53 protein-coding genes and 1 tRNA gene (2 of these 54 only partly in view) are annotated in these 56092 nt (G+C 71.8%); 21 read left to right on the forward strand and 33 right to left on the reverse strand.

Annotated features, from left to right (window positions below):
* The 4 genes from WFJ01_RS14780 to WFJ01_RS14795 all read right to left on the reverse strand — a co-directional run.
* Positions 1-752: the 5' portion of an HtaA domain-containing protein gene (locus WFJ01_RS14780; protein WP_336629482.1), read on the reverse strand. Its footprint begins 76 nt before the window's first position; the window shows 752 of its 828 coding nt (coding positions 1-752); it begins with the start codon at positions 750-752; its stop codon lies beyond the left edge, outside the window.
* Between the two features lie 95 nt (positions 753-847).
* Positions 848-3289, reverse strand: a complete 2442-nt coding sequence (locus WFJ01_RS14785) for an HtaA domain-containing protein (RefSeq protein WP_336629483.1) — start codon at positions 3287-3289, stop codon at positions 848-850.
* A 218-nt stretch (positions 3290-3507) separates the two neighbouring features.
* A complete protein-coding gene (locus WFJ01_RS14790) occupies positions 3508-4539 on the reverse strand; it encodes a biliverdin-producing heme oxygenase (protein ID WP_336629484.1) in 1032 nt (343 codons plus the stop codon).
* A 75-nt stretch (positions 4540-4614) separates the two neighbouring features.
* Entirely contained in the window at positions 4615-5505 is an 891-nt protein-coding gene (locus tag WFJ01_RS14795; RefSeq protein ID WP_295032847.1) for a LysR family transcriptional regulator ArgP, read from the reverse strand.
* Positions 5506-5575: 70 nt separating this feature from the next.
* On the opposite strand from WFJ01_RS14795, the gene WFJ01_RS14800 reads away from it, so the two are divergent.
* Positions 5576-6238, forward strand: coding sequence for a LysE/ArgO family amino acid transporter (locus WFJ01_RS14800; RefSeq protein WP_295032864.1), 663 nt, complete (start codon positions 5576-5578; stop codon positions 6236-6238).
* 18 nt (positions 6239-6256) lie between these two features.
* Here WFJ01_RS14800 and WFJ01_RS14805 read toward each other — a convergent pair whose 3' ends face one another.
* Positions 6257-6859 carry a MarR family winged helix-turn-helix transcriptional regulator gene (locus tag WFJ01_RS14805; RefSeq protein WP_336629485.1) on the reverse strand — a complete coding sequence of 201 codons (603 nt, stop codon included), beginning with the start codon at positions 6857-6859 and terminating at the stop codon, positions 6257-6259.
* Between the two features lie 72 nt (positions 6860-6931).
* On the opposite strand from WFJ01_RS14805, the gene idi reads away from it, so the two are divergent.
* The 7 genes from idi to WFJ01_RS14840 are packed head-to-tail and all read left to right on the forward strand — an operon-like array spanning position 6932 to position 12550.
* Complete coding sequence (gene idi / locus WFJ01_RS14810; RefSeq protein ID WP_336629486.1) at positions 6932-7486, forward strand: isopentenyl-diphosphate Delta-isomerase; 555 nt, start codon at positions 6932-6934, stop codon at positions 7484-7486.
* Positions 7483-8538, forward strand: coding sequence for a polyprenyl synthetase family protein (locus WFJ01_RS14815; RefSeq protein ID WP_336629487.1), 1056 nt, complete (start codon positions 7483-7485; stop codon positions 8536-8538). The genes idi and WFJ01_RS14815 overlap by 4 nt, the downstream gene beginning before the upstream one ends.
* Positions 8535-9428 (forward strand): phytoene/squalene synthase family protein, encoded by an 894-nt coding sequence (locus WFJ01_RS14820; protein ID WP_295032842.1) that lies wholly within the window; start codon positions 8535-8537, stop codon positions 9426-9428. Before WFJ01_RS14815 ends, WFJ01_RS14820 begins: the two co-directional genes overlap by 4 nt.
* Positions 9425-10975, forward strand: coding sequence for a phytoene desaturase family protein (gene crtI / locus WFJ01_RS14825; RefSeq protein ID WP_336629488.1), 1551 nt, complete (start codon positions 9425-9427; stop codon positions 10973-10975). The genes WFJ01_RS14820 and crtI overlap by 4 nt, the downstream gene beginning before the upstream one ends.
* Positions 10972-11301 carry a lycopene cyclase domain-containing protein gene (locus WFJ01_RS14830; protein WP_292885050.1) on the forward strand — a complete coding sequence of 110 codons (330 nt, stop codon included), beginning with the start codon at positions 10972-10974 and terminating at the stop codon, positions 11299-11301. The genes crtI and WFJ01_RS14830 overlap by 4 nt, the downstream gene beginning before the upstream one ends.
* Positions 11298-11660, forward strand: coding sequence for a lycopene cyclase domain-containing protein (locus tag WFJ01_RS14835; RefSeq protein ID WP_336629489.1), 363 nt, complete (start codon positions 11298-11300; stop codon positions 11658-11660). The genes WFJ01_RS14830 and WFJ01_RS14835 overlap by 4 nt, the downstream gene beginning before the upstream one ends.
* The gene (locus WFJ01_RS14840) at positions 11657-12550 is read left to right on the forward strand and encodes a prenyltransferase (protein WP_251438695.1); all 894 of its coding nucleotides are present in this window, start codon (positions 11657-11659) and stop codon (positions 12548-12550) included. The genes WFJ01_RS14835 and WFJ01_RS14840 overlap by 4 nt, the downstream gene beginning before the upstream one ends.
* 108 nt (positions 12551-12658) lie before the next feature.
* Here WFJ01_RS14840 and rplA read toward each other — a convergent pair whose 3' ends face one another.
* The 5 genes from rplA to WFJ01_RS14865 form a co-directional block, all read right to left on the reverse strand.
* A complete protein-coding gene (gene rplA / locus WFJ01_RS14845) occupies positions 12659-13348 on the reverse strand; it encodes a 50S ribosomal protein L1 (protein WP_045250756.1) in 690 nt (229 codons plus the stop codon).
* Positions 13349-13359: 11 nt separating this feature from the next.
* Positions 13360-13791 carry a 50S ribosomal protein L11 gene (gene rplK, locus WFJ01_RS14850; RefSeq protein ID WP_045250755.1) on the reverse strand — a complete coding sequence of 144 codons (432 nt, stop codon included), beginning with the start codon at positions 13789-13791 and terminating at the stop codon, positions 13360-13362.
* A gap of 287 nt (positions 13792-14078) precedes the next feature.
* Positions 14079-15191, reverse strand: a complete 1113-nt coding sequence (gene nusG / locus WFJ01_RS14855) for a transcription termination/antitermination protein NusG (RefSeq protein WP_251438696.1) — start codon at positions 15189-15191, stop codon at positions 14079-14081.
* A 55-nt stretch (positions 15192-15246) separates the two neighbouring features.
* The gene (gene secE / locus WFJ01_RS14860) at positions 15247-15522 is read right to left on the reverse strand and encodes a preprotein translocase subunit SecE (protein ID WP_045272112.1); all 276 of its coding nucleotides are present in this window, start codon (positions 15520-15522) and stop codon (positions 15247-15249) included.
* Positions 15523-15561: 39 nt separating this feature from the next.
* A tRNA-Trp gene (locus WFJ01_RS14865) sits at positions 15562-15634 on the reverse strand.
* Between the two features lie 223 nt (positions 15635-15857).
* Between WFJ01_RS14865 and WFJ01_RS14870 the strand changes: the two genes are divergently transcribed.
* Positions 15858-17774, forward strand: coding sequence for an HSP90 family protein (locus tag WFJ01_RS14870; RefSeq protein WP_336629490.1), 1917 nt, complete (start codon positions 15858-15860; stop codon positions 17772-17774).
* Positions 17774-20581 (forward strand): hypothetical protein, encoded by a 2808-nt coding sequence (locus tag WFJ01_RS14875; protein ID WP_336629491.1) that lies wholly within the window; start codon positions 17774-17776, stop codon positions 20579-20581. Before WFJ01_RS14870 ends, WFJ01_RS14875 begins: the two co-directional genes overlap by 1 nt.
* 155 nt (positions 20582-20736) lie before the next feature.
* Here WFJ01_RS14875 and WFJ01_RS14880 read toward each other — a convergent pair whose 3' ends face one another.
* The 5 genes from WFJ01_RS14880 to gabT all read right to left on the reverse strand — a co-directional run bounded on the left by WFJ01_RS14880 (position 20737) and on the right by gabT (position 27487).
* A complete protein-coding gene (locus tag WFJ01_RS14880; protein WP_336629492.1) occupies positions 20737-22098 on the reverse strand; it encodes an NAD-dependent succinate-semialdehyde dehydrogenase in 1362 nt (453 codons plus the stop codon).
* A 90-nt stretch (positions 22099-22188) separates the two neighbouring features.
* Positions 22189-23652: an NAD-dependent succinate-semialdehyde dehydrogenase gene (locus WFJ01_RS14885; RefSeq protein WP_251438700.1), complete on the reverse strand. Its 1464-nt coding sequence runs from the start codon at positions 23650-23652 to the stop codon at positions 22189-22191.
* A 56-nt stretch (positions 23653-23708) separates the two neighbouring features.
* The gene (locus WFJ01_RS14890; RefSeq protein WP_292885077.1) at positions 23709-24590 is read right to left on the reverse strand and encodes a universal stress protein; all 882 of its coding nucleotides are present in this window, start codon (positions 24588-24590) and stop codon (positions 23709-23711) included.
* Positions 24590-26005 carry a flavin monoamine oxidase family protein gene (locus WFJ01_RS14895; RefSeq protein WP_336629493.1) on the reverse strand — a complete coding sequence of 472 codons (1416 nt, stop codon included), beginning with the start codon at positions 26003-26005 and terminating at the stop codon, positions 24590-24592. The genes WFJ01_RS14890 and WFJ01_RS14895 overlap by 1 nt, the downstream gene beginning before the upstream one ends.
* Before the next feature lie 120 nt (positions 26006-26125).
* Positions 26126-27487, reverse strand: coding sequence for a 4-aminobutyrate--2-oxoglutarate transaminase (gene gabT / locus WFJ01_RS14900; protein ID WP_336629494.1), 1362 nt, complete (start codon positions 27485-27487; stop codon positions 26126-26128).
* A gap of 112 nt (positions 27488-27599) precedes the next feature.
* On the opposite strand from gabT, the gene WFJ01_RS14905 reads away from it, so the two are divergent.
* Complete coding sequence (locus tag WFJ01_RS14905) at positions 27600-29096, forward strand: helix-turn-helix domain-containing protein (RefSeq protein WP_336629495.1); 1497 nt, start codon at positions 27600-27602, stop codon at positions 29094-29096.
* Positions 29097-29352: 256 nt separating this feature from the next.
* The gene (locus tag WFJ01_RS14910) at positions 29353-30921 is read left to right on the forward strand and encodes a hypothetical protein (protein ID WP_336629496.1); all 1569 of its coding nucleotides are present in this window, start codon (positions 29353-29355) and stop codon (positions 30919-30921) included.
* 49 nt (positions 30922-30970) lie between these two features.
* Here WFJ01_RS14910 and WFJ01_RS14915 read toward each other — a convergent pair whose 3' ends face one another.
* A complete protein-coding gene (locus WFJ01_RS14915) occupies positions 30971-31669 on the reverse strand; it encodes an MBL fold metallo-hydrolase (protein WP_292885092.1) in 699 nt (232 codons plus the stop codon).
* Positions 31670-31764: 95 nt separating this feature from the next.
* Between WFJ01_RS14915 and WFJ01_RS14920 the strand changes: the two genes are divergently transcribed.
* Complete coding sequence (locus WFJ01_RS14920) at positions 31765-32418, forward strand: TetR-like C-terminal domain-containing protein (protein ID WP_251438706.1); 654 nt, start codon at positions 31765-31767, stop codon at positions 32416-32418.
* A 79-nt stretch (positions 32419-32497) separates the two neighbouring features.
* Here WFJ01_RS14920 and WFJ01_RS14925 read toward each other — a convergent pair whose 3' ends face one another.
* Complete coding sequence (locus tag WFJ01_RS14925; protein WP_251438707.1) at positions 32498-33934, reverse strand: helix-turn-helix transcriptional regulator; 1437 nt, start codon at positions 33932-33934, stop codon at positions 32498-32500.
* 179 nt (positions 33935-34113) lie between these two features.
* On the opposite strand from WFJ01_RS14925, the gene aceB reads away from it, so the two are divergent.
* The 4 genes from aceB to WFJ01_RS14945 all read left to right on the forward strand — a co-directional run bounded on the left by aceB (position 34114) and on the right by WFJ01_RS14945 (position 38206).
* The gene (gene aceB / locus WFJ01_RS14930) at positions 34114-35781 is read left to right on the forward strand and encodes a malate synthase A (protein ID WP_251438708.1); all 1668 of its coding nucleotides are present in this window, start codon (positions 34114-34116) and stop codon (positions 35779-35781) included.
* Between the two features lie 150 nt (positions 35782-35931).
* A complete protein-coding gene (rraA, locus tag WFJ01_RS14935; protein WP_292885100.1) occupies positions 35932-36396 on the forward strand; it encodes a ribonuclease E activity regulator RraA in 465 nt (154 codons plus the stop codon).
* Positions 36397-36451: 55 nt separating this feature from the next.
* Entirely contained in the window at positions 36452-36901 is a 450-nt protein-coding gene (locus WFJ01_RS14940; protein WP_336629497.1) for a hypothetical protein, read from the forward strand.
* A 102-nt stretch (positions 36902-37003) separates the two neighbouring features.
* On the forward strand, positions 37004-38206 hold the full coding sequence (locus WFJ01_RS14945) for a pyridoxal phosphate-dependent aminotransferase (protein ID WP_292885106.1): 1203 nt from the start codon (positions 37004-37006) through the stop codon (positions 38204-38206).
* A gap of 132 nt (positions 38207-38338) precedes the next feature.
* Here the strand turns inward: WFJ01_RS14945 and WFJ01_RS14950 are convergent, their stop codons facing one another.
* From WFJ01_RS14950 to WFJ01_RS14970, 5 genes are read right to left on the reverse strand one after another with little or no spacing between them, the layout of a single operon-like run.
* Positions 38339-38737, reverse strand: coding sequence for a VOC family protein (locus WFJ01_RS14950; RefSeq protein ID WP_251438712.1), 399 nt, complete (start codon positions 38735-38737; stop codon positions 38339-38341).
* Between the two features lie 56 nt (positions 38738-38793).
* Positions 38794-39687 (reverse strand): carbohydrate ABC transporter permease, encoded by an 894-nt coding sequence (locus WFJ01_RS14955; RefSeq protein WP_251438713.1) that lies wholly within the window; start codon positions 39685-39687, stop codon positions 38794-38796.
* Positions 39684-40670 carry a carbohydrate ABC transporter permease gene (locus WFJ01_RS14960; protein ID WP_336629498.1) on the reverse strand — a complete coding sequence of 329 codons (987 nt, stop codon included), beginning with the start codon at positions 40668-40670 and terminating at the stop codon, positions 39684-39686. The genes WFJ01_RS14955 and WFJ01_RS14960 overlap by 4 nt, the downstream gene beginning before the upstream one ends.
* 4 nt (positions 40671-40674) lie before the next feature.
* Positions 40675-41991 (reverse strand): ABC transporter substrate-binding protein, encoded by a 1317-nt coding sequence (locus tag WFJ01_RS14965; protein ID WP_336629499.1) that lies wholly within the window; start codon positions 41989-41991, stop codon positions 40675-40677.
* Positions 41992-42037: 46 nt separating this feature from the next.
* Positions 42038-43255 carry an aminotransferase class V-fold PLP-dependent enzyme gene (locus tag WFJ01_RS14970; protein WP_336629500.1) on the reverse strand — a complete coding sequence of 406 codons (1218 nt, stop codon included), beginning with the start codon at positions 43253-43255 and terminating at the stop codon, positions 42038-42040.
* 177 nt (positions 43256-43432) lie between these two features.
* On the opposite strand from WFJ01_RS14970, the gene WFJ01_RS14975 reads away from it, so the two are divergent.
* Positions 43433-44110: a FadR/GntR family transcriptional regulator gene (locus WFJ01_RS14975; RefSeq protein WP_285813934.1), complete on the forward strand. Its 678-nt coding sequence runs from the start codon at positions 43433-43435 to the stop codon at positions 44108-44110.
* A gap of 55 nt (positions 44111-44165) precedes the next feature.
* Here the strand turns inward: WFJ01_RS14975 and WFJ01_RS14980 are convergent, their stop codons facing one another.
* From WFJ01_RS14980 to paaA, 10 genes are all read right to left on the reverse strand, one after another.
* Positions 44166-45302, reverse strand: coding sequence for a UDP-N-acetylmuramate dehydrogenase (locus tag WFJ01_RS14980; RefSeq protein WP_336629501.1), 1137 nt, complete (start codon positions 45300-45302; stop codon positions 44166-44168).
* Position 45303: 1 nt separating this feature from the next.
* Entirely contained in the window at positions 45304-45705 is a 402-nt protein-coding gene (locus tag WFJ01_RS14985; protein WP_336629502.1) for a MaoC/PaaZ C-terminal domain-containing protein, read from the reverse strand.
* The gene (locus tag WFJ01_RS14990; protein WP_251438719.1) at positions 45702-46172 is read right to left on the reverse strand and encodes an FAS1-like dehydratase domain-containing protein; all 471 of its coding nucleotides are present in this window, start codon (positions 46170-46172) and stop codon (positions 45702-45704) included. Before WFJ01_RS14990 ends, WFJ01_RS14985 begins: the two co-directional genes overlap by 4 nt.
* Before the next feature lie 127 nt (positions 46173-46299).
* On the reverse strand, positions 46300-47082 hold the full coding sequence (locus tag WFJ01_RS14995; protein ID WP_251439363.1) for a sulfite exporter TauE/SafE family protein: 783 nt from the start codon (positions 47080-47082) through the stop codon (positions 46300-46302).
* A gap of 327 nt (positions 47083-47409) precedes the next feature.
* Positions 47410-48195: an enoyl-CoA hydratase/isomerase family protein gene (locus tag WFJ01_RS15000; RefSeq protein ID WP_336629503.1), complete on the reverse strand. Its 786-nt coding sequence runs from the start codon at positions 48193-48195 to the stop codon at positions 47410-47412.
* A 29-nt stretch (positions 48196-48224) separates the two neighbouring features.
* Complete coding sequence (paaE, locus tag WFJ01_RS15005) at positions 48225-49466, reverse strand: 1,2-phenylacetyl-CoA epoxidase subunit PaaE (RefSeq protein ID WP_336629504.1); 1242 nt, start codon at positions 49464-49466, stop codon at positions 48225-48227.
* Positions 49466-49978 (reverse strand): 1,2-phenylacetyl-CoA epoxidase subunit PaaD, encoded by a 513-nt coding sequence (gene paaD, locus WFJ01_RS15010; protein ID WP_251438722.1) that lies wholly within the window; start codon positions 49976-49978, stop codon positions 49466-49468. Before paaD ends, paaE begins: the two co-directional genes overlap by 1 nt.
* Positions 49975-50826 carry a 1,2-phenylacetyl-CoA epoxidase subunit PaaC gene (gene paaC, locus WFJ01_RS15015; protein WP_336629505.1) on the reverse strand — a complete coding sequence of 284 codons (852 nt, stop codon included), beginning with the start codon at positions 50824-50826 and terminating at the stop codon, positions 49975-49977. Before paaC ends, paaD begins: the two co-directional genes overlap by 4 nt.
* Entirely contained in the window at positions 50823-51128 is a 306-nt protein-coding gene (gene paaB, locus WFJ01_RS15020) for a 1,2-phenylacetyl-CoA epoxidase subunit PaaB (RefSeq protein WP_251438724.1), read from the reverse strand. The genes paaC and paaB overlap by 4 nt, the downstream gene beginning before the upstream one ends.
* Positions 51125-52114 (reverse strand): 1,2-phenylacetyl-CoA epoxidase subunit PaaA, encoded by a 990-nt coding sequence (gene paaA / locus WFJ01_RS15025; RefSeq protein WP_336629506.1) that lies wholly within the window; start codon positions 52112-52114, stop codon positions 51125-51127. The genes paaB and paaA overlap by 4 nt, the downstream gene beginning before the upstream one ends.
* 131 nt (positions 52115-52245) lie before the next feature.
* Here paaA and paaI point away from each other — a divergent pair, with 131 nt between their 5' ends.
* Genes paaI through WFJ01_RS15040 form a run of 3 tightly spaced genes read left to right on the forward strand, consistent with a single transcriptional unit; the run spans position 52246 to position 55147 of the window.
* Entirely contained in the window at positions 52246-52686 is a 441-nt protein-coding gene (paaI, locus tag WFJ01_RS15030) for a hydroxyphenylacetyl-CoA thioesterase PaaI (protein WP_292885149.1), read from the forward strand.
* A gap of 5 nt (positions 52687-52691) precedes the next feature.
* Positions 52692-53984: a phenylacetate--CoA ligase PaaK gene (paaK, locus tag WFJ01_RS15035; protein WP_442928057.1), complete on the forward strand. Its 1293-nt coding sequence runs from the start codon at positions 52692-52694 to the stop codon at positions 53982-53984.
* Positions 53985-54025: 41 nt separating this feature from the next.
* Entirely contained in the window at positions 54026-55147 is a 1122-nt protein-coding gene (locus tag WFJ01_RS15040) for a S1C family serine protease (protein WP_336629507.1), read from the forward strand.
* A gap of 9 nt (positions 55148-55156) precedes the next feature.
* Here WFJ01_RS15040 and paaZ read toward each other — a convergent pair whose 3' ends face one another.
* A protein-coding gene (gene paaZ / locus WFJ01_RS15045; protein WP_336629508.1) for a phenylacetic acid degradation bifunctional protein PaaZ crosses the window boundary here: on the reverse strand, positions 55157-56092 show its end. The gene runs 1119 nt beyond the window's last position; only the last 936 of its 2055 coding nucleotides appear in the window; its start codon lies beyond the right edge, outside the window — the gene reads right to left on this strand; it ends in the stop codon at positions 55157-55159.

Here is a 56092-nt window from a genome sequence, read left to right on the forward strand (position 1 = left end):
ACGGGCGCCCACGGCAGGGCGCCCGCGTCGGTCGCGGCGACCGGGGACGCGGAGACGGCGGCGGGAGTCGACGACGCCGGAGTCGGGGTCGGCGACGGCGCCGCGCAGTGCAGCCGGACGTCGGCGGTGAGCGGGTCCAGCTGCTCGCCCTCCTGATAGAAGCCGCCGAACGCCGGCGCGCCGGGCGCGGTCAGCGTGACCGGCACGGCGGATCCGGCCAGCGTGCCCGCCGTCGCGTCGAAGGCGAGCGGCGTCGCGAGCCCCCCGATCTCAGCCTGCTTCGTGTCGACGGCGGGCGCGCCCGAGGTGTCGTTGCTGCGCACGTCCATGCGCAGCACGGCCTTGCCGCCCTCTCCGATCTGGAGGGTCGGCGCGGCGATGGTGAGATCGAGGATGCCGCCATGGCCGGTGAAGTGCACGGATCCCGCGAACGAGACGGTCCCCGAGCCGGTCGTCGGATCGATCTGCCCGGTCGCGCCGGTGAACGTGAACACCGGCGTGGCATAGGTGGCGCCGTCGGCGGTGTCCCAGCTGCCGTTCGCGATCGATCCGGAGATGTAGGAGCGGAACGACTCCTTCACGCCCCAGGTCAGGGTGCCGCTCTGCACGGTGCAGGCGGACCCCGTCGTCGCCGTGGCGACGGAGGCGGGGACGGGCGGGATCGAGGCGGCTCCGGCCGCCGGGGCGGCCAGCAGCGCACCGAGCACCAGGCTCGCGGAGGCGGCGACGGCACGGGGACGGGGAAGGGTCATGGGAACTCCTGAGACGACGGCGGACGGCGCGGGGAAGCAGGGGGCACGCGGATGCCCGCCCCGGACGTGCGGGGCGGGCATCCGCGTGCTGTCGGTCAGACCGCGCGGCGGCGGACGGCGACGAGGGCCAGACCAGCGAGGAGCATCATGACGCTCATCGCGATCGGGACCACCGGCGTTTCGGATCCGGTCGTGGCGAGCGAACCGCTCGACGCGTCCGTCGTCTCGTCACAGGCCGTCTGCGCGCCCAGGGAGACCTGGAACGACACCGGATCCAGCACCGTGCCGGCCTGGTAGAAGCCTGCGAACGCCGTCGCCCCCGCGGCGGTGAGGGTCGCGGTCGCACCGCTCACGGAGACCGTGCCCCCGGACGCGTCGACGCTTCCGACGGACAGATCCGCGAAGTGCACGGTGCCGTCGGCGGCGGGCTTGCCCGTGGTGTCGGTCGAGCGGACCTGGGCGTACAGCGCCGCGGATCCCGATCCGTTGAGCACGATCGACGGGTTGCGGAGACTGAAGTCCAGCAGCCCGTTGTGCCCGGTCGCGGTGATCGTGCCCGAGAACGCGATGCGCCCGTGCACGCCGGCCTCCGTGTTCAGCGCGCCGCCCGCGGCGGAGAAGGATCCGCCCGAGAAGCCGCCCTTGGCGATCGGCCCCTGCACATAGGAGCGGAAGCTCTGCTTGAGCCCCCAGTCCAGGCTGCCGCCGTCGACGACCCGGGCGACGCACACCGGCACGCTCGGCGCCACGACGGGCACCTCCGTGACGGGCGGAACCACGACCGGCGGCTTCGGGTCGACGAGCAGCGGGGCGACCGTGAAGGAGCGCGCCACGAGGGGCTGATCGGCGGTCGTGCCGTCGACCACCCGGAAGACCTGCACCTCGTGCGCTCCGGTGGCGAAGTCCGCGGGAACCGTCCAGGTCGTGCGTGCCACGCCGTCCGCGTCCGCGACGGCGGTGCCGGCGTCGACCGGGTCGGAGTGCACGACGAAGCGCACCGTGTCGCCCTTGCTCAGGCCCGTGACCCGGAACCGGGCGGCGCCGCCGACGCGGATCTCGTCGCCGCTGCCCGGGACGATCTCGAGCGCGGGCACGGGGACGGGGCGCTCGCCCTGGAAGTTGACCGGAACGCCGATCTCCTGGGCGGCGTTCTTCTGACCGCCCGCGGCGTAGGTGTAGACGCCGTAGGCGCCGCCCGCGGGAGCCTGGTCGACGGCGCCGACGGTGGTCCGCCAGCTGAAGGAGCCATCGGACGCGAGCTCGATCCACTGCGCGCGCACGGTCTCGCGGTACTGCGCGGGGATCGCGTCGAGCGTCGCCGGGGTGAGCGCCCAGCCCTGGGTGGCCACCTTGCGGGTGGTGGCGGCGGCACCGGCGGAGGGCTTCCACTCCGCCGCGAAGCTGCCGAACACGACGTAGTCGCCCTGGGGCAGCGTCGCCGGGACCGGGATCCCACGACCGCCGACGTTCGCGGCGGGGTCGAAGCCGGTGCCCTTCACGACGAGCTCGTCGCCCGTGTAGACCGGGGTGGATCCGACCGGCGTCACGCCGTCGGCGAGGAACACCTGCACGGCGGGGACGAAGGTGCCGGGCTGCTCGGGCTCGGTCGCGCCCTTCACGGTGACGGTGACCTGGCCGGACGCCGACGCCTGGAAGGCCGCGGAGTCGTCCGGTGCGAAGCTCGCCGTGAGCGCGTGCGCCCCCGCGGCGAGCCCGGTGGCCGTGAAGCTCGCCGACCCCCCGGAGACGGGTGCGGTGCCGAGCACCGAGCCGCCGTCGTGGAACGTCACCGTGCCGGCCGCTGCGGGCGACACCGTCGCGGTCAGCACCACGCCCTGCCCCTGGTCGATCGACGTGGCGGCGGCGGACAGCGTCGTGCTGGTCGGCGCCGCGGGAGCCGTGACGGTCGCGGTCAGGGTGAGCGGGTCCAGCGCCGTGCCCGCGGCGTAGAAGCCGCCGAACGCCTCGGCGCCCGCGGCGGTCAGCGTGACCGGCGCGTTCTGCCACGTGTAGGTCGTGCCGGAGACCGCCGGCGAGCCCAGCGAGACCGTGGCGAACTCGACCGCGGTGCGGGTGAAGACCTGTCCGGGCTCGGTCATGCTCTTGAACTCGCGCCCCGTGACGTCGAGCAGCAGCGTCGCGCCACTCCCGGAGACGACGACCTGCGGATGCGTGAACGTCAGATCGAGCGCGCTCACGCCGTTCATCTCGTGACCGGTGAAGTGCACTCCGTCACCGGCGCCGAACTCCACGGACGCGCCGGAGAGGTCGCCGGATGCGGTGCCGGCGCCGCCGGACCAGTGGAACGCGCCGCTGACCGACCCGAGCGTGGAGACCTGGCCGTGGGCGATCGGGCTCTTCACGTAGCCGACGAACGAGGACTTCACCCCCCAGTCGAGGGTGGCGTCGGAGACGACGCTCTCGGCGGGCGCCGCGTCGGCGGCGGCGGGCGCCAGCAGGGCGCCAGCGGCCAGGACCGCGGTGGTGATGAGGGTGAGCAGGGCTCTCGGCCTGCGCACGGCGGGTTCGGTTCTCACGTCGATGTTCTCCTCACGGGAGGTCGGGACTCGGGTGCAGGGCAGGTCGGAATCGCGCCGATCGGGCCGATGCGCGGACTCCGGCAGCGGGCGTCCCGGGCATCGTGCTCAGCAGATTCTCAACCTTTGCTTAGGTTAGCCTCACCTAATCTATTTGTGCAAACAGCGATGCCCCCGGCCATCGGCCGGGGGCATCCTCTGCGTCGTGCCGGGTCCGCTCAGGCGGCGCGGGCGGCTCCGAGATCCAGGAAGACGTCCGTGTTGAACCGGTAGGCCACCCTCACCTCGGCGAGCATCCTGGCCTGCTCCGCATCGCCGAGCGTCGCGCCGAACGCGTCGAGCACGGCGCGATAGCGCCCCTTGAAGGCCGCGGGATCCCCGAGCTCGGCGAAGTCGTAGAAGGCGACGCCCGCGCCGTCGAAGCCGAACTGCGCCGACGCACGACGCGCGATCACCTGCCCCCCGGAGAGGTCGCCGAGATAGCGGGTGTAGTGGTGGGCGACGATTCCGGCGGTCCACCCCTCCGCGGCCACCTGGCGGATCCGCTCGGCGTAGGCCGCGGTGGCCGGCAGCGCGGCGATCCCGGCGCGCCAGCGCGGACCGCGCAGGTGGGCGAGATCCAGCTCGAGCGCCGCCATCCGCCGCAGCCCCTCCGGGTGCAGCTCCGCGAGAGCGGGGTCGGCGCTCAACATCCCGGCCGCCTCCTCCAGCGCCTCGTACATGAACCAGTGCTGCGCGACGAGATCGGTGTAGTCGGCGAGAGTGCCGCGACCGCGCATGATGTCGGTCATGAACGTGGCGCCCTCGCTGTCGCCGTGATCGGACCAGGTCGCCTCGCGCAGGCGCCGTGCGAAGCCCGGCTCGGCGTCGTCCCCTCCCCCGTGCGGAGCGGCATGCGGCGCGCCGCCCTGGCTTCCGTGGGGGTGCGGGTGGGCCCCGCCGGGGGCCGCATCGTGCTCCTGCCGGGCGGGCACGCCGAGACGTTCGCACGCGGCGCGGTAGAGCATGACGACGGCGCGACGGATCTGCGGTCGATCGGCGATCGGCCCGCCAGCCCAGGGGACGACGAGCTCGTGCACGCCCTGGGGCCCCGACACCGACCACGTCCCGTGGCCGGCCGCGACCCCGGTCATGCGCGCGGCCGTGGCCTCGGGGTGCCCGAACGCCCGCGCGATGAGGAGGTTGTCCTCCGGGTGGTCGTCGTTCATGTGCGCGGTCACGGCGGCGACGACGGCGGGGTCGAAAGTCATGGCGGGCCTCTCGGGTATTAGGTAAGCCTCACCTATCTAAGCACGATGGATCCGCACCTGCCACATCCCGGCCGTTCAGCGCAGCACCCGATCGGCCTCGGCGCGGATCTCCGCCGCGATCGCATCCAGCAGCTCGGAGCGCAGGTTCCACTGCTGCCAGTACAGCGGCGACGCGAGCTCGCCGTCGTCGAGCCGCACCAGGCGCCCGTCGGCGAGTGCCGCCTCGGCGTGCGGCACGGGCAGCAGCGCCCAGCCCAGTCCGAGCTCGACGGCGACCGAGAAGTCCGCCGACGCCGGCACGTGGTGGCGCGGCACGGGCCAGGGATCCACCCCGCGCTCGCGCAGCCAGTCCTGCTGCAGCACGTCGCGGCGATCGAAGTCGACGAAGGGCGCCCGGGCGAGCGCGGCGGCGGTCACCCCGTCGGCGAACCACCGGCGGGCGAACCCCGGCGATGCCGCGGCCACGTAGCGCAGGGCGCCGAGGGCCTCCACCCGGCAGCCGCCGACCGGCTCAGACTCGCTGGTCACCGCGGCCATCACCGCGCCGGACTCGAGCAGCCGGGCCGTGAAGTTCTGGTCGTCGCGATGCAGGTCGAACTCCACGTCATGGCGGGCGGACAGCCGCGCGAGCGGCGCGAGGAACCACGTCGCCATCGAGTCGGCGTTGACGGCGAGGGGGATGCGCACCCTGGCGCCTTCGGCCTCGCCGGCGAGCCCGGATCCCGTGATCGCATCCCGCTCGAGGAGCGCGACCTGGCGTCCGAACCGCGCCACCGCCTCCCCCGCCTCGGTCGCGCGCGCGGGCTTGCTGCGTACGAGCAGGATCCGGCCGAGCTGCTGCTCGAGCGTCTTGACGCGCTGGCTCACGGCGGACGGCGTCACGAGCAGCCTCCGCGCCGCGCCCTCGAAGCTGCCCTCGTCGAGCACGGCGGCCACGGTGCGCGCCGCCTCCGGATCCACCTGCACATCAGAGATCCTAATCTGGCTTAAGGTATGTTCGCTGGTGCTGAAGTTCCGCGGCCCGTATCGTCATTCCGTGCTCACCCTGCTCTCCGGCCTCGGCCTCATGTTCTCGCTCATCGTCGCCGTCGGCGCCCAGAACGTCTACGTGCTGCGCCAGGGACTGCGCCGCGAGCACGTGCTGCCCGTGGTGCTGATCTGCGCGGCCTCGGACGCCGCACTCGTGCTGGCCGGAACCGCGGGGCTCGGCTACCTCGTCAAGACGCTGCCGTGGCTGATCGTCGTGGCCCGGTGGGCGGGCGCGATCTCGCTCATCGTGTACGGGATCCTCGCCGCGCGGCGTGCGTGGGCCTCGGGGGGCGAGGCCCTCGTCGCCGATGGCGCGGAACCCGCGACCGATGCGGCCGGCGGCCGGGGCACGGCGACCCTCACGCGCACCGCACCGCTCGCGCCGGTGATCCTGGCCACGCTGGCCTTCACCTGGCTCAACCCGAACGTCTACCTCGACACGGTCCTGCTCATCGGCGGCATCGCCGCCACGCACGGCGACGGCCGGTGGCTGTTCGCGGCCGGCGCGATCCTCGCCAGCGTCACGTGGTTCTTCGCGCTCGGCTACGGTGCGCGCCACCTCGGACGCTGGCTGCGCACCCCGCGCGCCTGGCGGATCCTGGACACGGGCATCGCGGTGCTGCTCGTGGTGATGGGCGTCGCGCTCGTGCTCCCGGTCTTCTTCGGCTGAGCGGCGCGACTCCCTCGGTCAGCCGTTCTCGGAGCCCGTCCCGCCCAGGGCGTCCGCGCCCCCCTCCCGCCCGATGCCGCCGTCCTCTTCGGTGGTGGCGAGCTCGCGCAGGAACCGCGTGACGATGCCGCGCTCCTCCGAGGACAGCCGGGCGGCGACGTCGAAGCGCCGCGCATGCAGGCGGCCCACGCTCTCGCGCGCCGCGAGGCGCGTCTCGGGCGTGACCGTGAGCACGATCGCACGTCGGTCACCCGGATGGGGCCGGCGCTCCACATGACCTCCGTGCTCGAGGCGATCGAGCATCTTCGTCGTCGCCGCGCTGCTGATGCCGAGGTGGTCGGCGACGGCCCTGGCGGTCACGAGTTCACCCGCGTTCTCCGAAGCGATGAGGAGGCGCAGCGCGCGCATGTCGTTCTCGTTCAGCTTCATGTAGCGCCGTGAGGCCTCGCTCATCCGTGCGGCGGCACGGTGCCAGGCGCGCAGCGCCGACATCAGGTCGACGATCTCGTCGACCTCGCCATCGGAGAGATGGGCGCGGTGCACGAGCTCCCGGCGGGGATCGATGAGTCGCGGATCGACCATGGCGAGGTCGATGCGGCGCTGGGACTCGGGGACTTCCACGGGAGGACTCTATGCCATAGAGTCTATCCCTAACCAGGTTAGTAAATTTCTCGGTTAGCAAAAGGAGCCCCGATGACCCCCGACGTCGAGATGGTCGTACTCCTCAACGCCGAGGGAGCGCAGATCGGCACCGCCCCGAAGAGCACGGTGCACGGCGCCGACACGCGCCTGCACCTCGCGTTCTCCTGCCATGTCTTCGACCCGCGCGGCCGGCTGCTCGTCACCCGCCGTGCGCTCACGAAGGCCGCCTGGCCGGGCGTCTGGACGAACTCGTTCTGCGGCCACCCCGCTCCCGGCGAGGGGCTGGTGGCGGCGGTGCGCCGCCGGGCCGAGCATGAGCTCGGGATCACCCTCGACTCCGTCGAGCCGGTGCTGCCGTTCTTCCGCTACCGCGCCACCGACGCCACAGGCATCGTGGAGAACGAGATCTGCCCGGTGTACCTGGCGGTCACCTCGGACACCCCGCGCCCTCACCCGGACGAGGTCGTCGAGCACCGCTGGGTGGATCCGGACGATCTCGCCGAGTCGGTGCGCCGCACCCCCTGGGCGTTCAGCCCCTGGCTCGTGCTCCAGGCGCAGCTGCTGCCCTTCCTGGGCGGGCGCGGGCTCGAGGAGCTCGCCTCATGACGGGCAGAGCCGTCGCGGAGGACCTGCTTGCGGAGGTCGAGACCGTGATCGACCGGGTCTTCCAGGACGCGGGAGGACGGCTCGGCGACCTCGCCGGCTTCGACGCGGTCTGGGAGGAGGCCCGCCAGGGCGCGGCGGGCGGCAAGCTCCTGCGCCCCCGCCTCCTGCTCGCGGCGCAGGGAGCGTATGCCGGCGAGCCCGCGGAGAGCGCCGTCCACGCCGCCGCCGCGCTCGAGCTGCTCCATCTCGCCTTCCTCCTCCACGACGACGTGATCGACCGCGACGTCCTGCGGCGGGGCGAGCCCAACCTGATCGCCCGCCGGAGGGACGCCGCGCAGGCCGCGGGTGCCGACGAGGCCGGCGCGCTCCGCTACGGCGACAGCTGCGCGATCCTCGCGGGCGACCTCCTCCTCTCCGCCGCGCATCGCCTCATCGCCGAGCTCGACGCCCCCACCGCGCATCGCAGGGCGCTCCTCGCCGTCCTGGGCGACGCGATCGAGGCCGCGGCCGTCGGCGAGCACGCCGACGTCGTCCTCGGACTCCGCGGCGACGCCGACGAGGAGGCGGTCCTGCGCACCATGGAGCACAAGACCGCCCGCTACTCGTTCAGCGCCCCGCTCCGGATGGGCGCCCTGCTCGGCGGGGCGGACCCCGCCGCGATCGACACGCTGGGCTTCATCGGGACGACGATCGGCATCGCCTTCCAGGCGAGGGACGACGTGCTCGGCGTCTTCGGTGATCCTGAGCGCACCGGCAAGTCCGTGCTCTCCGACCTCCGCGAGGGCAAGGTCACGCTGCTCGTCGCGCACTCCCGCAGCCATGCGTCCTGGCGGGAGGCGTCCGCGCTGTTCGGCGATCCCGGCCTCGACGAGCGCGGCGCCGCCGTGCTCCGGACCGCGATCGTGGAGTCGGGCGGCCTGGCCCGCACCGAGGCCGCGATCTCCGGTCTGGTCGCCGAGGCACGTGCCGCCCTCCTGTTCTCCGCACTGCCCGCCCCGCTGATCGCCGAGCTCGAGAGCGTCATCGCCCGCGCGACGGAGCGCACCCGATGACGGCCGTCGCGGGTCTCGCCCTCTACGATCGCGCCGCGGCCCGCGGATCCGCCCAGGTCCTGGACAGCTACTCGACCTCGTTCCGTCTCGCGAGCCGGCTCTGCTCGCGCGCCGTGCGCACCGACCTCGCCGCGATCTACGCCCTCGTCCGCGTGGCCGACGAGATCGTCGACGGGTGCGCGACGGACGCCGGGCTGTCCTCGCCGGAGTGCCGGGAGGTGCTCGACGGCCTCGAGCGCGAGGTGGAGGCCGCGCTCCGCTCGGGGTACAGCGCCAATCTCGTCGTGCACGCGTTCGTCACGACCGCGCGGGCGACGGGGATCGGCGACGACCTCACCCGCCCGTTCTTCGCATCGATGCGCCGCGATCTCAGCCCGCTCGTCTTCACCGAGGAGCGCGAGCTCGACGAGTACGTGCACGGCTCGGCCGAGGTCGTCGGGCTCATGTGCCTCGCCTCCTTCCGGCGCGGGCTCGCTCCGGATCCGGTGCGGAACGCCCGCTGGGATCGCGGCGCGATCGCGCTGGGCTCGGCGTTCCAGCGGGTGAACTTCCTCCGCGACCTCGGCGAGGACGCCGACGGGCTCGGCCGCCGCTACCTGCCCGGGGTCGATCCGCACTCGTTCACCGATGCCCAGCGCGATCGGATCCTGGACGGGATCGATGCGGAGCTCGCGATCGCAGGCGCCGTGATCGGCGAGCTGCCGTCATCCTCGCGCCGCGCGGTCGCCGCCGCGCACCTGCTCTACTCCGAGCTGTCCGCGCGTCTACGGCGCACCCCGGCCCGCGTGCTCGTCGAACGGCGAGTACGCGTTCCGGCGGCGCGCAAGGCCGCGTTGCTCGCGCGCGCCGCGCTGGTCGGCAGCGGCACGGCACGGCGGAGCGACCGGTGAGCCGGGTCGCCGTGCTCGGCGGCGGCATCTCGGGGCTCGCCTCGGCGGCCCTGCTCGCCGCCGACGGGCACGAGGTCACCCTCTTCGAGCAGGCCGCACAGCTCGGCGGGCGCGCCGGCAGCTGGGAGCGCGACGGCTTCCGCTTCGACACCGGGCCGTCCTGGTACCTCATGCCGGAGGTCTTCGAGCACTGCTTCCGGCTGCTCGGCACGACCGCCGCGGCGGAGCTCGACCTCGTCCGCCTGGATCCCGCCTACCGCCTCTTCGCCGACGGGGCGGCCCCGCTGGACGTGCACTCGGACCGCGAGCGCTCGCTCGCGCTGTTCGAGTCCGTCGAGCCCGGGGCCGGCGCGGCCCTCGCGCGCCACCTCGACTCGGCCGCCCGCACGGCGCGGATCGCGAACGACCGCTTCCTCTACACCGACTTCTCGCATCCGAAGGCGTTCCTGCCCGGCGGCGAGCTCCGCGAGCTGCCCCGTCTCGCGACGCTGCTCGGCACCTCGCTGCGGAGCATGGTCGAGGCGTCGTTCTCGGACCGCCGGCTGCGGCAGATCCTGCAGTACCCCGCCGTCTTCCTCGGCGGCTCGCCCGACATCGCGCCCGCGCTGTTCCATCTGATGAGCTCCTTCGACCTCGCCGAGGGCGTGCTCTACCCGCGCGGCGGGTTCACCACCGTGATCGAGGCGTTCGCCCGCCTCGCCCGGGAGGCGGGGGCGCGTCTGCACACGGGTGCACGGGTGCACCGGATCCTCGTCGACGGCGGCGCGGTCCGCGGAGTCGTCGTCGCCCGCGAGGGGCTCGTGCGCGAGGAGAGGTTCGACCGCGTCGTGAGCACGGTCGACATGCACCACAGCGACACCGCCCTCCTGCCGGGTGCGGCGCGCGAGCGCTCGCCCCGGCACTGGCGGCGCGCCAACCCCGGCACGGGCGCCGTGCTCGCGATGCTCGGCGTCCGGGGCCGGCTCCCCGGGCTCGTCCATCACAACCTCGTCTTCACGGAGGACTGGGATGCGAACTTCGACGCGATCTTCGGCGATGCGCTCCGGGTGCCGGATCCCGCGTCCTTCTATGCCTGCGCCCCCAGTCGGACCGATGATTCCGTCGCGCCGGAGGGTCACGAGAACCTGTTCCTGCTCGTCCCCGTGCCGGCCGACCCCGCGATCGGCTCCGGGGGCGTCGACGGCGACGGCGCGTCCGCGGTCGAGCGCGTCGCCGACCGCGCGATCGCCGCGCTCGCGGCGCACGCGGGCGCCCCCGACCTCGCCGAGCGGATCGTCGTGCGGCGCACCGTCGGGCCCGCGGACTTCGCCCGCGACCTGCACTCCTGGCGCGGCTCGGCGCTGGGCCCGGCGCACACCCTGCGGCAGAGCGCGTTCCTGCGCGGCCGCACCCGCTCCCGGACCACGCGCGGGCTCTTCTACGCCGGGGCGACGACGCTTCCCGGGATCGGCCTTCCGATGTGCCTGATCAGCGCCGAGCTCGTGCTCAAGGCGTTCCGCGGCGATCGCACGACCGGCCCGCTGCCCGTGCCGGAGGGCGTGCGATGACCCTCCTGTACCTCGGCCTGCTGCTCGTCTCGATCCTCTGCGTGGGGCTCGTGGACGCGCGCTGGCGGTTGTTCCTCTGGGCGGCGCCGCGTCGTGCGTGGACCGTGCTCCTGACGGGGACGGCGTTCCTGCTGCTCTGGGACGTCGTGGGAATCGCGACCGGGATCTTCTCGCGGGAGGGCAATCCGATCTCGACGGGGATCCTGCTCGCCCCGCACCTGCCGATCGAGGAGCCCGTGTTCCTCCTCTTCCTCGTGCAGCTGACGATGGTGGTCTACGCGGGCTCGCGGCGGATCCTGGAGAGCCGCAGGGAGCGTCGCGCATGAAGGCCGCCTACCTGATCGTCGACGCGGTCTTCCTGGTGCCCTGCGTGCTCGTGCAGGCGCTCGCCTGGCGACGCAGGCCGCCCGGGCACGGTCCGGCCCTCCTCGCCACGATCGTCCTGCTCGTCGCGCTCACGGTCGTCTTCGACTCCCTGATGATCGCGGCGGGCCTGTTCACCTATGACCCGGAGCAGATCAGCGGGATCCGGATCGGGCTCGCCCCGATCGAGGACCTCGCCTATCCGCTCGCGGCCGCACTGCTCGGCACGGCGCTGTGGAGTCTCGGCCGCCGGGCGCCGCGGCCGGCTCCGGATGCCCTGCACGGCGACGGGACGGGATCCTCCGAGGAGGCACGCCGATGAGCTCCGCCGTCGCCCCCTCCCTGACCCGCGACCTGCTGCTGACCTCGCGCCCGCTGAGCTGGATCAACACCGCCTTCGGCTTCGCCGCCGCGTACCTGCTCACCACTGGACGCGTCGACGCGGCGTTCGTGATCGGGACGCTGTTCTTCCTCGTGCCGTACAACCTCACGATGTACGGCATCAACGACGTCTTCGACTACGCCTCCGACCTCGCGAACCCGCGCAAGGGCGGCGCCGAGGGGGCGGTGCTCTCCCCCGCCCGCCATCGTGCGGTGCTGGCCTGGTCCGTGCTGCTGCCGGTGCCGTTCGTCGCCGCGCTCGTCGTGCAGGGGAACCCGCTGTCCTGGATCGTGCTCGCGATCAGCCTGTTCGCAGTGGTCGCCTACTCCGCACCGGGGCTGCGGTTCAAGGAGATCCCGTTCCTCGACTCCGTCACCTCGAGCGTGCACTTCGTCTCGCCGGCGGTCTACGGGCTCGTCCTCGCCGGTGCGGAGCCGAGCCTCCCGCTCACGATGCTGCTGCTCGCGTTCTTCGCCTGGGGCGTCGCGAGCCATGCGTTCGGCGCGGTGCAGGACGTCGTGCCGGATCGGGAGGCGGGGATCTCCTCGATCGCCACGGTGCTGGGCGCGCGGCGCACCGTGCGCTTCGCCCTGTCGATGTGGACCCTCGCGGGTGCGCTCATGCTCTTCACGGTCTGGCCGGGTCCGCTGGGCGCGCTGCTCGCACTGCCCTATCTCGGTGCGGTGTGGCCGTTCCGCTCGGTCTCGGATGCGGAGTCGGGAACGACGAACCGCGGCTGGCGCCGCTTCCTCCTGCTGAACTACCTCTGCGGCTTCCTCGCGACGATGCTGCTGATCTGGTGGGCGTTCCTCGGCGGCACGGCGTTCTGACCGGCCGGGACCGCTGCCGCGCGGCGAGCGCGCACGACGAAGGCCCGCCCCGGCGAACCGGTGCGGGCCTTCGCGAGTGAGCGCCAGGCGATGCCTGGGCGTTCAGGCTCAGATGGCGTTGACGTCCAGCGGGATGCCGGGGCCGAACGTGGTCGACACGGCGCCCTTCTGGATGTAGCGGCCCTTCGAGCTGGACGGCTTGAGGCGGACGATCTCCTCGAGCGCGGCCTTCATGTTCTCGTCGAGCTGCTCGGCCGAGAACGACGCCTTGCCGACGACGAAGTGCACGTTGGCGTGCTTGTCGACGCGGAACTCGATCTTGCCGCCCTTGATCTCCTCGACGGCCTTGGCCGCGTTCGGGGTCACAGTGCCGGTCTTCGGGTTCGGCATCAGGCCACGCGGACCCAGCACCTTGCCGAGACGGCCGACCTGGCCCATGAGCTCGGGGGTGGAGACGGCCGCGTCGAACGCGGTCCAGCCGCCGGCGACCTTCTCGATGAGCTCGGCGCCGCCGACCTCGTCCGCACCCGCGGCGATCGCGGCCTCAGCGGCCGGACCCGTCGCGAACACGATGACGCGGGCGGTCTTGCCGGTGCCGTGCGGGAGGATGACGGTGCCGCGCACCATCTGGTCCGCCTTGCGCGGGTCGACGGAGAGCTTCAGCGCGACCTCGACGGTCGAGTCGAACTTCGCGGAGCCGGTCTCCTTCGCCAGGGCGACGGCCTCGGCGGGGGTGTAGAAGCGGTCTGCCTCGATCTTCGCGGCAGCAGCGTTGTAAGCCTTGGACTTGGTAGCCATTGTTATCTCCCTCAGCCCTCGACCGTGATGCCCATGGAACGGGCGGTTCCGGCGATGATCTTGGACGCGGCGTCGATGTCGTTCGCGTTCAGGTCGGCCTGCTTCTGCTCGGCGATCTGACGGACCTGCTCGGCGGTGATCTTCGCGACCTTGACGGTGTGCGGAGTGGCGGAGCCCTTCTGCACGCCCGCAGCCTTCTTGATCAGCTCGGCGGCCGGCGGGGTCTTCAGGATGAACGTGAAGCTGCGGTCCTCGTAGACGGTGATCTCCACGGGGATGACGTTGCCGCGCTGCGACTCGGTCGCGGCGTTGTACGCCTTGCAGAACTCCATGATGTTGACGCCATGCTGACCGAGCGCGGGGCCGATCGGCGGCGCCGGGTTGGCAGCGCCGGCGTTGATCTGGAGCTTGATCAGGCCGGTCACCTTCTTCTTCGGTGCCATAGTGATTCCTTTCTCGAGCAGACGCCCTGAGGCGTCCCTCTCCCGCGGATCCGGCATCTCCGGAACGCGGTGCTGTCCGCGCGCACGACGAAGCGGCGCACAAACCATAGAAGTCTACCCGATCCCGGGCGCGTCCGCGCACGGCGGTCTCCGGGCCGCCCGCACCCGCCGCTCACCGCCAGGATCCCGCGACGGATGCAGGATCCCGCGACGGATCCGACCCGCGAACGCGAGAACGGCCGTCCCTCGAGAGGGACGGCCGTTCTGCGAGCGCTTCCGGGGAAGCGTCAGATCATCTTGGTGACCTGGTCGAACGACAGCTCGACCGGGGTCTCGCGCTCGAACAGCGAGACGAGCACGGTGAGCTTGCCGCTCTCCGGCTTGATCTCGGAGATCGAGCCGGGAAGACCCGCGAACGAGCCCTCCTTGATCGTGATGGTCTCGCCGATCTCGAAGTCGACCTCGGCGGTGAGCGGACGCGCCACGGCGGTGCCACCCTTGGCCGCGACGGCCTTGGCGGTCGGGACGTCCTTGACCTCGACGAGGGACTTCAGCATGTTGAACGCCTCTTCGAAGCGCAGCGGGGTCGGGTTGTGGGCGTTGCCCACGAAGCCGGTGACGCCGGGCGTGTGCCGCACGACGGACCAGGTGTCCTCGTTCAGCTCCATGCGCACGAGCACGTAGCCGGGGATCCGGACGCGCGTGACCATCTTGCGCTGACCGTTCTTGATCTCGACGACGTCCTCCATCGGGACCTCGATCTGGTAGATGTCGTCCTCGACCTCGAGCGTCGACTTGCGCTGCTCGATGTTGGCCTTCACCTTGCGCTCGAAGCCGGCGTAGGAGTGGATGACGTACCACTTGCCGGGGAGCATCCGCAGGTCCATGCGGAAGGACTCGTACGGGTCCTCGTCGGCGTCGACCGGGGCGCTCGCGGCGTCGGCCGGGTCGAGCTCGGACTCCACCGCGTCCACGACGCCGGCGGCCGCATCGATCTCCGCGACCTCCTCGGGGTCGAGGACGGGGGCGTCCTCCTCGCCGTTCACGTCGGGGCCGTCGTAGGGCGTGACCTCGTCGGCAGCGGCGGCCTCGCGGTCGGCGGCCTCCTCGGCCACGGAGTCGTTGAGGACCGACGCGGCGGCCTCGGACTCGGCCGCCTGGTCCAGGTTGAGAGCGTCGTTCACGATCGCGTCTGCCTCCGGGTCTTCTTCGAATTCGATGTCTTCGTCGTCCGCGTCCGCGTCGTCGTCGCCCTCGATGTGCAGGGCGACCCGCTCGGCGGCCTCGACGGCGCGCTCCTCGGAGGCGAGGACATCGCCCTCCTGAGCCTCGTCGTCTTCGCTGGACTGCTCAGCGGCGGTCGCCCAATCGACGTCGTCGCCAGAGTATCGTTCGGACACTTGCTCTTCTCTCCTTCAGGTTCGGCCCGGGGTCAGACGCCGCCGGGCCGCGGGATCACGCGGTTTTCCCGGGAACCCCGAAGACTTGCGTCGTCAGCCACGAGAAGGCCATGTCGAGGCCGTACACCAGCGCCATCATCACGATGACGAAGCCCAGGACGACCAGGGTGTACTTGACGAGCTCCTTGCGCGTGGGGGTGACCACCTTGCGGAGCTCCGCGATCACCTGACGGAAGAACAGCGCGATGCGACCGAAGAAGCCGAGCTTCTTGTCGCGGCCCGCGCCGCCGTTCGCCGTGGGAACCACAGCGCCCGATGCGTCCTGAACCATCCTCGAGTACCTTTCGTGTGCCGGCTGCGCGCCGACGCGCAGGGCGGACAGGAATCGAACCTGCAACCTGCGGTTTTGGAGACCGCTGCTCTGCCAATTGAGCTACCGCCCTAGAGATCCGGAGATCTCTGTCCGCATCCCCTCCGCGCTCCGGGAGACCCGGGGCACGGCGAAAGAATGCAGACAACAACTGCTCGTCCAGTGTACGGCATCCGCACGGACGGACCGAACCGGGCGTGTCCCGCGCGCAGCCCGGGCGTGGCGGACGGGCCCGGCGCCGCGGTTGTTAGGCTCGGAACGCGGGTGCAGGCCCGAGGCGGAGACGAGGGGGGCCGATGGGGACGGATGACGGCGCGCACGAGGAGGCGCAGCAGTTCCAGGTGGATCTGCGCGGAGTCGTCGATCTGCTCAGCCGGCACATCTATTCGAGCCCGCGCGTGTACCTGCGCGAGCTGCTGCAGAACGCACGCGACGCGATCACCGCGCGGCACGAGGTCGACGGCCGCGGAGGCACGATCCGGATCACGCCGCTCGCCGCCACGCCCCCGTCGACGGGATCGGGGACCGCGGAGGAGTTCGTGCTCGTCGACGACGGGGTCGGACTCACCGCCGCCGAGGTCGCCGAGCTGCTCGCCACCGTCGGCCGCAGCTCCAAGCGCGACATCTTCGATCTCCCCCGCAGCGACTACCTCGGTCAGTTCGGCATCGGGCTGCTCAGCTGCTTCATGGTCGCCGACACGATCCGGATCCGCTCCCGCAGCGCCCGCGGCGGCGCGCCGGTCGAGTGGATCGGGTCCGCGGACGGGACCTTCCGGGTGCGGGAGCTGGACGAGGAGCTGCCGATCGGCACCAGCGTGCATCTCGTCCCGCGGTTCGACTCCGCCGACCTGCTCCGCGCCCCCGCCGTCCGCGAGCTCGCCGAGACCTTCGCGGAGTTCCTCCCCGTCTCCGTGCTGCTGCAGACGGGCGGGGGCACGACGCCCCTCACGCACGCCGCCCCGTTCCTCGAGCCGGCGCAGGATCCTGTCGCCGTCGTGCAGTACGGCCGCGAGCTGCTCGGCGCGACCCCGCTGGACGTGATCGAGCTGACCGACGCCGCCACGGGCACCCGCGGCGTCGCCTACGTCCTGCCCTACGCTCCCCCGCCCGGCGCGCGGCAGGCGACGCGCATGTACCTGGGCCGGATGCTCCTGTCCGAGCGGGCCGACGACGTGCTGCCCGACTGGGCCTTCTTCGTCCGCGCCGTCGTCGACTCGACGGGGCTGAACCCCACGGCCAGTCGCGAGTCGCTGGTCGACGACGAGGCGCTCGCGCGCGTCCGGGACGAGCTGGGCGCCGCGATCCGGCGCTGGGTGCTCGAGCTCGGCCTGCGCGAGCCGCACCGGCTCGCGCAGTTCGTGGCGGTGCACGAGGTGGGGCTGAAGTCCCTCATCCGCCACGACGACGAGCTCGCCCGGTTCATCACGCGCTGGCTCACCGTCGAGACCACGCACGGCACCATGACGGTGGGCGACCTCGTCGAGCGCTTCGACAGGATCCGCTACGCCGAGAGCGTGGACGAGTTCCGCCAGGTGGCCGGCATCAGCCGCCCGGAGCAGGTGCTCGTGAACGGCGGGTACCTCTACGACGCCGATCTGATCCGGCGCCTGCCCGAGCTGCACCCGGCCGTCTCGGTCGAGCGGGTCGACGTGGTGGGCGAGCTGGACCGGCTGGATCCCCCGCCGCTCGACGACCGCGCCGAGGCCGTGGCGCTGGAGGACCGTGCCTCGGCCGTGCTCGCCGAGGTGGGCTGCCAGGTCGTGGTGCGGATGATCGATCAGCCCGAGCTGCCGTCGCTGTACGTCGCCGACCCGGCCGTGCTGCGACGGCTGGACCGCACGCGCACCAAGGGCATCACGGGCGCCCTGTGGGGCGGCGTGCTGGATCGGATCGATGATGCGGTCTCGCCCGGGGACGGGCCCGCGGCCGCCGCCCGGCTGTGCCTGAACGGCGCGAACCGCGTGGTGCGCGCGCTGCGCGACGTCGGCGACGACGCGGTGTTCGCGCGCACCGTGCAGCTGCTCTACATCCAGGCGCTGCTCGCCGGGCACCGCCCGCTGGGCGACGCCGACCGTGCGCTGATGACCGGCGCCCTCGCCGATCTCGTCGCCCTGTCGGCCGGCGTCGTCCCGGTCGCACCCGCACCGCTCCCCGTCGCCCTCACCGACGACGATTCCCCCGCTCCCGACGCTCTCGACCCCGAGGATGGATGATGGCAGGCCAGAAGAAGCAGCTGAAGCGACTGTTCGAGGAGATCGACCGCACGCCGTGGGGTCCGCACGAGCAGGCGCTGGTCGCGGAGGCCGTCGGCATCGCCCAGGAGCTCGGCGACGAGGAGCTCGAGTACCAGGCCCGCATGCGCCAGACGGCGTCGGCGAACATGGGCGGACTCACCGACCTCATGCTCAGCTCGTTCGCCTGGTGCCTCGCCCGCCACGACGCCGACCCCGCCCGGTTCCCCGCCGACATCGACAACGGCGCCGCCGACCTGATGTGGCAGTTCAAGTGGATGGCGTCGTCGCTGCGCGGCTCGCCCGCGTTCGCGCCGGAGCAGATCGCCGCGGTGCTCGAGGACATGGAGGCCCACTACGCCGCCGCCGGTCTCGGTCCCAGCGGCGTGCTCATGGCCCGCTTCGAGGACGCGCACGCGGCCGGACGCCTGGAGGAGGCGGAGCGGCTCCGGGTGCAGCTGGAGACCACTCCGCGCGACTCGCACAGCCACTGCGACGCCTGCGGCCGGAGCCAGGTCGCCGGCTTCCTGGCCGACACCGACCGCGACGAGGAGGCGATCCGTCTCGTCGAGGAGATGGTGGAGGGCGGCTTCTCCTGCGGCGAGGAGCCCGAGCACGCGCTCTCGCTGGCGCTGCTGCCCTACCTGCGCCTGGGACGCGGGGACGAGGCGAAGGCCGCCCATCTGCGCAGCTACCGTCTCGCCAAGGACAATCCCGACCTGCTCGGGGCGGTCGCGAACAGCATCCGCTTCTGCGCGCTGACGGGCAACGAGGCGCGCGCTCTCGCCCTCGTCGAGCGTCACCTGCCGTGGCTCGCCCACGACGCCCTCAACTCCCAGGGGCACTTCGGCATGCTCATCGCGGTCGCCACCACGCTCGATGCCGTGGTCGACGCCGGACACGGATCCACCCCGGTGCGCGGCGCGGACGCGACCGAGCTCGCGCCGTTCTTCGGCGCCCGCGAGACGGCCTGGACGGCCGCGGAGCTGGCCCCGGTCGCCTGGGTCGCCGCCGAGCGCCTGGGCGCGCGATTCGACGAGCGCGACGGCACCGACAACCACGCCCGGCGCCTGCAGACCGCGAAGCGCCGCGCCGCCGAGCGCTACGACGTGCCCATCCGCAGCGACGTGTTCACCGCGCCGGCTCCCGACGCGACACCCCTCGACGTGGACGGCTGGTACCGTCGCGCGCTCGACGTCTCCGGCTACGGCGCGGCCGCCGAGATGCTGGACACCCTGCCGCACGTGATCGACGCCGTGGATCCGCAGCGCCGGGCGGTGCTGACGGGCCAGCGCCTCGCGGCCCTGGTCAACCTGGAGCGCCTCGACGAGGCCGCGGCGCTGCTGCCGGATCGGATCCGCTCGCTGCGGGCCGCCGGCCGAGACGCCCAGGCCGATCTCGAGGAGCGGTTCGGGCTGGCACTGTTCGGCACGGCGACCCCCGAGGACACGGCGGCGCTCGCGGCCCTCCTGACGGCGTCGGCCGGGCCCGCGGACGCCCTGCCGGCCGAGACCCGCGGCGACATCGCGCTCACGATCGCCTTCGGTCTCGTGGACGACGACCCCGGCGCCGCCCTCGCACTCGCCGAGCAGGCCGGTGCGCTCTTCGTCGAGGCTCAGGACGCCCGGATGGGCTACGGCGCGGACTTCGCCGCGATCATGGCGCTGCTGCGCGGAGACCGTGCCGAGGAGGGGCACGCCCGGATCGAGCGGCTGCTCGCCGACTCGGACGCGCCGCGCGGCGTGCGGGCGCGCGCCCTCGAACTGCGCGCGCGGATCCGCGGCGGACGGGGCGACTTCGCCGAGGGCGCCGCCGACGCCGATGAGACGAGCCGGATCCTCGCCGAGCTGGGCGGTCGCGGCTCGCTCGCCGGAGCGCAGATGCTCGCGGGCGCCCTCTGGGAGGACGCCGATGAGCCCGAGCAGGCCCTCGCCCGGTATCGGGTCGGGGCGCGGATGCTCGAGCAGACCGGCGGGGACGTCGCCGGGGCGAAGTACCGCGTCGCCCGCGCGATGCTGAACACCGGCGCCGCGGACGAGGCGGCGGAGCTGTTCGGCGAGGTGCTGCAGCTCGAGGAGCGCGCCGACGTCCCCGCGGGCAGCCGCGCGATGACCGCCCTCATGCTCGCCCGGGCGTTCCGCGCCGCCGACGAGGCCGGCCAGGCCTACGGCGTGTTCGGCTACGCGGCAGAGCTGTTCGGCGAAGCGGAGAACCCGGCCGATCAGGCCCTGGCCCTGATGAGCCGGGCGCAGATCCTCGCCCAGTACGAGGAGCCGGAGCAGGCGGTGTCGACCCTCGAGGAGGCCGCGCAGATCGTCCGCACCGCGGAGGATGCGCCCGCTGCCCTGGTGGAGGTGCTGCACAACCTCGGTCAGTCCTATGGCGCGCAGCGCGACCCCCGGGCGTTCGCGCTCTTCGACGAGGTCGAGGCGATCGCCCGGGCCAACGACGCCGACTGGGTGGTGGCCGACGTCACCGACTCGCGGGCCCGGGCGCTGCTGGCCGCCGAGCGCCTGGACGAGGGCGTCGCCGCCGCCCTGACCGCCTCGGACGCGTTCGCCGCGATCGGGGACGCGCAGTCCGCCGGGGGCTCCGCGCTGCTCGCGGCGCGCGCCCTGCACGGCGGCGGGCGCCCCGCCGACGCGGTCGCGGCGTACCGCGCGGTGCTCGACCAGGCGGAGGGCATCCCGCCGCTGCGCCAGATCGCCGCGCTCGAGCTCGGCGACGTGCTGCAGGGGCTCGGACGCGACGCCGACGCCGCCGAGGTGCGCCGCCTCGCCGAGGACTGAGGTACCGCCTCGGGAACCCCTTCGCTCCCGTCCGCGCATCGCGCGGTTCCGGATCCGGCCCGGCGGGGACAGGACGAAGGGCGGGCGTCGCAGGGTGTGCGACGCCCGCCCTCGAATCCCGCTGAGTGCGGCGGGAAGGGATCCCGTGGCCGAGATCAGGCCACGCGGATGAGCTTCTTGTTCACGAACTCGTCCGCGGCGAGCAGACCGAGCTCGCGCGACGTGCCGCTGCGCTTGACGCCGCCGAAGGGCAGTTCGGGGCTGTCGGCGAGGACGACGTTGACGTAGACCATTCCGGCCTCGATGCCGTTCGCCACCCGCGCCGCCTGGGCGTCGTCGGTCGTGAACACGTAGGAGCCGAGACCGAACGAGGTGTCGTTCGCGAGCGCGACAGCCGCGTCCTCGTCCGCGACGCGGTAGACGACCGCGGCGGGGCCGAACAGCTCCTGGCGGTACACGTCCATCTCGGGCGTGACGTCGGCGAGCAGCGTCGGCGTGTAGAACGCGCCGTCGCGGGTGCCGCCGGTGAGCAGGGTCGCGCCCTGCGCCACCGCGGTGTCCACCTGGTTCTGCAGGTTGACCGCGGCCGCCTCGGAGACGAGCGGGCCCAGCACGGTGTCCTCCTGCGTCGGGTCGCCGGGCGTCACGGCGGACAGCGCGGCGACGGCCTTCTCCACGAACGCGTCGTAGAGGCCGTCGACGACGATGAAACGCTTGGCGCCGTTGCAGGCCTGGCCGTTGTTGTCCAGACGCGCGTCGACGGCGGCCTGCACGGTCGCGTCCAGATCGTCCGTGGAGAGCAGGATGAACGGGTCCGAGCCGCCGAGCTCGAGCGCGACCTTCTTCAGGTTGCGACCGGCGTTCTCCGCCACGGCCGCACCGGCGCGCTCGGATCCGGTCACGGACACGCCCTGCACGCGCGGGTCGGCGACGATGGTGGCCGCCTGCTCGATCGACGCGTACACGTTGACGTAGCCGCCGTCGGGGAGCCTGGCCTCCTCGTAGATCTTCTCGAGCAGGGCCGACGACTCCGGGCACTGCTCGGAGTGCTTCAGCACGATCGTGTTGCCGACCGCGAGGTTCGGACCCGCGAACCGCGCGACCTGATAGGCCGGGAAGTTCCACGGCATGATGCCGAAGAGCACACCCAGCGGGGCCTTGCGGATCACCGCGGTGCCGTCGCCCAGGATGTCCAGGGGCTGGTCGGCGTTGATCTTCTCGGCGTTGTCCGCGTAGAACTCGATGATGTCGGCGGCGAAGTCCACCTCGCCGACGGCCGCGGCGAGGGGCTTTCCCATCTCGCGCGTGATGATCGCGGCGAGCTCGTCGCGGTGGGCGCGGTGGCCCTCGGCGATGCGGCGGATCACGGCCGCCCGATCGGCGACGGACGTGCGCCCCCAGACCGCTGCGGCGGCGTGCGCGCGGGCGACCGCGTCCTCGATCTGCGCATCGGTGAAGGTGTCGTAGGTGGCGACGGTCTCGCCCGTTGCCGGGTTGACGACGGCGTAATCGGTCATGTCGATCCTTTCGGTGTCACATCATTGTGGGAGTTCTCGGCGGGCTCGGGATCGAGGGATCCCCGAACCCGAGCCCGCCGCGGGAGTCGTTCAGTCGACCGGGATCAGCGTGTACTTGGTCGACAGGTACTCGTGGATGCCCTCGAAGCCGCCCTCGCGGCCGACGCCGGACTGCTTGACGCCGCCGAAGGGGGCCGCCGCGTTGGAGACCACGCCCACGTTCAGACCCATCATGCCCGTCTCGAGCGCGTCGATCATCCGGTGTCCGCGCGCGAGGTCCTGCGTGAACACGTAGGAGACCAGGCCGTACTCGGTGTCGTTCGCGAGGCGCACTGCCTCCGCCTCGTCCGAGAACGTGGCGATCGCGAGAACCGGGCCGAAGATCTCCTCGCGGAGGATCTCGCTGCCGGCCTGCACGTTCGCGAGCACGGTCGGCTCGTAGAAGGATCCGACGCCGTCGAGCGCCTTGCCGCCGGAGAGCAGCGTCGCGCCGCGCTCCACGGCGTCGCCGACGAGCTCGGCGGCCTTGGCGACCGCGTCGTCGTCGATGAGCGGTCCGATGGTCACGCCCTCCTCGGTGCCGCGGCCGATCTTCATCGCGTTCACGCGCTCGGTGATGCGGCGAGCGAACTCGTCTGCCACGTCCCGGTGCACGATGAAGCGGTTGGCGGCGGTGCAGGCCTGGCCGATGTTGCGGAACTTCGCGGCGAGCGCACCCTCGACGGCCTTGTCCAGATCCGCGTCCTCGAAGACGACGAACGGGGCGTTGCCGCCGAGCTCCATCGACACGCGCAGCACGCCCTCCGCCGCCTGGGCGATGAGCTTGCGGCCGACCTCGGTGGACCCGGTGAAGGACAGCTTGCGCAGCCGCGGGTCGGCGATGATCGGGGCCGACAGCGCGGACGAGCGCGACGTCTGCACGACGTTCACGACGCCGGCGGGCAGACCCGCTTCCTCGAGCAGCTTCACGAAGTACATCGTGGTGAGCGGGGTCAGTGCCGGGGGCTTGATGACCACGGTGCAGCCGGCGGCGAGCGCGGGCGCGATCTTGCGGGTCGCCATCGCGAACGGGAAGTTCCACGGCGTGACGAAGAACGACGGGCCCACGGGGCGCTGCGACACGACCATGCGGCCGGTGCCCTCGGGGTTCAGGCCGTAGCGGCCGGAGATGCGCACGGCCTCCTCGCTGAACCAGCGCAGGAACTCGCCGCCGTAGCCGACCTCACCGCGGGCCTCGGCCAGCGGCTTGCCCATCTCCACGGTCATGAGCAGCGCCAGGTCCTCCTTGTGCGCCTGCACCAGGTCGAACGCGCGGCGGAGGATGTCGCTGCGGGTGCGCGGCGGCGTGGCCGCCCATGCGTCCTGCGCGGCGACCGCCGCGTCGAGCGCCTTCATGCCGTCGGCGGGCGAGGCGTCGGCGATCGTGCGCACCACGTCGTTCGTGGCGGGGTCGCGCACGTCGAAGGTCTTGTCGCCCTCTGCGGCGATCCACTCACCGGCGATGTAGAGCCCCGTGGGGACGCTCTCCAGCAGGGTCTTCTCCAGATCGGTCATGCGATCCTCCTTGTCAGATGCTTCGATTCTCATGCAATCGGGTGGTGCGGATCCGATCAGGATCCAGAGTCTGCGCTGTCGTCCAGGCGTGTGCGCGGAACGACGATCATCGGCACCGGGATGACGTCGAGCATCTTGGCCGCGGTCGATCCGAGGAACAGCCGCCGCGGCTGCGCGAGCCGGCTGGATCCGACGAGGATCAGCTCCCCGGGCAGCCATTCCAGCCGCGCGACGGCCTCCTCCACGGTGTCGCCCGGCGCCCGCTCGAGTTCGGCGCGGACACCGGCCGGCAGCTCCATCTCGGCCCGGGCGAGCACGTCCTCTCCGTGGGCGCCGCTCACCAGCCGGATGGCCTGCGGGTCGAACCCGCGGGGCACGTCGAAGGCGACGAGCGAGACCAGCCGCAGGGTCGCCCCGGTCGCGGCGGACAGTCCCACGGCCGCCTCCAGCAGCGCGTCGGCGCCGGGGCGGTTGCCGATCGCCGCCGTGATCCGCGGGATCGGCGCCTGCACGTCGGCGCTGTGCGCGAAGCCCGCCGGAGCGAGCGCCACCGGGATGGGCGAGGAGTGCAGCAGCGCCTGCGCGACGCTGCCCATCCGGTGCAGCCCGATCGTGGCGCCGTTGGCGGCGCCCACGACGATGAGCGCCGCGTCGAGCTGCTCGCCGGCGAGCACGAGCCCCTCCGCGAAGGAGTCGTTCTCGCGGGCGTGCGCGGTGTGCGCGACGTCGGCCGGGATCATCGCGGCCGCGGCGTCGAGCCACTGCTTCGCCTGTCCGTGGATGGGGCTCTCATGATCCGGCGCGGTGTCGCCGCCGCCGGGCACGACGATGAGCACATGCAGGTGCCGCCGCGTGGCGCGGGCGAGACGCACGCCCAGCGCCAGCGCGTCGGCACCGGTCTCCGTCGCCGTGTAGCCGACGACGATGGAGGTGGTCATCAGCCCTCAGCCGCTCCGACGGAGGCGACCTCGGCCGCGCGGGCGTCGGCGCCGTCCTCGCCGCGGTCCGCCTCGAGGATCTGCGCCGCCGCGAGGCGGCCCATGCGGATCGCGCCGTCGACGTGCTGGTAGCCGGCGCCGGCCATGTCGGAGCAGGCGAAGTGGATCGGGCCGACCGCGGAGCGGAGGTCCTTCCCGTAGCGGTGCAGGCCGCCCATGTCGAAGCTCGCCGCGTACGCGCCGCGGGTCCACTCCTCGGTGCCCCAGTCGCTCTCGTAGTAGACGACGGGGTTCTTCGCCTCGGGACCGTAGTAGTGCGAGAGCGACTCCAGGATCCGCTCCTTGCGCTCCTCGGCGGAGAGCTCGAAGAGGTCGTCGGCGTTCTGGTCGCTGACGAAGCCCACCAGGGTGCCGCGCTCGTCGCCGTGGTTGGTGTTGTCGTACGCCTCGTGCGAGAGCTCGTAGGGGCTGAACGCGGTGCCGGACAGGCCCTGCTCGCGCCAGAACGGACGGTCGTAGACGGCGTGCACCTTGATGACGAAGCCCATCGAGAGGTGCTGGTGCATCTGGTGCTGACGGCGCGGCAGCGGCGGCACGAACGAGATCCGGTCGTACAGCACGGGGGCGAGCGCGAGGACCGCGTGACGGGCGCGGACGGTGAGCGAGTCGGTCGTCGCCGTGACGCCGCTCTCGTCCCACTCCAGCGAGCGCACGGGCTGGTTGAGGAGCACGTCGTCGCCGAGACGCTCGGCGAGCAGCAGCGGAACCTGCTGCAGGCCGCCGATCACGCGCTTGTCGAGGATGAAGTCCGCGTCGACGAGGTGCGAGTACGACCCGGCGGACGCCGCCATGAGCAGCGACTGCAGCAGCGAGAACGCGTGCGTCGGCTTGGTGAGCATCGCGGATCCGGTCGCGAACGCGAGGTTGCGCACGGCCTCGTCGTCATCGGTCTGCTGGCGCAGCCACGCGTCCCAGGTGACGGAGTCCCACTCGGCCGCCTTCGGGTGCGCGTACGGGCGGTCCGGGTCGATCTCGGCCACCATGGCGTCGAGGCGCTCGGTGATCTCGGCGATGACCGCCTCGGTCTCGGTGGAGACCGGGAACATCTCGCCGGTGAAGCGGTGCAGCGTGCCGTCGGGGCCGACGTAGACGCTGTCGCCCTCGCGGTAGCGGCTGAACGTCTCCAGTCCCAGCTCGTCGATCGTCTCGATCAGCGCATCCTGGTCGGGAGAGACCCACTGGCCGCCGATCTCGAGCATGGCACCGTCGATGACGTCGGTCCAGAGCCGGCCGCCGACCCGGTCGCGGGCCTCCAGCACCACGACCGACAGACCCGCCTTGCGCAGTTCGTTCGCGGCGGTAGTGCCTGCGGCGCCCGCTCCCACGATGAGCACGTCACGGGTGATATCGGCCAATTTCGACTCCTTCATCGGTCTGCACCGGTCGGTGCGCTGTGCAGGTCTCCCTGCGGTTCTTCATGGAAAAGTTGCCGGGCGCGATCCAGCATCCCCCGATCCCGATCGCGCCCGGACGTCTCAGTGGGCAGCGAGGGCCTCGGCGATGATGTCCAGACCCTCGTTGAGGAGGGCGTCGCCGATCGTCAGCGGCGGGAGGAAGCGGATCACGTTGCCGAACGTGCCGCAGGTGAGGACGATGACGCCCTGCGCGATCGCGGCCTTGGCGACCGCGCCGGTGAGGGCCGCGTCCGGGGCGCCCGTGGCCGGGTCGACGAACTCGGCGGCGATCATCGCACCGTGTCCGCGGATGTCGCCCACGCGCGGGTCGGCGGCCTGGAGGGCGCCGAGGCGGTTCTTGAGCAGTGCGCCGATCTCGGTGGCGCGCTCGAGCAGGCCCTCGGTCTCGTAGGCGTCGATCGCGGCGAGCGCGGCGGCGCAGGCCACCGGGTTGCCGCCGTACGTGCCGCCGAGGCCGCCGGAGTGCGAGGCGTCCATGATCTCGGCGCGGCCGGTCACCGCGGCCAGCGGCATGCCGCCGGCGATGCCCTTGGCGGTGGTGATCAGGTCGGGCTCGATGCCGAAGATCTCGCTCGCGAACATCGACCCGGTGCGGCCGAAGCCGGTCTGCACCTCGTCGGCGATGAAGACGACGCCGTTCGCGCGGCACCACTCCAGGATCGCGGGCAGGTAGCCGTCGGCGGGGACGATGAAGCCGCCCTCGCCCTGGATCGGCTCGATGATGACGGCGGCCAGGTTGTCGGCGCCGATCTGCTTCTCGAGCTGGAGGATCGTGCGGGCCGCCGCCTCGTTGCCGGACAGGCCGTCGCGGAACGGGTACGACGCCTGTGCGCGGTACACCTCGGGGGCGAACGGGCCGAAGCCGCTCTTGTAGGGCATGGCCTTGGCGGTGAGCGCCATGGTCAGGTTGGTGCGGCCGTGGTAGCCGTGGTCGAAGGCGACGACGGCCTGACGGCCGGTGTGCTTGCGGGCGATCTTGATCGCGTTCTCGACGGCCTCGGCGCCCGAGTTGAACAGCGCGGTCTTCTTCGCGAAGGAGCCGGGGGTGAGCCGGTTGAGGGCCTCGGCGACCTCGATGTAGGACTCGTACGGCGAGACCATGAAGCAGGTGTGCGTGAACTGGGCGGCCTGGGCCGCGATGGCGGCGGCGACCTTCGGGTGCGCGCTGCCGACCGTGGTCACGGCGATGCCGGAGCCGAGGTCGATGAGGGAGTTGCCGTCGGCGTCGACGACCACGCCGCCGCCCGCGGCGACCGCGGCGACCGGCACGGTGTGCCCGACGCCGGCCGGAACGGCCGATGCCTTGCGGGCGAGGATCTCTGCCGACCGGGGGCCGGGGAGCTCGGTGACGAGGCGGCGCTCCTGCGGAAGGGAGGGACCGCCGAGGGGAAGCGTTTCTGCCGATGCGTCGATGGTGCTCATGGCCTCGAGACTACGGAGGTCGCCGCCGCAGAGCATTCGCCGAAGCGTACAATCTGGGTGACGATTTCGCCGGAACGGCCACACCGGTATCGGCGCGGAAGGAGCGCACACGATGGAGCAGCAGCCGACCCTGCGCACCCTGCTCGGAAGGCGCGACCTGCACCTGCGCCTGGTCGGCGACGAGGCGGCGCTGCCGCCCGGATCCCTCGATCGGCCGCTGCGCTGGGTGCACAACTCCGACCTCACCGATCCCACGCCGTTCCTCGCCGAGGACATCGCCCTGCTGACGACCGGCACGCAGTTCGGCGACGACGACGAGGCGGGCGTGGGCGCGTACGTGCACCGCCTGGTGGATCGCGGCGTGGTGGCGCTCGGATTCGGCACCGAGGTGCACCGCAGCGGGATCCCGGCCGGCCTCGCCGCCGCCTGCGCCGCGTGGGGCCTGCCGCTGCTCGAGGTTCCCTACGGCACCCCGTTCATCGCCGTCGCGCGCGCCCATGCCGAGGCGATCGCGGCGCAGGCCTACGCACGACGCACCTGGGCGCTGGAGACGCAGCGAGCGCTGTCGGTCGCCGCCCTCCGCCCGCACGGGCTGGAGTCGACGCTCACCGAGCTCTCCCGCCGGCTCGGATGCTGGGTCGGCATGTACGACGCCGCCGGGCAGCTCGTGCACGAGCATCCCGCCGACGGATCCTCCCCCGCGCTCGACGAGGCCGCAGCCGATCTGCTGGTCCGCGGGGGATCCGCGAACCGCGTCGTCCAGGCCGGCGAGGCCGCCCACACGCTGCTGACGGTGGGACGGGCCGGGCACCTGCGCGGGGTCGTCGCGATCGCGAGCGGCACCCTGGATCCCGAGACCCGCGGAGTCGTGACCTCCGTCATCGCGATGGCCGGGCTCTCACTCGAGCAGAGCCAGCAGCTCGAGCGCAGCCGGCGTCGGCTGCACCGGCAGCTGCTCGCCTCTCTGCTCGCCGACGACCCCACCCTCGCGCGCCGGGTCCTGGGCGCGCTCCCGCCCGCCCCCATCGTGGTGGCCGTCGCCGCCGGACAGCGCCAGAGCGCGGTCGTGGAATGGTGGGACCGCCAGCCCGCCGACGCCCCCGCGGCGTTCCTCGCCGAGTCCGAGGAGGGGCTGGTGATGTGCCTCGCGGTCGGCGACGCCGGGCTGCTGGACGAGGTCGCGGCACGCACCGGCGTGCGCATCGGCGCCTCGGCCCCGGAGGAGTACACCGGCTTCTCCCGAGCGCACGCCCAGGCGCTCACGGCCCTGCGGCGCTCGGGCGACGCCGGCGTCGCCCGCTACGCGGACACCGCGGAGACCAGCGTGCTGGCGGCGTTCGCCACCGACGAGGCGCGGCTCATCGCGGAGTCGCTGCTGGCGCCGCTGCGGCAGCACGACACCCAGGAGGGGGCCGAGCTCGAGCGGTCGCTGCGGGTGTGGCTGGAGCACGACACCCGCCTGGAGCCCGCCGCCGCCGCGCTCGGCGTGCATCGGCACACGCTGCGCACCCGGATCGGCCAGGCCGCGATGATCCTCGACGCCGACCTCACGTCGTTCCCCGCACGGGCCGAGCTCTGGGCGGCCCTGCGCACCGCGGGCGACCAGTGACGCAGGTGGTGCGCTCGCCCCGCTGAGGCGGGGCGTTCGCGGGGCGCGCGCCGCGGGATCCTGGTCCTCGAAGCCGGGCGGATACGGTACGGTGAGGTTCGTCTGCGCCTTGTGGGAAGGCGCAGTGCCGTCTGGGGACGGCTGGGACGTTCTGGGGAGAACCGCCATTTCTGCTGCAATCGAAAACTCTGGGGACCACGCCGCGAACGACTCCGTCGTCCGTCGACGTACGACAGGCGTCTCGCGCCGGACGCTGATGAAGGGCGCCGCCTGGTCGGTGCCCGTGCTGGCGATCGCCGTGGCCGCGCCGGCGATGGCGATCTCGCCACGGGACATCGGTCTCGTCGGCATCGGATCCTTCGCCGTGCAGCGCTGCGGGCAGATCACCGGTCTGTCCTTCTGCGCGAAGAACGGCGGCGCCGCCGCCCCTGCAGGGTGGACGGTCCAGGTGACGCTGCCGGCGGGCCTGCAGTTCGCGAGCGGGAACCCCACGACGCAGAACCTGACCACGACGGCCGGCGGGTGTGTCTCCGTCCCGACCATCAGGGTGACGGGCGCGGCGGGCAGCTACTCGATCACCGGGACCATCACGGCTCCGGTCTCGGGTCCGGCCGGCGTCGCCCAGATCACCGGCACCGTCTCCGTCGCGCCCGGCAACGTCAAGGAGTTCCGCACGAAGTACACGTGGGGCGATCAGGCCTCCGCGGTCACCTACGTGCGCGACACCGCCCTGTCCGCGAGCGAGGGCGGCATCGCGGGCAACAATGCGGGGAACAGCTTCGGCGCGGTCGTGGCCGCGGACGGGACCGTGCGGTACTGGACCGGCAACACCAGCTGGACGGGCGGCACGGTCAGCCCGTCGACGCTGCCGACGGTCGCCGGCGCCACCCAGGTGAGCACGTTCCGCGCCAACGGCTCGGCGTTCGGCGGCGCCGCGGCCAGCGCCTCGGCGGTCTGGCAGTGGTGGGACACCGGATCCGGCCCCACCGTGCTCGCCGTGACCGGCCCCACCGGCACCGTGCTCGATGTGCAGTCCTTCGCCGGACGCAGCTATGTGCTGACGACGAACGGCGTGTGGACCTGGACGACGGCGACCGGCGGCAGCGGCGGCAGCGGCGGCAGCGGCAGCATCGCCGCCACGGCGCTGTCCCTGCCCGCCGGCACTGCGGCGGGCAGCAGGATCATCCAGATGTCGGCGTTCTACGACATGGGCAACAACGACACGGGAGCCGCCGTCATCATCGGCGCCTCGGGCAGCGCGACGAGCGGTCAGCTGGCCCTGTCGACGGGCGGCGGGAACTTCTCGAACGTCACCGGCACCGGATCCGCGGACATCCGCACGGTCTCGGCCGGGAGCGCGGGCCTCGCCGCGATCGGGACCAACGGCACGCTCTACACCTACGCGAACTACGCCCACGCGGGCATCCCCACGGGGTGGACGCAGCGCGACACCGGAGTGTCCAGCGCCTCGGTCTGGGGCTTCGGAGGCTACTTCGGCGGTCAGTACGTGAAGAACGGCGCGGTCGTGCAGATGTTCGGCGTGAGCGGCGGCTACACCACCAAGGTCCCCACCGGCATGACCGGCAAGACCATCACCAAGACCTTCTCGTCGGACGGCACCTACCTGGCGCTCGCCTCGGACGGTACGGTCTACTACTGGTACGGCAACAACGACAACTTCAGCGGTAGCGGCGCTCCCGCAGCCGCCGTGCTCCCCGGCGTCACGAACGTCGTGGATCTCAACGTGTGGGGCTACCACTACAACAGCGGCGTGAACAACTACTTCGGCGGCGGGTTCGTCATCCAGGGGTCCGGCTGCCCGTGATCTGAGGCCGCGGCGGGATTCGCCGGCGAGGTGGCGCCCACGCGGGTCGTCACCTCGCCAGCGCCGCCAGCATCTCCGCAGCCGTGCCCGAGAAGATCGGGCCGTGCCCGACGACGATCGACCGTTCGGGCAGAGCGCGCAGACGCTCCAGGCTGACCGGGGTCTGCGCCGGGTCGTCGCTGAACGGACCGACCTGCACGTCCGAGGAGCCGTTGAGCACGTGCCTCGTCGTGATCGCATCGCCCACGAAGATCGCGTCCACCGCGGGCACGCGGATCGCGACGGATCCGGCCGAGTGCCCCGGCAGGGCGATGATCTCCGGGGATCCGGGCAGGTCCAGCACCTCCCCGTCCTGCACGGTGCGCACCGCGCCGAGGTGCTTCGGCCGCAGGCCGCCGCGGCGCAGCGCGGCGGCGAGGAACTGCACGGTCGGGCCCAGGCGCATCTTCCCGCCCGAGGCCGACGGCGTCTTCTCCCCCTGGGCCCGCCCCGCATCGGCCTCGTGCACGAAGGTCGGCACTCCGTGCTCGGTGCGCAGCCATTCCGCGACGCCGATGTGGTCGCTGTCGCCGTGGGTCAGCACGACGCCGCGGATGTCGGAGACGCTGCGCCCCGCGGCCGCGAGCGCCTGCTGCAGGATCCGGCGATCGCCCGGGAGCCCCGCGTCGATGAGCGTGACGCCCTCGTCGGTGACGACGGCGTGCATGGCGACGATGTCGTCGCCGATCCGGAGGAGTTCTGCATTCATGATGGCTACGTTATATAGCTATCATGGCTACTGTCAATAGCCTTATGATGAAGGTCATCCGCACCGAGCCGAAGCGCACCGCAGAGGAGGAACCGATGCCGGCACCCCAGCGCGTCACCCGCGCCGCCCTCACCGCCGCCGCCCGCACGATCGCCGAGCGCGACGGGATCGACGCCGTCACGATCAGCGCCGTGGCCGCGGCCGTCGGCGTGCGCGCGCCCAGCCTGTACAAGCATGTGACGCACCGACACGACCTGCTCCGGCTCATCGCCGACGACGCGGCCCGCGAGCTCGGCGACGACATCGCCGCCCTCGCCGGATCCGCCGCAGACCCCGCCACGGCCCTCACCGCGATCGGCCACGCGTTCCGGGCCTTCAGCGCGCGCTCCCCCCGTGCCGCATCCCTGCTGTTCTCCGGGGCGGCGCTCAGCGCGGAGCCGGCGTCCGAGTCGATGAGCGCGCTGACCGCGACGCTCCTCGACGCCGTGCGCGCCTCGACTCCGGGCGATCCGCTCCCCGCCGCACGGACCCTGACCGCCTGGGCGCACGGCTTCTGCACCATGGAGCAGGCCGGGGCCTTCCGTCTCGGCGGCGACGTGGACGAGGCGTTCGAGTTCGGCCTCGCGACCCTCGTGGCGGCGCTGACGGACCTCCGCGCCGCGCCGGAGACGCCGCGTCGGGAGACCGTGCACGATTCAGGCCGTCTTCAGGCCGAGGCCGCAGGCCGGCGCGGAAACACGCGGCTCTGATCCGCGCCCAAGACCATCCAGCCTGAATTACGCACACGGCGTCGAGCGGAACCGACCGACGAAGCCCCGCCGGGGCCGCTCAGGCGGGCGCGTGCGCCTCGAGGAACTCGTACACATCGGTCGTGTCGACGCCGGGGAACGCCCCGGTCGGCAGGGTGGCCAGCAGCGTCCGCGGGGTGCGCACGTTCGGCCAGGACTGCTCGCGCCACCGCGCCTCGAGGTCGGCGGGAGCCCGCCGGCAGCACACCTCGACGGAGTGCTTCGAGACACCGCGGTTGGGCGTGTCCCGCCCGATGAACCACTTCGTGTCGTCGAAGCGCACGCCGACGCTCACCGAGTGCAGGCCCTCGCTCGACGGCTCCACGCGCGCCGTGCACCAGTACGTGCCGTTGCCGGTGTCGGTGTACTGGTAGTACGGGTTGAAGCGGTCCTCCTCCTCGAACACGACCCGGCTCGTCCACTTGCGGCAGCACATCTGCCCCTCGATGGATCCGAGCCGATCGGTCGGGAAGTTCACGTCGTCGTTCTCGTACGCCTTCGTGATCGTGCCGGACTCGTGCACCTTGAGGAAGTGCACGGGGATGTCGAGGTGCCGGGTGGCGAGGTTCGTGAACCGGTGCGCCGCGGTCTCGTACGACACGGAATAGGCGTCGCGGAGGTCCTCGATGGAGATCGCCCGGCGCTCCTTCGCATCCTTCAGCACCGGGACCAGGTGCTCCTCGGGCATGAGCAGGGCGCCGGTGAGGTAGTTGGTCTCCACCCGCTGACGCAGGAACTCGGCATAGCTGCGGGGCTCGGAATGGCCGAGGATCCGGCTCGACAGCGCCTGCAGCACCGCCGTGCGCGCATCGCCCTTGCCCGGGACGCGACTGGACAGGTACAGCCGCCCGTGAGCGAGGTCGGCCACGCTGCGGGTCGACTGCGGCAGGTCGGGCGCATAGTGCAGGGTGAACCCGAGGTGTGCGGCGATGTCGCTCGCGGTGCGCTGGGTGAGCGGGCCGCCGGGGTGCCGCACCGCGGCGAGGATCTCGGCCGCCTTCCGCTCCAGGTCGGCGAAGTGGTTGTCCTGGCTGCGCATGAGGTGGCGCAGCTCGAGGTTGGCCCGGCGCGCCTCCTCCGGGGTCGCGGCACGCTCGTCGCGCAGCCGCTCGATCTCCCCGTGCAGCGCGAGCAGCGCCTTGAGCGCCTCGTCGGGAACGGTCTTGGCGATCCGGAACGGGGCGATCCCGAGCGCCTGGAAGGTCTGCCCCTTCATCGCGCGCTCGACGGCGACCTCCATGCCGCTGCGCTCGTCGAGCGGCCCTTCGGCGAGGATCTGGTCGATCGTCGTGTCCAGCGCCCGCGCGATCGCCTGCAACTGGGTGAGCTTGGGCTCGCGCTTGCCGGTCTCGATCATGGAGACCTGGCTCGGCGCCCGGTCGATGGCCGTCGCGAGCTGCTCCAGGGTGAGGCCCGCGGCCGTGCGGAACTGCCGGATGCGGCGTCCGATCGTGAGGGCGTCGACCTCTTCACTCATGCGGGGCTCCTCGGGGTCTCGTTCCGGGTCGTCAGGGCCCGATTCTGTCACGAAAGCAGAATTCTCGACAAACTTCTCCCCGATTTCGGTCATTGCCGTTCCGGATCTTCACGCAGAGTGGTCACAAGCCACCCCGGCACCGATGCCGGACCGGATCCCACTCACGGAGGAGACAGATCATGACCATTCCCGCTGCGTCACCGACCGCCCCGATCCGGACCATCGGCACCGTCGTCGCGAACGCCGAGGGCCCCTCGATCCGCATCACCGGGCCGCTGCACGAGCGCTTCGGCGAGATCCTCACCCCCGCCGCACTCGCCTTCGTCACCGAGCTGCACCACCGCTTCGGCGGCCGCAGGCACGACCGCCTCGCCGACCGCATGCGTCGCCGCTTCGAGATCGGCAACGGCCACGACCCGCGCTTCCGCGACGACACCCGGCACATCCGCGAGGACGCCGACTGGCGCGTGGCGGGCGCGGGCCCCGGGCTCGAGGACCGCCGCGTCGAGATCACCGGCCCGACCGACCCCAAGATGACGATCAACGCGCTGAACTCGGGCGCGAAGGTGTGGCTGGCCGACCAGGAGGACGCGACGAGCCCCACCTGGCGCAACGTGATCGGCGGGCAGCTGTCGCTGCGCGACGCGATCCGCGGACGCCTGACGTACACGAACGAGGACGGCAGGGAGTACCGCGTCACCGCCGAGCAGACGCCGACCATCGTGATGCGCCCGCGCGGCTGGCACCTCGTGGAGAAGCACCTGGAGTTCACCGACCGGACCGGCCGCCGGATGGACGCCTCGGGCTCCCTGGTCGACTTCGGCCTCTACTTCTTCCACAACGCCCAGACGCTCATCGACGCCGGCCGCGGACCGTACTTCTACCTCGCCAAGATCGAGTCGAGCGAGGAGGCGAAGCTCTGGAACGACGTCTTCACCTTCAGCGAGGACTACTTCGGGATCCCCCGCGGCACGATCCGCGCGACGGTGCTCATCGAGACCCTCCCCGCGGCGTTCGAGATGGAGGAGATCCTGTTCGAGCTGCGCGAGCACTGCGCGGGCCTGAACGCCGGCCGCTGGGACTACATCTTCTCGATCATCAAGAACTACCGCGGCCGCGGCGCCCGTTTCGTGCTGCCCGACCGCAGCGAGGTCACGATGACCGTCCCGTTCATGCGGGCGTACACCGAGCTGCTCGTGAAGACCTGCCACAAGCGCGGCGCCTTCGCGATCGGCGGCATGAGCGCCTTCATCCCGAACCGGCGCGACCCCGAGGTGACCGCCCGGGCCGTCGAGAAGGTCGCCGCCGACAAGAAGCGCGAGGCCGGCGACGGCTTCGACGGGACCTGGGTCGCCCACCCGGACCTGATCCCCACGGCGCAGGCCGAGTTCGACGCCGTGCTGGGAGAGCGCCCCAACCAGCTGGACCGGCAGCGCGACGACGTGCAGGTGCGCGCCGAGGACCTGCTCGACGTGCACATCGGCCGCCCGATCACCGCCGACGGCGTGCGCGACAACGTCTCCGTGGCGATCCGGTACCTCGAGGCGTGGCTGCGCGGCATCGGAGCGGTGGCGATCGACAACCTCATGGAGGACGCCGCGACGGCCGAGATCAGCCGTTCGCAGGTGTGGCAGTGGATCCACCAGGGGCAGACGACCCAGGAGGGCACCCTCATCACGGCGGAGTACGTCGAGGGTCTGATCTCGGCGCTGCTGGACGAGACCCCGCGCGCGGAGGGCGACCGCTTCGACGACGCGGCTGACGTCTTCCGCGAGGTGGCGCTGCGTCCGGAGTTCCCCGCGTTCCTCACCCTCGGCGCCTACGCCAAGCACCTCGTGGAGGACTGACCCGGCATCCGCCGGTCCCCCTGTGCCGAGCTCCGTCGATTCCGCGCCCGCGGCGTTCCCACCGGTTACGCACGGCATGATCGACGGAGTTCGGCACATCCACGAGCGCAAGAGCACCGGCAGGTGCGAGAGCAGAGGCAGGAAGAACAGATGACCTCCACCGCAGACCTCTACGACGAGCAGGGCGACGCCCTGCAGTCCCTCGCCCTGCAGCTGCGCGACTTCGGCGGCCGCATCGCGTTCGAGGGCCCCCTCCGCACCGTGCGCTGCTTCCAGGACAACCAGCTCGTGAAGGAGCTGCTGGGCACCGACGGCGACGGCGCGGTGCTCGTGATCGACGGATCCGGCTCGCTCGGCACCGCGCTCATGGGCGACATGATCGCGGAGAGCGCCGTCGCGCACGGCTGGGCCGGCGTCCTCATCCACGGCGCGATCCGCGACAGCGCCGCGATCGGCCGCCTCCCCCTGGGAGTGAAGGCCCTCGGCACCAACCCGCGCAAGAGCGCGAAGACCGGATCCGGCGAGGTCGACGTCGTGCTGCGCTTCGGCGACGTCGAGTTCCGTCCCGGCGCCCGGCTGTACGCCGACGAGGACGGCGTGCTCGTCGAGCGCTGAGCCGTCGCGTCGCCGATCCGGGTCCGCCCGCCGCCGACGCGCCTACGCTGGAGGCATGAGCGCCCCCTCCGCACGGCAGGTCCTCTTCGAGGGCGTCGCCGACGAGTTCCTGCACGACTACCCGCGGGGCGCGCGTCTCGTCGCGGTCGCGAGTCCCGACGCGGAGCGCTCCGCGGCGGCCGCCGAGAGCCTCCGCGACGCGCTCACCGCCCGAGGCGTCGACGCCCGCATCACCGAGCAGGACGGCCGCGGCGAGGACGCACTGCGTGCCGACGTCGTGGCACCCTTCCGCTCCTCGGGCGCCGACGCCGTGCAGATCGTGTCCGGCACCCCGGGGCTGCTCGCCGAGCGCACCCGGGGTCTCTGGCACTTCTCGGTCTGGCTGATCGACGGCGATGAGGTGCCGCACACCGCGGCCACGGCTCTCGTCGACGTGACGGATCCGGATGTCCCCGTCCGGCGACTGGCGGACTACTGCGCGGTTCCGCCGTCGTTCCTGACCTGACAGCGGCGACCCCCCGCCATCGTTCGCCATGGCGGACAAATCGGCCCCGTTCTTGTACGTCACGGCCATTTCCCGCCGGAGGCCCCCGAGTACGCTGGGAGCGTGACCGAACGCGCGCCTCTCTCCCGCAAACTCTCCGCCATCGCCGAGTCCGCCACGCTGAAGGTGGACGCCAAAGCCAAGGCCCTCAAGGCCGAGGGCAAGCCCGTCGTCTCGTACGCCGCGGGCGAGCCCGACTTCGCCACGCCGCAGTTCATCGTCGACGCGGCCGCCGAAGCCCTGGCGAACCCGGCCAACTACCGCTACACCCCCGCTGCCGGCCTGCCCGAGCTGCGCGAGGCGATCGCCGCGAAGACGCTGCGCGACTCCGGCCTCGAGGTCTCGCCCTCGCAGGTGATCGTCACCAACGGCGGCAAGCAGTCCGTCTACCAGGCGTTCCAGGCCGTGGTGAACCCGGGCGACGAGGTGCTCCTGCCCGCGCCGTACTGGACCACCTACCCCGAGGCGATCCGCCTCGCGGACGGCGTCCCCGTCGAGGTCTTCGCCGGTGCCGACCAGGACTACAAGGTCACCGTCGACCAGCTCGAGGCCGCGCGCACCGACCGCACGACGGTACTCGTGTTCGTCTCGCCGTCGAACCCGACCGGATCCGTGTACTCCCCCGAGGAGACCGCGGCGATCGCGGCCTGGGCGCTCGAGCACGGGATCTGGATCATCTCGGACGAGATCTACCAGAACCTCACCTACGAGGGCGTGAAGGCGACCTCCGTCGTCGAGGCCGTGCCCGAGGTCGCCGGTCAGACCATCCTGGTCAACGGCGTCGCCAAGACCTACGCGATGACCGGCTGGCGCGTGGGCTGGATGGTGGGCCCGGCCGACGCGATCAAGATCGCCGGCAACCTGCAGTCGCACCTCACGAGCAACGTGAACAACGTCGCGCAGCGCGCCGCGATCGCCGCACTGAACGGCCCGCAGACCGAGGCCGAGCAGATGCGCGAGGCGTTCGACCGCCGCCGCCGCCTGATCGTGTCCGAGCTGTCGAAGATCGACGGCCTCGTGGTGCCGAACCCGACCGGGGCGTTCTACGTCTACCCCGACGTGCAGGGCCTGCTCGGCCGCACCTGGGGCGGGGTGACCCCGACGACCTCCCTCGAGCTCGCCGACCTCATCCTCGACCAGGCCGAGGTCGCGGTGGTCCCGGGCGAGGCGTTCGGCCCGTCCGGTTACATCCGGATGTCCTACGCGCTGGGCGACGACCAGCTGCTCGAGGGCGTGCAGCGCCTGCAGCGCCTGTTCGCCTCCTAACGCCCGCGCTCAAACGTCGACGCCCCCTCGGGCTGTCCGCGCCCCTCCTGAGATCCGCAACTCAGAGGGGGCCTCGGCAGCGGGAGGGGGCGTCGACGTATCCGGCCGGCACCCGACGCGCGCGGGCCGCGGTCAGTCCTCGTAGCCGACGAGCCAGCGCACGCCGAAGCGGTCCACCAGGGTGCCGTCGTGGGCGCCCCACGGACGCTCCTGCAGCGGGTCGATCACCCGGCCGCCGTCTCCCAGCTGCGCGAACCAGTGCGTGAGGGTGGCCGCGTCGGCCGTGCCGAGCAGGGAGAAGTACATCCCGTTCATGTGCACGGCGTCCTCGTCCGGCGCGGCGTCCGCCGCGGCGAGCTCGACCGGGCCGCCGAGGAGCATGCCGTGCGCGATCGCATCGCCCGGGCCGTCGGCGCGCCCGAACTCGGCGTAGGTGTGCAGCACCGCCTCGCCGCCGAAGATCGTCTGATAGAACGGCAGCGCATCGGCGGCGGTGCCGGGGAAGAGCAGGTAGGGAACGAGTCCGGTCATGTGCGCGATCCTACGCGGGCCGGATCCCCGCCACGAGCGAGGATCCGGCCGCGCCGCTACTCCTTCACGGAGCCGGCGGTCAGGCCCGCGACGATCCAGCGGCTCGCGACGGCGAAGAGCACCATCGTCGGCAGGATCGTGAGCACGGCCGCCGCGGACATGGATCCCCAGTCCACGTTGAACGTCGAGATGAAGCTGTTCAGCGCGGCGGGCACCGTGCGGTTCTCCTCCGACTGCATGAGCACGACGGAGAGGAACAGCTCGTTCCAGCAGTTCACGAAGTTGAAGATGAACGCGGCGATGATGCCGGGCGTCATCACGGGAACGAGGATCCGGAACAGCGCGCCCAGCCGCGAGCAGCCGTCGATCATGGCCGACTCCTCGAGCGCATCGGGCACGTTCTCGAAGAAGCCGCGCAGCATGACCGTGGAGAACGGGATGCAGACGGCGACGTAGACGAGGATCAGGCCGAACTTGCTGTCCACCAGTCCCAGGTCCGTCATCATCGTGTACAGCGGGCCGAGGGCGATGAATGCCGGGATCATCTGCGTGAGCAGGAACACGATGAGCACCGTGCCCTTGCCGCGGAACTCGAAGCGCGCGATCACGTAGGAGCTGAGCAGGGCGATGAGGGTGGAGGTCGCCCCCGCGACGAGCGAGACCAGCGCGGAGTTGCCCAGGAAGACGCCGAAGTTCGCGTCCGAGAACAGCTTCGCGTAGTTCTGCACGGAGGGCTGCGACGGCCAGTACTCGATCGGGAACTTGTTCACGGTCTGCGGAGACTTGAACGACGTGAGGACGATCCAGTACAGCGGGAACAGCGTGATCAGCAGCCAGAGCCCCAGGCCCACGGCCTTGGCGACTCCGCCCGCGGTGATCCGCCGGCGGGACGCGCGCGCGGGACGCGAGACCCCCGTGCCCGGCGCGGTGATGGTCATCGTGACGCTCATCGGGTGACCTTCCGCATCGCGAACAGGTAGAAGCCGCAGAACACGAACAGCAGCGCCATGACGATCAGCCCGATCGCGCTCGCCGTGCCGTAGTTGCCCTGCTGGGTGAAGGTGATCATCCAGGTGGTGATGATGTGCGTGCGCCCGGCGGGCCCGCCGCCGGTCATCGCCCAGATGATGTCGGGGAAGTTGAAGATCCAGATCACACGCAGCAGCACGGTGAGCAGCAGCGTCGTGGAGATGTACGGGATGACGATCGAGAACAGCTGACGCGCCTTCCCGGCGCCGTCGAGGCTCGCGGCCTCCAGCACCTCGTCCGGCACCGACTGGAGGGCCGCGAGGATCATGATCGCGAAGAACGTCACGCCGTACCAGACGTTCGCGATGATCACTGCGATCATCGCGAGGCGCGGGTCGGCCAGCCACGGAAGCGGTGCGTGGATCAGCCCCGCCTTCATGAGCAGGTCGTTGACGACGCCGAACTCCGCGTTGAACATCCAGCGGAACAGCATGCCGATGAGGAATCCGGAGACGGCCCAGGGGAAGAACACGAGCGCCTGGTAGACGCCGCGGAAGCGGAACCGCTGCCGCAGTGCCAGCGCGATGAGGAATCCGATCACGAACTGCGGGACGAGGGATCCGACGACCCACAGCACGGTGTTGCCCGCGACGGTCGGGAAGACCGGGTCGGCGAGGACCTTCGCGAAGTTGTCGAAGCCGACGAACGGCGTCGAGGTGAGGTCCCACAGGTTGTAGTCGAGGAACGCCATCCGGGCGCCCTGCAGCATGGGCAGGTAGGTGAACCAGCACACGAACACGATCGCGGGAGCCAGGAAGGCGAGGATCGTGAGGGCGTGCCGGGAGCGGAACGCGGGGCGGCGCGCGCCTGCGGCGCCCCGCGGCGCGGGTCCGGCGCCCGGCCGCGACCGGGTGGCCCGGCCGGCGGAGCCCGCCGGACCACCCGCAGCAGAGGTCGAGGTCACGACATCAGCCCTTCTTGTACTTCGCGGTCCAGTACTCGTCCCACGAGGCGAGCAGCTGCTTGGTGCTCATGTTCCCGAGCAGCACGCTCTGCACGTCCTGATCGGCCTTCTGGCTCCACTCGCTCCACCAGGCCACGCCGCGGGGCTGGTGCACCGTGACGTAGGTGTCGGGATCCTTCGTCATCGTGACGTAGGAGGCCCAGGGGCCCGTCGCGAAGAACGGATCCTTCGTGGCCGAGGTGACGATGGGAACCAGGCTGTTCTTCTGCGCGAACGTCGTGGCGGGCTTCTCCGAGGAGAGGAACTCGATGAGCTTCACGGCCGCCGCCTTGTTCTTGCTGCCCTGGGCGATGCCCCAGCCCGCGGTCGCGAAGGGCTGCGCCGCCTTGCCGCTCGGGCCGACGAGCAGCGGCGCGGTGGACCACTGGTCCTTGCCGAGGTTCGACGCCGACACGGTCGCGATCACCTCGGGGTCCTGCAGCAGGAACCCGGTCGTGCCGTTCGTGAATCCGGCGACCATCTCCGGGTATCCCCAGGACACGGCGGACGGCGGGGACGCCTTCTTGAACAGATCGAAGTAGGTGTCCACGGCCTTCTGCGCATCGGGCGAGGAGAAGACGGTCTTCCCGTTCTTGAGGAGGAAGGCGTTGGTCGGGTCGAGATCGTCGATCGTGTACGAGTTGATCGCGGCGACCACGTTCGAGTTGGCGTTCTTGCCGCCGCGGAACGCGTAGCCGTACACGTTGTTCCCCGGATCCTGGATCTTCGAGGCCTGCTCGAGCAGGTCGTCCCAGGAGTGCGGGGGCGTGTCGAAGCCGGCCTGGGAGACGAGGTCGGTGCGGTAGAACAGCGACAGCCCGTAGAACCCGTACGGCACGAACCAGGTCTTGCCGTCGGTCTTCGCGGCGTTGCGCGCGTTGTCGGTGAGTGCCGACCACCCGTCCCAGTTCTTCAGGTCGCCGGTCATGTCGTACAGCCACTTGTTGTTGGCGAACGGGCCGACGGTCAGATCGCGGACCTCGAGCACGTCGATGCCCTTGCCGGACTGCAGCATCTGCTGGATCGTCGTGTCGGCCTGCTCCGTCGGCGGGGAGACGAGCTTGACCGTGATGTCCGGGTTCTCCTTCTGGAAGTCGTCGAGGAGGCTGCGGATCAGCTTGGTGCGGTCGGGGTTGGTCAGGCTCTCCACCATCTGCAGGGTGACCTTGCCGTCGGCCGATCCGCCGCCGGAGGCGGATCCTGCGCCGGAGCAGGCCGTGAGCGAGAGCAGGGCCGCGATGCCCAGCCCCGCGATCGCGGTCAGTCGGGTGTGCTTCACCATTGAGGCGTCCTTTCGTTCGTGTGGGTGTTGCAGGTCCCCGGTCGGGTCACGACCGGGCGAGGGCGAGGATCCGCGGGACGCAGCGCTCGACGAACGCCTCGAAGTCGGATGCCTCGGTGTACAGGTGCACGGAGAGGCGGAAGTAGCCGATGCCGGCGAAGCTCGTGAACGCCGTCTCCACGCCGACCTCGTCGAACAGGCGCAGGCGCAGGTCGTCGGCCTCTTCGCGCGTGCGGCCGATCCCGTGCGGCAGGCGGAGCAGCCGCAGGGACGGCGCCGGCATCGGCAGCGCGACCCGCACCGCGTCGTCGACGCCGTGCTGGAGCGACTCGGCGATGATCCGCTCGCCCTCGTCGGCGAGCTCGGTCATCGCCTCGCGCGCGCGCTGCCAGCCGAACTCGCGCTCGACGAAGTCGATCGCGGCGGGCGTGGCGAGGTAGGCCGTCGCGTCGATCGTGCCCTGCGTGTCGAAGCGGGAGGGATACGGGTCGGTCGCCGCCCACGAGTCGATGAGGGGCCACAGCTCGTCACGGTCCGCCGCCTGCGTGACGAGCACCGCGGATCCGCGCGGCGCGCACGGCCACTTGTGCAGGTTGCCGAACCACCAGTCGCCGCCTCCGGCGACGGCCGCGTCCGCGATCAGGCCCGGCGCGTGCGCGCCGTCCACGAGCACGCGCGCTCCGCGCTCGTGCGCGAGCGCCGTGATCTCCGCCGTGGGCAGGCCGCGCCCGGTCGGCGAGGTGATCTGGTCGACGACGATGAGCCGGGTCCGGGGCCCCATCTCCTCGGCGAACCGCGCGAGCACGGTCTCGGCGTCGTCCAGGAGGCCGATCCCGACCGTGCGCACCCGGGCGCCGAACCGTCGCGCGAGCCGCGCGGCTCCCATCGTCACGGCGCCGTAGCCGTGGTCGGTCACGAGGATCTCATCGCCCTGCTCCAGGCGAAGCGCGTTGAACACGACGGTCGCCGCGCCCGACGCATTGGGAACGAAGACGAGATCGTCCGGATCCGCGCCGACGAAGGGGGCGGTGGCCTGCCGGGCGGCGGCGACCTTCTCCCCGAGCCGGGGGAACCAGCCGACCGGGTTGAGATCGGCCTCGTGGCGCCAGGCGTCCTGCTGGGCGACGACCTCGGTCGGCACCGCGCCGAACGATCCGTGGTTGAGGTGCACGACCCGGGGGTCGAGCGGCCATGCGTCGCGGGCGCGGTCGTAGGAGGCGAGGCGCACAGGGGCGATGCGGGAGTCCGTACGGAGGTCGGGCATGCGGGTCTCATCCTTGAGGGGCGAAGAAAGCTGCGGGGTCAACTTGTCGCACAACTTTTGCACATACTCGCGAGAATCTTCAAATCTCGGCCGAAAATCCCCTATGTCGTTAGACAACTATCCTTGATTCTGAGGTTGGCCCACACTCAAGAGAGAAGCCGCACACCGAGGAGGACCATGAGCGCACTCGAGACCGCCCTGCACGGACTGCGGGCGCTCGTCGCCGACGGGAGCCTGCGCCCCGGCGACAAGCTGCCCAGCGAGGGCGAGCTCTGCGAGCAGCTCGGCGTGTCCCGCGGATCGGTGAGGGAGGCGATCCGGATGCTCGCGGCCCTCGGCGTGCTCGAGACCCGGCACGGGTCCGGCAGCTACGTCACCGCGCTGCGTCCCGCCGACCTCATCCAGGTGCTCTCGCTCACGGTGGACGTGCTCCCGCTCGACGCGATCCTCGAACTCGTCGAGATCCGCCGCCCGCTGGAGGCCCATGCCGCCGCCGCCGCGGCCGCGCGCGCCGACGCCGCGGCGCTCGCGGAGCTCGAGGCGCTGGTCGAGCGGATCGCCGCCTGCACGGAGCACGAAGAGGAGTCCCGGCTGGATCACGAGTTCCATCTGGGGATCGCGGCCGTCGCCGGCAACGAGGCGCTCACGAGCCTGCTGGGAGCGCTCCGCTCCCGCACCCGGCAGTATCGGATCCTCGATCCCGACGACGCCGTGCAGCTGAAGGTGCTCTCGGATGCGGGTCACCGCGCCATCGTGCGCGGCCTCATCGCCCGCGATCCCGCGGAGGCCTCCGCGGCGGCCGCCGCGCATGTCGCCCAGACCGAGTACTGGCTCCGCAAGCAGATGGCGGAGTAGCGGCTGCCCGGAGCCGATGCGGCGGCGGAGCGCCGCCGCGACGGGCCGCAGCCCGCTACAGCTCGACGTCGACGAGCACGGGCTCCGGCTGCAGCACCAGCCCGAACTCGGCGTGCACCCTGCTCTGGATGAACCGCGCGAGCTCGGCGATCTCCCCCGCCGTCGCCCCGCCGCGGTTCGTGAGCGCGAGGGCGTGCTTGGTGGAGACGCCGGCGCGCGACCGGGGCAGCCGGAAGCCCTTTCCGATGCCGGCGTGCTCGATGAGCCAGGCGGCGCTCACCTTCACGTCGCTCGGGGGCGCCTCGGGCTTCGGCGCGAGACCGTAGTAGGAGTCCAGCGGGATCACGGTGACGGTGTCGAGGTCGGGCGCCACGGGCCAGCGCGGGCACTCGGGCGGCAGCGTGCGCGCCACCGCCTCGGGGACGATCGCGTTCTGGAAGAAGGATCCGGCCCCGTGCGTATCCGGATCCGCCGGATCGAAGAGCATGCCCTTCGCGGCACGCGTGGCGAGGATCCGCTCACGCAACCAGGTCAGCGGCACCGGCTCGTCGCCGGTGAGCTGGAGGGCGCGACGCAGCTGCTCGCCGCGCACGACCCGCCCCGCATCGCCCGTCACGGCGAGATCGAGCGTGACCGACAGGATCACCGCGCGGCGCTCGGCGACGGAGCCGTAGTGGTGCTTGAGCACGGAGGTGCGGAAGCCGAGGCCGAGATCCGCGGCCGGGGTCGTGACGACCTCGCCCGTGTGCTCGTCGATGAGCTCGACCTCGACGAGGGTCTCCTGGATCTCCTGCCCGTACGCGCCCACGTTCTGCACGGGTGCGGCGCCGACCGTGCCAGGGATGCCCGACATCGCCTCGATCCCGGCGTAGCCGCGATCGACCGCGTAGGCGACCAGGGCGTCCCAGTCGTGGCCGGCCTGCGCGCGCAGCCGGATCCGGCCGGGGTGCGGCGAGGGCAGCTCCTCGATGCCGCCGGTGCGGATCCGGATCACGGTGCCGTCGAAGGCGGTGTCGCCCGCGAGGAGGTTGGATCCCCCGCCGAGCACGAACCATTCGTCAGCGGAGGCCCACACGTCGCGGAGGGACGCGACCAGCTCGTCCGTCGTGCTCGCGTCGATCATGCGGGCCGGCGCCGCGCCGGTCTGCAGCGTGGTGAGCTCGGCGAGGCGGATCGGTGCGATCTCCGCCATGTCAGAGGGAGTCCGCCGCGACGCGCAGCTGCGACTTGACGAGCACGGTGGTGTCGGCGTGCTTGACCACGAGGTCGATCCGCACCGCGGTCTCGTCGACGGCGCCGACCTTGGCCGTGATCGCGACGTCGGCGCCGGCCTGCGGGTCGACCACGACCGGGCGGGCGAAGCGCACGCCGTAGTCGAGCACGCGGGCGGTGCCGGGGAGCGCGGCGATCGCGACGGAGGACGCGATGCCCATCGTGAGCATGCCGTGCGCGAGCACGCCGGGCAGGCCCACCTCGGCGGCGACGTCGTCGCGGTAGTGGATCGGGTTGAAGTCGCCGGATGCTCCGGCGTAGCGGACGAGCGACTCGCGCGTGAGGTGCACGGTGCGCTCGGCGATGACGTCTCCGACGTTCACGCGGCGGCCTCCTCGGTCTCGGCCGGCGCGTCGCTGACGAGCAGCACCGACGTGGCGGTGACGACGTGCGCGCCCGCGGCGTCGCGGATCTCGGCGTCGCTCGTGATCATGGCGGCGGGGCCCATCGCACGGATCGCGGTGACCGTCAGCTGCGCGGTGAGCTCGTCGCCGGCGACGATCGGGCGGGTGTAGGTGAAGCGCTGCTCCGCGTGGATCGTGCGCGACAGCACGATCCCAGAGTCCTCCAGGCCGAGCAGCTGCTGCAGCGTGAGGTCCTGGATGACCATCGCGAACGTGGGCGGCGCCACGACGTCGGCGAAGCCGAGCGCCTGGGCCGCGGCCACGTCGGTGTGCTGGGGAGCATCGGCGAACACGGCGCGGGCGAACTCGCGCACCTTCTCGCGGCCGACCAGATACGCGGGCGTCGGCGGGAACACACGTCCGACCAGTTCAGGATTCACGGGCACCCCCCGATCCTACCGACCCGCCCGGAGCGCGGTCCTCCTGGTTCCCGTCGCAGAAGTTGTCGTTCCGAGGTCCTCCGAGCGACACCTTTTGCGACGGGAACGAGCAGTCGCCGCCCGGAACGCGGCGTCAGGCGGTGCGCGGCCTGCGGCCGCGGATTGCCTTGAGCGCCATCTGCACGGCGATGAAGGTCAGGTACGCGGCGAACAGGATGTTGCCGACGAGCGGATCCACGATCGTGGCGAGCCACGCTCCGAGCGCCGTGGTGGTGCACGCGGAGAGCCCCACGAATGCGGCTGCCGTCAGGTCGACGTTGCGGTGCCGGAGGTTCCCGATCGTGCCGGAGATCGCGGTCGGGATCATCATGAGCAGCGACGTCCCCTTGGCGACCAGATCGCTCGTGCCGAAGGCGAGCATGAGCACCGGCACGACCACGATCCCGCCGCCCACGCCGATGAGCCCGGCCAGGATCCCGGTGCCGAGTCCGACGACCAGCAGCAGCGCCGCGGTCAGCCAGGTCACCTCGAACACCGCGTCCCTCGAGGGGATGACGACGAACAGCATCACGATCACGATCGCGAGGAAGCCGACGAAGCACCAGCGCAGGGCCGTCTGCGAGATCCGGGTCAGCAGCCGGGTGCCGATCTGCGCGCCGACCACGGATCCGATCGCGAGCAGGAGAGCCGGGATCCACGCGACCGCGTCGTGCACGGCGTAGGAGATCACCCCGACGGCCGCGGTGGGCACGATCGCCGCGAGCGAGGTGCCGGCACTGAGACGCTGGTCGAAACCGAGCAGGAGCACGAGGAGCGGCACGATCACCGTGCCTCCGCCGACGCCGAAGAGGCCGGAGAGGAGGCCCGCGGCGAGGCCGATCCCGATGAACGCCGCGATGGCCCGCGGTCCCCGCATGCGCTCGACGGTGCCGTCGCCCACGTCCACTCCCGTCCGCCCGCGCGTCCCACGCAGAGCACGGATCAGCCTACTCACCCGCCGCTCCCCGAGAGCGGCGCGCACTGGGATCCCCCATCGTGCAGAGCCACAGGACCCCTGCTGCCCCCGCCTCGGATTGCGGCCTCCGACCCCCGGACGCGACGATGTGCAGGCCGGCGCTCCGAGCAGGCGCCGTCACGATCAGCACAGGGTGCGACGATCCGCCCACGGATCCACGTCAACACGTGTGCTGATCGTGACAAGGTGTGCTGATCGTCGCGGGGTGCGGGGCCCGGGCGTCGCGCGTCAGCGACCCTGGAACCGCGGCGGGCGCTTCTCCTGGAACGCCGCGAACCCCTCGCGGTAGTCGTCGGTGTCGCAGAGCGCCGCCTGGGCGGCGTTCTCCTGCGCCATCGACTCCCACAGCCCCAGGCGCTGGTCGCGCAGGGCCGCGACGAGCCGCTTGCTGGCGACGAACGCCGCGGTGGCCCCCTCGGCGGCGCGTGCGGCCGCGGCGAGCGTCGTCTCGAGCAGTTCCTCGCCTGGGAGCGCCTGCGAGAACAGTCCCGCGGCGACGGCCTCGGATCCGCTCATCAGGCGCCCTGTGTAGATGAGGTCGAGCGTGCGGTGCGCCCCGAGGCGCTCCACGAACAGGGCGTGGCCGCCGGAGTCGAGGGTGGCGCCGAGGGCCGCGAACGGGGATCCGACCTTCGCGCTGTCGGCGACATAGACGACGTCCGTCGCGATGAGCAGCCCCAGCCCCACCCCGAGGCAGGCCCCCTGCGCCGCGGCGAACGTCGGGGCGGGGAACGCCGCCATGCGCTGCAGCACCGGGGTGACCAGCCCGTCGAGATACCCCATCACGTCGTCGTCGCGCGGATCCACACCGGAGATGTCGCGCCCCGCGCAGAACGCCCGCCCCTCGCCGCTCAGCACGAGGGCGCGCACCCCGGCGCGCTCCGCCTCGGCGTACGCGTCGCCGAGGTCGCGCACCGCCTGCTCGTCGAGCGCGTTGAGCTTGGCGGGGTTGTTGAGCACGATGTGCGCGACGGCGGCGCCGCCGGACGTCGTGTCGATGTCGAGGTCGATCACAGGCTGCTCCGTTCGTTCGGCGGTGCGGGTCAGACGTCGTAGTCGACGACGACGCGCTCCGACGTGGGATGGGACTGGCAGGTGAGCACATACCCGCGGTCGAGCTCCTCCTGCTCGAGCGCGTAGTTCTCCGTCATCGTCACGGATCCGTCGACGAGGCGCGCACGACAGGTGCCGCACACGCCGCCGGCGCAGGCGAACGGCACATCCGGCCGCACCCGCAGGGCCGCGTTCAGGATCGACTCGTTCGCCGAGATCGGGGTCTCCACCGAGCCGGACTGGCCGTCCAGCGTGAACTCGATCGTGCGCACCGGCTCGTCCTCGCGCACCTCGACCGGACATCCCGCCTCCGGCCGCTCCTGCCCCGGCTCCCCGGTGGTGAACAGTTCGTAGCGCACATGCCCGGACTCGACGCCGATGTCGGCGAGGGTGTCGCGGCACAGCTGCACGAGGTCGAACGGCCCGCACAGGAACCATTCGTCCACGGTGGCCGGCAGGACCAGGGCGTCGAGGATGCCGCGCAGGCGCCCCTCGTCGATCCGCCCCGACAGCAGCGGCGCGGACCGCTGCTCGCGGGTGAGCACGTGGTGCACGGCGAAACGCGTGGGATAGCGGTCCTTGAGATCGGCCAGGTCGTCAAGGAACATCACGTCCGTGGCCCGGCGGTTCGTGTAGACCAGGGTGAACCGGCTGCTCTCCGAGCGCGACAGCACGGTCGCGGCGAGCGCCATCAGCGGCGTGATGCCCGACCCCGCGGCGATGCCCGCCACATGCGCCTCGTCGAGCGCGGCGAGCGCGGAGGTGAACGTGCCCTGGGGGCTCATCACGTCGAGGCGGTCCCCCGCGTGCAGTCCGCTCTGCGCCCAGGTCGAGAAGCGCCCGCCCTGATCGCGCTTGATCGCCACGCTGACGGTGGCCCCGGAGGGCCCCGATGCGGCTCCCGAGGAGCGCCGGGGCGGACGGCACAGCGAGTACGACCGCCGCACCTCGTGACCGTCGAGCTCGGTGCGCAGCGCCACGTGCTGCCCGGCGAGGTAGTCGAACTCCCCGGCGAGGTCGTCGGGCACCGCGAAGGTGACCTCGATCGCATCGGCCGTGAGCGGACGCACGTCCTGCACGGTGAGCGTGTGGAAGCGCGCGCGCCGGCGCGACGTCGCGGAGCCTTCCGAGGATCCTCCCACGACGCTGTTCAGCAGTGCGCCGGCGATCCGCTCCGCCTCCGAGCCCGTCGCGGGGGCGTCGGTGCGGGCGGCGAGGTGCCAGAGCGTCATCAGATCACCTTGAAGTGGTCGAAGGGCTCGAGGCAGGCGCGGCACTCGTAGAGCGCCTTGCACGACGTGGAGCCGAAACGGGAGAGTTCGCGGGTGTCGAGCGACCCGCAGCGCGGGCACCGCACGCCGAGCGCGATGCGCACCGGCCCCTGCGCCCGCCCGAGGGCGGCGTGCCCCGTCGGCGGGGCGATGCCGTACTCGGTGAGCTTGCGCTTGCCCTCGTCGCTCATCCAGTCCGTGGTCCAGGCGGGGGCGAGCACGAGGCGCACCTCGACGCTGCCGAAGCCGGCGCGGGTGAGCGCGAGCTCGACGTCGTCGCGGATCGTGTCCATCGCGGGGCAGCCGCTGTACGTCGGGGTGATGTCGACCCGGACGCGGTCGCCCGAGACGGCGACGTCGCGCAGCACCCCGAGGTCCTCGATGGTCAGCACCGGAACCTCCGGATCCTTCACCGCCGCGGCGACGGCCCAGGCGCGCTCCCTGATCCCGCCCTCCGGCACGGGCCCGGTCACCAGGTCGCTCCCGGGTGCCGGCGGGCGAGCACCTGCATCTCGGACAGCAGGTGCCCGAGCGGGGTCGCGTGGGATCCGTGCCGTCCGCCGCCGGACGACGTGCTCGTCGCGCGCCGCAGCGCGCGCAGCTCCTCGTCCAGGTCGGCCTCGGCGAAGACCGCGTCGATCACGGTGTCGAAGCCGGCGCGCAGCGATGACGGGCGCACGGCCGCGTCGCCGAGGCGGCCGATGAGCGCGTCGTCCCGGAACAGCTCGGCGGCGTACGGCCACACGTCGCCGAACGCGCGGATGATGCGCCGGCGCGACTCCTCGGTGCCTCCGGCGAGGCGCAGGGTCCACTGCACGGCGTGGTCGCGGTGGTAGTCGACCTCCTTGACGGCCTTCTCGGCGATCGCGGCGAAGGTCGTATCCGTGCTCGACCGCAGGGCGGAGTAGAGCTCGAGCATGTAGGTGCTCACGAGCAGCTGGCGTGCGATGGTCTGCGCGAAGTCGCCGTTGGGCTGCTCCACGAGCCAGCAGCTGCGGAACCCGGCTTCGTCACGGAAGTAGGCGAGGTCGTCCTCGCTGCGTCCGTCCCAGGATCCGGCGTAGCGGAGGAAGGAACGGGCGTGCCCGAGCAGGTCGAGCGCGATGTTGCCCAGGGCCACGTCCTCCTCGAGCTCGGGGGCGTAGGTGATCCACGCGCCGAGCTGCTGGGACAGGATCAGCGCGTCGTCGCCGAGCCACAGCGCATACTCGGCGATGTCTGCCGAGGCGGCGCGCTCGCCGCCGCCCGAGAGCTCTGCGGCGAGCGCGAGCTCGTCCACCGAGACGTCGCCGTGCGGGTCGAACTCATCGTGCGCGCTCACAGGTGCGGCACCCCCTCGGATGCCGTGTAGTACACGGCGTGCCGGTAGTTCTTGCCGGCGGGGCTCTCGAAGAAGGCGCCCTTGTCACCCGGATCGCTCGTGCTGATCGCGTCGGCGGGAACCACCCAGACGGAGGTGCCCTCGTTGCGCCGGGTGTAGAGGTCCCGGGCATTGCGCAGCGCCATCTCGGCGTCGGGGGCGTGCAGGGATCCGACGTGCACATGACTGAGCCCTCGGTTCGCCCGCACGAACACCTCGAACAGGGGCCAGCTCTCCTCGGGGGATGCTCCGGGGGTGGTCATGCCGCGTCCTCCTGCCGAAGCGCCTGCTTGCGGGCGTACTCCGCCGCGGCCTCGCGCACCCAGGCGCCCTCCTCGTGCGCGTCGCGGCGACGCTGCAGCCGCTCCGCGTTGCACGGGCCGTTGCCGCGGACGACCTCGAAGAACTCGTCCCAGTCGATCTCGCCCATCGTGTACTGCCCGGTCTCCTCGTCGAAGCGGAGCTCGGGATCCGGCAGCGTCACGCCGAGGATCTCCGCCTGCGGGACGAGCATCCCGACGAAGCGCTGGCGCAGGTCGTCGTTCGAGAAGCGCTTGATCTTCCACTGCATCGACTGCGCCGAGTTCGGCGACTGGTCGTCCGGCGGGCCGAACATCGCCAGGGCGGGCCAGTACCAGCGGTTCACGGCGTCCTGCGCCATGGCGCGCTGCTCCTCGGAGCCCTGCATGAGCGTGAGCAGGATCTCGAAGCCCTGACGCTGATGGAACGACTCCTCCTTGCAGATGCGCACCATCGCGCGTCCGTACGGACCGTAGGAGGCGCGGCACAGGGGCACCTGGTTGCAGATCGCGGCGCCGTCGACCAGCCAGCCGATCGCGCCCATGTCCGCCCAGGTCGGCGTCGGGTAGTTGAAGATCGAGGAGTACTTCGCCTTGCCGTCGATGAGCTGCTGCATCATCTCGTCGCGCGTGATGCCGAGGGTCTGCGCGGCGGAGTAGAGGTAGAGCCCGTGCCCGGCCTCGTCCTGCACCTTCGCCATGAGGATCGCCTTGCGCTTGAGGCTCGGGGCGCGCGTGATCCAGTTGCCCTCCGGCTGCATTCCGATGATCTCGGAGTGGGCGTGCTGGGAGATCTGCCGGATCAGCGTCTTGCGGTACGCCTCGGGCATCCAGTCGCGCGGCTCGATGCGCTGCTCGTTCTCGACGAGTTCGTCGAAGAGCGCCTGAGCGTCGGCATCGAAGGCCTGGGCGCCCGGATCCCCGGCCAGCCCCACGGGTGGAACAGTCATCGTCGACTCCCTGAATGAATTACCTACCGTTCGTACAGTAATTATGGCACACTCGTATCGATCGCAGAAGGACGAGCTTCCGGATCCGGTTTCGCCCCGGGTTCCGGCCCGTCCCGTTCGAAGGAGAACCGATGACCGAACCCACAGCCGTGCTGCGGCCGATGATGCGGCGGGACCGGGCGTCGAGCGCGCTCGGCATGCGCGTGGAGGTGGACGAGCCCGGACGCGCCGTGGTCTCGATGACCGTGCGCGACGACATGCTCAACGGCTTCGACATCACCCACGGCGGGCTCGTCTTCGCCCTCGCCGACACGGCCTTCGCGATCGTCTGCAACGAGGACGAGCAGGTGACGGTCGCGGCCGGCGCCGACATCACGTTCCTCAAGTCCACGCACGAGGGCCAGGTCCTCACCGCCACCGGCGCACGCCGCGCGCGCAACGGGCGCACCGGCCTCTACGACATCACGGTGACCGATGAGACCGGCGATGTCGTCGCCGAGTTCCGCGGACGCTCGCTCACCACGAACCGCCCCTTCCCGCAGGCGGGCTCGGAGACCGAGGAGGACGCATGACCGGGATGGCGACGGATCGGACCTCGAACGCCGACGCGGTGGGGCTGGATCCGGAGCAGCTGCGGGCCCTGCAGCTCGAGCGGCTGCGCTGGTCGGTGCGCCATGCCTTCGAGAACGTGCCGTTCTACCGGCAGGCCTTCGAGAGCGCGGGGATCCTCCCCGACGACATCCGCTCGCTCTCCGACCTCGCGAAGCTGCCCTTCACGACGAAGAACGACCTGCGCGAGTACTACCCGTTCGGCATGTTCGCCGTGCCGATGTCCGACGTGCGGCGGATCCACGCCTCCTCCGGCACCACGGGCCGTCCCACCGTGGTCGGCTACACGCAGACCGACCTCGACAACTGGGCCGACCTCGTCGCGCGGTCGCTGAGCGCCGCCGGCGTCAGGCCCGGCTGGAGGGTGCACAACGCGTACGGCTACGGCCTGTTCACTGGCGGCCTCGGAGCGCACGCGGGCATCGAGCGCCTGGGCGCGACCGTCATCCCCATGTCCGGCGGCCAGACCGCCAAGCAGGTGCAGCTCATCCACGACTTCGAGCCCGACGCGATCATGTGCACGCCGACCTACCTGCTCACGATCGCCGACGCGATGGAGGAGGCCGGGATCGATCCGCGCTCCACGTCGCTCAAGGTCGGCATCCTCGGTGCGGAGCCGTGGACGAACGAGATGCGCCATCAGATCGAGCAGCGGCTGGACATCGACGCCGTCGACATCTACGGCCTCAGCGAGGTCATGGGTCCCGGCGTCGCGATGGAGGCCGCGGCCACCAAGGACGGCCCGCACATCTGGGAGGACCACTTCCTTCCCGAGATCATCGACCCCTCCACCGGCGAGCCCGTGCCCGACGGCGAGCCCGGCGAGCTCGTGTTCACCTCGCTCACCAAGCAGGCGTTCCCGGTGATCCGCTACCGCACCCGGGACCTCACCCGCCTCCTGCCCGGATCCGCCTATCCCGCGATGCGCCGGATGGAGAAGATCACCGGACGCGACGACGACATGATCATCCTGCGCGGCGTGAACCTCTTCCCCACGCAGATCGAGGAGATCGCGCTGGGGATCGAGACGCTGACACCGCATTTCATCCTGGAGCTCACCCGCCAGGGGCACCTCGACTCGCTGAAGGTGCGGATCGAGCGGCACCCGGATGTCGATCTCGCGACGTGCCTGGCGGCGGCCGAGGTGCTGAAGCTGCGGATCAAGACGTCGATCGGCACGTCGGTGGACGTGCAGGTCGAGGAGCCCAGCTCCCTCCCCCGCAGCGAAGGCAAGTACAAGCGGCTCTACGACCTGCGCTGAGGGCCTCGGCCCCGGGGCCCCGCTCCCCTAGAGTGAGCGGCATGAACGCCGCGATCACCCCCGCCGAGCCGACCCGTTCGCCCGGGGAGCCGCCTCGCCGGTCCGCCGTGAAGCCGTGGCTCATCTGGACCGTCGCGGGCGTCCTCGCTCTTGTGCTCGGACTCGGCGGAGGCTGGCTGGGCGCCCGTCTGGGTGCGCCCGCGGGCGGCGGATTCAGCGTGCGGGCCGGCGCCGAGGGCTCCTGCGACGCCGTCGCGGTCGCCTCCCGGGTGCTGCCGGCCATCGTGACCATCAATGTCACCGGATCCTCCTCCGGCGTCGGCAGCGGCGAGATCGTCCGCAAGGACGGGTACATCGTCACCAACGACCACGTGATCTCGGCTGGCGCCGGCGAGGGCGGCCGGATCGTCGTGACGTTCTCGAACGGCGAGCAGCACCCGGCGACGATCGTCGGCCGCGACATCGCGAGCGACATCTCGGTGCTGAAGATCGACGCCTCCGGCCTGCCCGTGATCGCCACCGCCGACAGCGATGCGGTCGCCGTCGGTCAGCCGGTGGTGGCGCTCGGCGCGCCCCTCGGGCTCTCGAGCACCGTCACCGCGGGCATCGTGAGCGCGCTCGGACGCACGTCGATGGTCCCCGCCGATGCCGAGCATCCCGCGCTGATCATCGGCGGGATCCAGACCGACGCGGCGATCAACCCGGGCAACTCCGGCGGCGCGCTCGTGGACTGCCGGGGGCGGATGATCGGGGTGAACACGGCGATCGCGACCGTGCCGAACGCCGAAGGCACGGCGGGCGGAGGCTCCGTGGGCATCGGCTTCGCCGTGCCCAGCAACCGCGCGATGTCGATCGCGAACGACCTCATCGAACACGGCACCGTGCAGCACCCCGACTTCGGTCTTGTCACCACGCCGATCCCCGCCGCCGTCGCGCAGGCCCTGGGCGGCACCGCCGGCCTCTACGTGAACCAGGTGACCGAGGGCGGCGCGGCCGCGCGCGCCGGACTCCAGCCGGGCGACGTCATCACCCGCATCAACGGCTCCCCCGCCGTCCAGCCCGACGCGCTGTACATGTTCGCCCGCACCGCGCGCACCGGCGACACCGTGCAGATCACCTACCTGCGCGACGGCACGACGGCCACCGCGTCCGTCACGCTGTAGCAGCGCCCGTCAGGCGGGAGTCAGCTCCTTCTCGACGAGGGTCAGCACGTCGTAGGTCGCCACGACCTCGTCGCGCTGGTTGTGGATCACCGCGTCCCAGCGCACCTCGCCGTACTCGTCGGTCTCGCGCGGGGTGATCTGCTTGGCCGTGAGCGTCACCCGGATCGCGTCGCCGGGCTTCACCGGGGTCACGAACCGCAGGTTCTCCAGGCCGTAGTTCGCGAGCACGGGGCCCGGGTCCGGCGAGACGAAGAGCCCGGCCGCCCACGACACCAGCAGGTAGCCGTGCGCGACCCTCCCGCCGAAGAACGGGTTGGCCTCGGCGGCCTCCTCGTCCATGTGCGCGTAGAACGTGTCACCGGTCGAGTACGCGAACGCCTCGATGTCCTCGAGCGAAAGTGCGCGCAGCCCCGACTCCACCTGGTCGCCGAGCCGCAGCTCGGCCAGCGACTTGCGGAACGGATGCACGGCGCGGTCGGTGCCGGCGCCGGTGTGCCAGACGCCCGTGATCGCGGTGAGGATCTCCGGGGTGCCCTGGATCGCGGTGCGCTGCATGAAGTGCCGGACCGCGCGCATGCCGCCGAGCTCCTCGCCGCCGCCGGCCCGCCCCGGACCGCCGTGCACGAGGTGCGGTACGGGCGAGCCGTGCCCGGTCGAGGTGCGCGCGTCGTCGCGGTTCAGGAAGAGCACGCGGCCGTTGTACGCCGCGATGCGGGTGAGCAGCTCGGTCGCGACAGCGGGATCCTTCGTCGCGACCGAGGTGACGAGCGATCCCCCGCCGCGCCCGACGAGTTCGGCGGCCTCGGCGACGGTCGAGTACCCGAGCACGCTCGAGACCGGGCCGAACGCCTCGACCTCGTGCACCGCGGGAGCGGTCGTGTCCGCGAAGCCGACGAGCATCGGAGCCACGAAGGCTCCCTCGGGCGCGGGCCCGGTGCTGCCGTC

The sequence above is a fragment of the Microbacterium sp. MMO-35 genome (assembly GCF_037147555.1).
Classification (GTDB): domain Bacteria; phylum Actinomycetota; class Actinomycetes; order Actinomycetales; family Microbacteriaceae; genus Microbacterium.

What these genes read in the sequence shown, in the direction of transcription:
- WFJ01_RS14790 (WP_336629484.1), bottom strand. Translation starts at nt 4,539, where the DNA reads ATGACTTTCGACCCCGCCGTCGTCGCCGCCGTGACCGCGCACATGAAC.
- idi (WP_336629486.1), top strand. Translation starts at nt 6,932, where the DNA reads ATGACCCCCGACGTCGAGATGGTCGTACTCCTCAACGCCGAGGGAGCG.
- WFJ01_RS14815 (WP_336629487.1), top strand. Translation starts at nt 7,483, where the DNA reads ATGACGGGCAGAGCCGTCGCGGAGGACCTGCTTGCGGAGGTCGAGACC.
- WFJ01_RS14820 (WP_295032842.1), top strand. Translation starts at nt 8,535, where the DNA reads ATGACGGCCGTCGCGGGTCTCGCCCTCTACGATCGCGCCGCGGCCCGC.
- WFJ01_RS14830 (WP_292885050.1), top strand. Translation starts at nt 10,972, where the DNA reads ATGACCCTCCTGTACCTCGGCCTGCTGCTCGTCTCGATCCTCTGCGTG.
- WFJ01_RS14835 (WP_336629489.1), top strand. Translation starts at nt 11,298, where the DNA reads ATGAAGGCCGCCTACCTGATCGTCGACGCGGTCTTCCTGGTGCCCTGC.
- WFJ01_RS14840 (WP_251438695.1), top strand. Translation starts at nt 11,657, where the DNA reads ATGAGCTCCGCCGTCGCCCCCTCCCTGACCCGCGACCTGCTGCTGACC.
- rplA (WP_045250756.1), bottom strand. Translation starts at nt 13,348, where the DNA reads ATGGCTACCAAGTCCAAGGCTTACAACGCTGCTGCCGCGAAGATCGAG.
- rplK (WP_045250755.1), bottom strand. Translation starts at nt 13,791, where the DNA reads ATGGCACCGAAGAAGAAGGTGACCGGCCTGATCAAGCTCCAGATCAAC.
- secE (WP_045272112.1), bottom strand. Translation starts at nt 15,522, where the DNA reads ATGGTTCAGGACGCATCGGGCGCTGTGGTTCCCACGGCGAACGGCGGC.
- WFJ01_RS14870 (WP_336629490.1), top strand. Translation starts at nt 15,858, where the DNA reads ATGGGGACGGATGACGGCGCGCACGAGGAGGCGCAGCAGTTCCAGGTG.
- WFJ01_RS14875 (WP_336629491.1), top strand. Translation starts at nt 17,774, where the DNA reads ATGGCAGGCCAGAAGAAGCAGCTGAAGCGACTGTTCGAGGAGATCGAC.
- WFJ01_RS14880 (WP_336629492.1), bottom strand. Translation starts at nt 22,098, where the DNA reads ATGACCGATTACGCCGTCGTCAACCCGGCAACGGGCGAGACCGTCGCC.
- WFJ01_RS14885 (WP_251438700.1), bottom strand. Translation starts at nt 23,652, where the DNA reads ATGACCGATCTGGAGAAGACCCTGCTGGAGAGCGTCCCCACGGGGCTC.
- WFJ01_RS14890 (WP_292885077.1), bottom strand. Translation starts at nt 24,590, where the DNA reads ATGACCACCTCCATCGTCGTCGGCTACACGGCGACGGAGACCGGTGCC.
- gabT (WP_336629494.1), bottom strand. Translation starts at nt 27,487, where the DNA reads ATGAGCACCATCGACGCATCGGCAGAAACGCTTCCCCTCGGCGGTCCC.
- WFJ01_RS14905 (WP_336629495.1), top strand. Translation starts at nt 27,600, where the DNA reads ATGGAGCAGCAGCCGACCCTGCGCACCCTGCTCGGAAGGCGCGACCTG.
- WFJ01_RS14910 (WP_336629496.1), top strand. Translation starts at nt 29,353, where the DNA reads ATGAAGGGCGCCGCCTGGTCGGTGCCCGTGCTGGCGATCGCCGTGGCC.
- WFJ01_RS14915 (WP_292885092.1), bottom strand. Translation starts at nt 31,669, where the DNA reads ATGAATGCAGAACTCCTCCGGATCGGCGACGACATCGTCGCCATGCAC.
- WFJ01_RS14920 (WP_251438706.1), top strand. Translation starts at nt 31,765, where the DNA reads ATGCCGGCACCCCAGCGCGTCACCCGCGCCGCCCTCACCGCCGCCGCC.
- WFJ01_RS14925 (WP_251438707.1), bottom strand. Translation starts at nt 33,934, where the DNA reads ATGAGTGAAGAGGTCGACGCCCTCACGATCGGACGCCGCATCCGGCAG.
- aceB (WP_251438708.1), top strand. Translation starts at nt 34,114, where the DNA reads ATGACCATTCCCGCTGCGTCACCGACCGCCCCGATCCGGACCATCGGC.
- rraA (WP_292885100.1), top strand. Translation starts at nt 35,932, where the DNA reads ATGACCTCCACCGCAGACCTCTACGACGAGCAGGGCGACGCCCTGCAG.
- WFJ01_RS14940 (WP_336629497.1), top strand. Translation starts at nt 36,452, where the DNA reads ATGAGCGCCCCCTCCGCACGGCAGGTCCTCTTCGAGGGCGTCGCCGAC.
- WFJ01_RS14950 (WP_251438712.1), bottom strand. Translation starts at nt 38,737, where the DNA reads ATGACCGGACTCGTTCCCTACCTGCTCTTCCCCGGCACCGCCGCCGAT.
- WFJ01_RS14955 (WP_251438713.1), bottom strand. Translation starts at nt 39,687, where the DNA reads ATGAGCGTCACGATGACCATCACCGCGCCGGGCACGGGGGTCTCGCGT.
- WFJ01_RS14965 (WP_336629499.1), bottom strand. Translation starts at nt 41,991, where the DNA reads ATGGTGAAGCACACCCGACTGACCGCGATCGCGGGGCTGGGCATCGCG.
- WFJ01_RS14970 (WP_336629500.1), bottom strand. Translation starts at nt 43,255, where the DNA reads ATGCCCGACCTCCGTACGGACTCCCGCATCGCCCCTGTGCGCCTCGCC.
- WFJ01_RS14975 (WP_285813934.1), top strand. Translation starts at nt 43,433, where the DNA reads ATGAGCGCACTCGAGACCGCCCTGCACGGACTGCGGGCGCTCGTCGCC.
- WFJ01_RS14980 (WP_336629501.1), bottom strand. Translation starts at nt 45,302, where the DNA reads ATGGCGGAGATCGCACCGATCCGCCTCGCCGAGCTCACCACGCTGCAG.
- WFJ01_RS14995 (WP_251439363.1), bottom strand. Translation starts at nt 47,082, where the DNA reads ATGCGGGGACCGCGGGCCATCGCGGCGTTCATCGGGATCGGCCTCGCC.
- paaE (WP_336629504.1), bottom strand. Translation starts at nt 49,466, where the DNA reads ATGACGCTCTGGCACCTCGCCGCCCGCACCGACGCCCCCGCGACGGGC.
- paaB (WP_251438724.1), bottom strand. Translation starts at nt 51,128, where the DNA reads ATGACCACCCCCGGAGCATCCCCCGAGGAGAGCTGGCCCCTGTTCGAG.
- paaA (WP_336629506.1), bottom strand. Translation starts at nt 52,114, where the DNA reads ATGACTGTTCCACCCGTGGGGCTGGCCGGGGATCCGGGCGCCCAGGCC.
- paaI (WP_292885149.1), top strand. Translation starts at nt 52,246, where the DNA reads ATGACCGAACCCACAGCCGTGCTGCGGCCGATGATGCGGCGGGACCGG.
- paaK (WP_442928057.1), top strand. Translation starts at nt 52,692, where the DNA reads ATGGCGACGGATCGGACCTCGAACGCCGACGCGGTGGGGCTGGATCCG.
- WFJ01_RS15040 (WP_336629507.1), top strand. Translation starts at nt 54,026, where the DNA reads ATGAACGCCGCGATCACCCCCGCCGAGCCGACCCGTTCGCCCGGGGAG.